The organism is Arcticibacterium sp. GJ41-1 (assembly GCF_055808875.1).
The window spans coordinates 1,160,931-1,218,601 of record NZ_CM147888.1 but is presented as its reverse complement, the minus strand read 5'-3'; the positions used below and the strand labels follow the sequence as shown (position 1 = coordinate 1,218,601).

45 protein-coding genes and 1 riboswitch (2 of these 46 cut by a window edge) are annotated in these 57,671 nt (G+C 37.6%); of the genes, 20 read left to right on the top strand and 25 right to left on the bottom strand.

Annotated features, from left to right (window positions below; genetic code table 11):
• The 4 genes from AC0L6O_RS04825 to AC0L6O_RS04810 all read left to right on the top strand — a co-directional run.
• A protein-coding gene (locus AC0L6O_RS04825) for a glutamine--tRNA ligase/YqeY domain fusion protein (RefSeq protein WP_473306732.1) crosses the window boundary here: on the top strand, nucleotides 1-1,535 show its 3' portion. Its footprint begins 124 nt before the window's first position; only the last 1,535 of its 1,659 coding nucleotides appear in the window; its start codon lies beyond the left edge, outside the window; it ends in the stop codon at nucleotides 1,533-1,535.
• A 117-nt stretch (nucleotides 1,536-1,652) separates the two neighbouring features.
• Entirely contained in the window at nucleotides 1,653-3,701 is a 2,049-nt protein-coding gene (locus AC0L6O_RS04820; RefSeq protein ID WP_473306731.1) for a TonB-dependent receptor, read from the top strand.
• Nucleotides 3,702-3,761: 60 nt separating this feature from the next.
• The gene (locus AC0L6O_RS04815) at nucleotides 3,762-4,478 is read left to right on the top strand and encodes a pirin family protein (RefSeq protein WP_473306729.1); all 717 of its coding nucleotides are present in this window, start codon (nucleotides 3,762-3,764) and stop codon (nucleotides 4,476-4,478) included.
• Between the two features lie 12 nt (nucleotides 4,479-4,490).
• Nucleotides 4,491-5,342 (top strand): pirin family protein, encoded by an 852-nt coding sequence (locus AC0L6O_RS04810; RefSeq protein ID WP_473306727.1) that lies wholly within the window; start codon nucleotides 4,491-4,493, stop codon nucleotides 5,340-5,342.
• Between the two features lie 15 nt (nucleotides 5,343-5,357).
• Here the strand turns inward: AC0L6O_RS04810 and AC0L6O_RS04805 are convergent, their stop codons facing one another.
• Complete coding sequence (locus tag AC0L6O_RS04805; RefSeq protein ID WP_473306726.1) at nucleotides 5,358-5,480, bottom strand: hypothetical protein; 123 nt, start codon at nucleotides 5,478-5,480, stop codon at nucleotides 5,358-5,360.
• 287 nt (nucleotides 5,481-5,767) lie between these two features.
• Between AC0L6O_RS04805 and AC0L6O_RS04800 the strand changes: the two genes are divergently transcribed.
• A complete protein-coding gene (locus AC0L6O_RS04800; protein WP_473306724.1) occupies nucleotides 5,768-6,970 on the top strand; it encodes a redoxin family protein in 1,203 nt (400 codons plus the stop codon).
• A 17-nt stretch (nucleotides 6,971-6,987) separates the two neighbouring features.
• On the opposite strand, the gene AC0L6O_RS04795 is transcribed toward AC0L6O_RS04800, so the two are convergent.
• From AC0L6O_RS04795 to AC0L6O_RS04785, 3 genes are all read right to left on the bottom strand, one after another.
• Complete coding sequence (locus tag AC0L6O_RS04795) at nucleotides 6,988-7,368, bottom strand: VanZ family protein (RefSeq protein ID WP_473306723.1); 381 nt, start codon at nucleotides 7,366-7,368, stop codon at nucleotides 6,988-6,990.
• The gene (locus AC0L6O_RS04790) at nucleotides 7,365-8,489 is read right to left on the bottom strand and encodes a hypothetical protein (protein WP_473306722.1); all 1,125 of its coding nucleotides are present in this window, start codon (nucleotides 8,487-8,489) and stop codon (nucleotides 7,365-7,367) included. Before AC0L6O_RS04790 ends, AC0L6O_RS04795 begins: the two co-directional genes overlap by 4 nt.
• Nucleotides 8,490-8,569: 80 nt before the next feature.
• On the bottom strand, nucleotides 8,570-9,550 hold the full coding sequence (locus AC0L6O_RS04785) for an acyl-ACP desaturase (protein ID WP_473306720.1): 981 nt from the start codon (nucleotides 9,548-9,550) through the stop codon (nucleotides 8,570-8,572).
• 191 nt (nucleotides 9,551-9,741) lie between these two features.
• Here AC0L6O_RS04785 and AC0L6O_RS04780 point away from each other — a divergent pair, with 191 nt between their 5' ends.
• Nucleotides 9,742-10,479: a lysophospholipid acyltransferase family protein gene (locus AC0L6O_RS04780; RefSeq protein WP_473306719.1), complete on the top strand. Its 738-nt coding sequence runs from the start codon at nucleotides 9,742-9,744 to the stop codon at nucleotides 10,477-10,479.
• Nucleotides 10,480-10,561: 82 nt separating this feature from the next.
• Entirely contained in the window at nucleotides 10,562-12,310 is a 1,749-nt protein-coding gene (gene aspS / locus AC0L6O_RS04775) for an aspartate--tRNA ligase (RefSeq protein ID WP_473306717.1), read from the top strand.
• A gap of 99 nt (nucleotides 12,311-12,409) precedes the next feature.
• Here the strand turns inward: aspS and AC0L6O_RS04770 are convergent, their stop codons facing one another.
• From AC0L6O_RS04770 to AC0L6O_RS04760, 3 genes are all read right to left on the bottom strand, one after another.
• On the bottom strand, nucleotides 12,410-12,706 hold the full coding sequence (locus AC0L6O_RS04770) for a type II toxin-antitoxin system RelE/ParE family toxin (RefSeq protein ID WP_473306716.1): 297 nt from the start codon (nucleotides 12,704-12,706) through the stop codon (nucleotides 12,410-12,412).
• Complete coding sequence (locus tag AC0L6O_RS04765) at nucleotides 12,699-12,950, bottom strand: type II toxin-antitoxin system ParD family antitoxin (protein WP_473306714.1); 252 nt, start codon at nucleotides 12,948-12,950, stop codon at nucleotides 12,699-12,701. Before AC0L6O_RS04765 ends, AC0L6O_RS04770 begins: the two co-directional genes overlap by 8 nt.
• A 133-nt stretch (nucleotides 12,951-13,083) precedes the next feature.
• Nucleotides 13,084-15,867: a DUF7133 domain-containing protein gene (locus AC0L6O_RS04760; RefSeq protein WP_473306713.1), complete on the bottom strand. Its 2,784-nt coding sequence runs from the start codon at nucleotides 15,865-15,867 to the stop codon at nucleotides 13,084-13,086.
• Nucleotides 15,868-16,052: 185 nt separating this feature from the next.
• Here AC0L6O_RS04760 and AC0L6O_RS04755 point away from each other — a divergent pair, with 185 nt between their 5' ends.
• Together AC0L6O_RS04755 and AC0L6O_RS04750 are read left to right on the top strand one after the other, a co-directional pair.
• Complete coding sequence (locus AC0L6O_RS04755) at nucleotides 16,053-16,811, top strand: alpha/beta fold hydrolase (RefSeq protein WP_473306711.1); 759 nt, start codon at nucleotides 16,053-16,055, stop codon at nucleotides 16,809-16,811.
• Nucleotides 16,808-17,230 carry a secondary thiamine-phosphate synthase enzyme YjbQ gene (locus AC0L6O_RS04750; protein ID WP_473306710.1) on the top strand — a complete coding sequence of 141 codons (423 nt, stop codon included), beginning with the start codon at nucleotides 16,808-16,810 and terminating at the stop codon, nucleotides 17,228-17,230. The genes AC0L6O_RS04755 and AC0L6O_RS04750 overlap by 4 nt, the downstream gene beginning before the upstream one ends.
• Nucleotides 17,231-17,338: 108 nt before the next feature.
• On the opposite strand, the gene mdh is transcribed toward AC0L6O_RS04750, so the two are convergent.
• Nucleotides 17,339-18,277, bottom strand: a complete 939-nt coding sequence (gene mdh / locus AC0L6O_RS04745) for a malate dehydrogenase (protein ID WP_473306708.1) — start codon at nucleotides 18,275-18,277, stop codon at nucleotides 17,339-17,341.
• A gap of 208 nt (nucleotides 18,278-18,485) precedes the next feature.
• On the opposite strand from mdh, the gene AC0L6O_RS04740 reads away from it, so the two are divergent.
• The 3 genes from AC0L6O_RS04740 to AC0L6O_RS04730 all read left to right on the top strand — a co-directional run bounded on the left by AC0L6O_RS04740 (nucleotide 18,486) and on the right by AC0L6O_RS04730 (nucleotide 21,267).
• On the top strand, nucleotides 18,486-18,920 hold the full coding sequence (locus AC0L6O_RS04740; protein ID WP_473306706.1) for a YkvA family protein: 435 nt from the start codon (nucleotides 18,486-18,488) through the stop codon (nucleotides 18,918-18,920).
• A gap of 67 nt (nucleotides 18,921-18,987) precedes the next feature.
• Entirely contained in the window at nucleotides 18,988-19,188 is a 201-nt protein-coding gene (locus tag AC0L6O_RS04735; RefSeq protein ID WP_341228499.1) for a Sec-independent protein translocase subunit TatA/TatB, read from the top strand.
• A 246-nt stretch (nucleotides 19,189-19,434) separates the two neighbouring features.
• Nucleotides 19,435-21,267, top strand: coding sequence for a LysM peptidoglycan-binding domain-containing protein (locus tag AC0L6O_RS04730; protein ID WP_473306704.1), 1,833 nt, complete (start codon nucleotides 19,435-19,437; stop codon nucleotides 21,265-21,267).
• A 15-nt stretch (nucleotides 21,268-21,282) separates the two neighbouring features.
• On the opposite strand, the gene AC0L6O_RS04725 is transcribed toward AC0L6O_RS04730, so the two are convergent.
• A complete protein-coding gene (locus tag AC0L6O_RS04725) occupies nucleotides 21,283-21,579 on the bottom strand; it encodes an O-methyltransferase (RefSeq protein WP_473306702.1) in 297 nt (98 codons plus the stop codon).
• Nucleotides 21,580-22,060: 481 nt separating this feature from the next.
• Here AC0L6O_RS04725 and AC0L6O_RS04720 point away from each other — a divergent pair, with 481 nt between their 5' ends.
• Nucleotides 22,061-22,942 (top strand): DNA-3-methyladenine glycosylase family protein, encoded by an 882-nt coding sequence (locus AC0L6O_RS04720; protein WP_473306700.1) that lies wholly within the window; start codon nucleotides 22,061-22,063, stop codon nucleotides 22,940-22,942.
• Between the two features lie 295 nt (nucleotides 22,943-23,237).
• Nucleotides 23,238-23,816: a Crp/Fnr family transcriptional regulator gene (locus AC0L6O_RS04715; protein WP_473306699.1), complete on the top strand. Its 579-nt coding sequence runs from the start codon at nucleotides 23,238-23,240 to the stop codon at nucleotides 23,814-23,816.
• 37 nt (nucleotides 23,817-23,853) lie between these two features.
• Here AC0L6O_RS04715 and AC0L6O_RS04710 read toward each other — a convergent pair whose 3' ends face one another.
• Together AC0L6O_RS04710 and AC0L6O_RS04705 are read right to left on the bottom strand one after the other, a co-directional pair.
• Nucleotides 23,854-24,558 carry a hypothetical protein gene (locus AC0L6O_RS04710; protein ID WP_473306697.1) on the bottom strand — a complete coding sequence of 235 codons (705 nt, stop codon included), beginning with the start codon at nucleotides 24,556-24,558 and terminating at the stop codon, nucleotides 23,854-23,856.
• Between the two features lie 231 nt (nucleotides 24,559-24,789).
• Nucleotides 24,790-25,482 (bottom strand): 3-keto-disaccharide hydrolase, encoded by a 693-nt coding sequence (locus AC0L6O_RS04705; RefSeq protein WP_473306695.1) that lies wholly within the window; start codon nucleotides 25,480-25,482, stop codon nucleotides 24,790-24,792.
• A 227-nt stretch (nucleotides 25,483-25,709) separates the two neighbouring features.
• Between AC0L6O_RS04705 and AC0L6O_RS04700 the strand changes: the two genes are divergently transcribed.
• The 3 genes from AC0L6O_RS04700 to AC0L6O_RS04690 all read left to right on the top strand — a co-directional run bounded on the left by AC0L6O_RS04700 (nucleotide 25,710) and on the right by AC0L6O_RS04690 (nucleotide 29,157).
• Nucleotides 25,710-26,042, top strand: coding sequence for a PadR family transcriptional regulator (locus AC0L6O_RS04700; RefSeq protein ID WP_473306694.1), 333 nt, complete (start codon nucleotides 25,710-25,712; stop codon nucleotides 26,040-26,042).
• Between the two features lie 31 nt (nucleotides 26,043-26,073).
• The gene (locus AC0L6O_RS04695) at nucleotides 26,074-28,497 is read left to right on the top strand and encodes a PspC domain-containing protein (RefSeq protein WP_473306692.1); all 2,424 of its coding nucleotides are present in this window, start codon (nucleotides 26,074-26,076) and stop codon (nucleotides 28,495-28,497) included.
• A 144-nt stretch (nucleotides 28,498-28,641) separates the two neighbouring features.
• The gene (locus AC0L6O_RS04690) at nucleotides 28,642-29,157 is read left to right on the top strand and encodes a methyltransferase family protein (RefSeq protein WP_473306691.1); all 516 of its coding nucleotides are present in this window, start codon (nucleotides 28,642-28,644) and stop codon (nucleotides 29,155-29,157) included.
• Here the strand turns inward: AC0L6O_RS04690 and AC0L6O_RS04685 are convergent.
• Together AC0L6O_RS04685 and AC0L6O_RS04680 are read right to left on the bottom strand one after the other, a co-directional pair.
• The gene (locus AC0L6O_RS04685; protein WP_473306689.1) at nucleotides 29,154-31,232 is read right to left on the bottom strand and encodes a BatA domain-containing protein; all 2,079 of its coding nucleotides are present in this window, start codon (nucleotides 31,230-31,232) and stop codon (nucleotides 29,154-29,156) included. The genes AC0L6O_RS04690 and AC0L6O_RS04685 overlap by 4 nt on opposite strands.
• Before the next feature lie 14 nt (nucleotides 31,233-31,246).
• Nucleotides 31,247-31,984, bottom strand: coding sequence for a glycosyltransferase family 2 protein (locus tag AC0L6O_RS04680; RefSeq protein WP_473306688.1), 738 nt, complete (start codon nucleotides 31,982-31,984; stop codon nucleotides 31,247-31,249).
• A 264-nt stretch (nucleotides 31,985-32,248) separates the two neighbouring features.
• Here AC0L6O_RS04680 and AC0L6O_RS04675 point away from each other — a divergent pair, with 264 nt between their 5' ends.
• Nucleotides 32,249-32,599: a YciI family protein gene (locus AC0L6O_RS04675; RefSeq protein ID WP_473306686.1), complete on the top strand. Its 351-nt coding sequence runs from the start codon at nucleotides 32,249-32,251 to the stop codon at nucleotides 32,597-32,599.
• A complete protein-coding gene (locus AC0L6O_RS04670; RefSeq protein ID WP_473308499.1) occupies nucleotides 32,599-33,882 on the top strand; it encodes an RNA polymerase sigma factor in 1,284 nt (427 codons plus the stop codon). Before AC0L6O_RS04675 ends, AC0L6O_RS04670 begins: the two co-directional genes overlap by 1 nt.
• A gap of 53 nt (nucleotides 33,883-33,935) precedes the next feature.
• On the opposite strand, the gene AC0L6O_RS04665 is transcribed toward AC0L6O_RS04670, so the two are convergent.
• The 12 genes from AC0L6O_RS04665 to AC0L6O_RS04610 form a co-directional block, all read right to left on the bottom strand.
• The gene (locus AC0L6O_RS04665; RefSeq protein WP_473306685.1) at nucleotides 33,936-37,256 is read right to left on the bottom strand and encodes a VCBS repeat-containing protein; all 3,321 of its coding nucleotides are present in this window, start codon (nucleotides 37,254-37,256) and stop codon (nucleotides 33,936-33,938) included.
• 153 nt (nucleotides 37,257-37,409) lie between these two features.
• Nucleotides 37,410-38,987 carry a SusD/RagB family nutrient-binding outer membrane lipoprotein gene (locus AC0L6O_RS04660; RefSeq protein WP_473306683.1) on the bottom strand — a complete coding sequence of 526 codons (1,578 nt, stop codon included), beginning with the start codon at nucleotides 38,985-38,987 and terminating at the stop codon, nucleotides 37,410-37,412.
• Nucleotides 38,988-38,997: 10 nt separating this feature from the next.
• Entirely contained in the window at nucleotides 38,998-42,006 is a 3,009-nt protein-coding gene (locus AC0L6O_RS04655; protein WP_473306682.1) for a SusC/RagA family TonB-linked outer membrane protein, read from the bottom strand.
• A gap of 605 nt (nucleotides 42,007-42,611) precedes the next feature.
• A complete protein-coding gene (locus AC0L6O_RS04650; protein WP_473306680.1) occupies nucleotides 42,612-46,169 on the bottom strand; it encodes an Ig-like domain-containing protein in 3,558 nt (1,185 codons plus the stop codon).
• Nucleotides 46,170-46,389: 220 nt separating this feature from the next.
• Nucleotides 46,390-46,605 (bottom strand): hypothetical protein, encoded by a 216-nt coding sequence (locus AC0L6O_RS04645; RefSeq protein ID WP_473306679.1) that lies wholly within the window; start codon nucleotides 46,603-46,605, stop codon nucleotides 46,390-46,392.
• 16 nt (nucleotides 46,606-46,621) lie between these two features.
• On the bottom strand, nucleotides 46,622-47,761 hold the full coding sequence (locus tag AC0L6O_RS04640; protein ID WP_473306678.1) for a PepSY-associated TM helix domain-containing protein: 1,140 nt from the start codon (nucleotides 47,759-47,761) through the stop codon (nucleotides 46,622-46,624).
• 14 nt (nucleotides 47,762-47,775) lie between these two features.
• Nucleotides 47,776-50,118, bottom strand: a complete 2,343-nt coding sequence (locus tag AC0L6O_RS04635; RefSeq protein WP_473306677.1) for a TonB-dependent siderophore receptor — start codon at nucleotides 50,116-50,118, stop codon at nucleotides 47,776-47,778.
• A gap of 182 nt (nucleotides 50,119-50,300) precedes the next feature.
• A complete protein-coding gene (locus AC0L6O_RS04630) occupies nucleotides 50,301-51,209 on the bottom strand; it encodes a DUF6607 family protein (RefSeq protein ID WP_473306676.1) in 909 nt (302 codons plus the stop codon).
• Nucleotide 51,210: 1 nt separating this feature from the next.
• A complete protein-coding gene (locus tag AC0L6O_RS04625; protein ID WP_473306674.1) occupies nucleotides 51,211-51,546 on the bottom strand; it encodes a DUF6686 family protein in 336 nt (111 codons plus the stop codon).
• Between the two features lie 3 nt (nucleotides 51,547-51,549).
• The gene (locus AC0L6O_RS04620; RefSeq protein WP_473306672.1) at nucleotides 51,550-52,146 is read right to left on the bottom strand and encodes an HmuY family protein; all 597 of its coding nucleotides are present in this window, start codon (nucleotides 52,144-52,146) and stop codon (nucleotides 51,550-51,552) included.
• A gap of 40 nt (nucleotides 52,147-52,186) precedes the next feature.
• Nucleotides 52,187-52,894: a hypothetical protein gene (locus AC0L6O_RS04615; protein ID WP_473306670.1), complete on the bottom strand. Its 708-nt coding sequence runs from the start codon at nucleotides 52,892-52,894 to the stop codon at nucleotides 52,187-52,189.
• A 30-nt stretch (nucleotides 52,895-52,924) separates the two neighbouring features.
• Nucleotides 52,925-54,949, bottom strand: a complete 2,025-nt coding sequence (locus AC0L6O_RS04610) for a TonB-dependent receptor plug domain-containing protein (RefSeq protein ID WP_473306669.1) — start codon at nucleotides 54,947-54,949, stop codon at nucleotides 52,925-52,927.
• Nucleotides 54,950-55,246: 297 nt separating this feature from the next.
• Nucleotides 55,247-55,382: riboswitch (cobalamin riboswitch) on the top strand.
• Nucleotides 55,383-55,490: 108 nt separating this feature from the next.
• On the opposite strand from AC0L6O_RS04610, the gene metE reads away from it, so the two are divergent.
• Nucleotides 55,491-57,671 carry the 5' portion of a 5-methyltetrahydropteroyltriglutamate--homocysteine S-methyltransferase gene (gene metE / locus AC0L6O_RS04605; RefSeq protein ID WP_473306667.1) on the top strand. The gene runs 93 nt beyond the window's last position, so the window shows 2,181 of its 2,274 coding nt (coding positions 1-2,181); the start codon lies at nucleotides 55,491-55,493; its stop codon lies off the right edge, out of view.

The following is a 57,671-nucleotide window of genomic DNA, read 5'->3' as shown; positions in this document are numbered from 1 at the left end:
ATATTGGACATGCAAAGTCTATTTGTTTAAATTTTGGTTTAGCAGAGTCTTATGGAGGAAAAACTAATTTGCGTTTTGATGATACCAACCCAGTAACGGAAGACACCGAATACGTTGATTCTATTAAGGAAGACGTAAAATGGTTAGGCTTCAACTGGGCTAGCGAGCATTACGCTTCAGATTATTTTGATACTCTTCATGAGTATGCCGAAAAACTGATAAACCTAGGATTAGCTTATGTAGACGACAGCAACTCAGAAGAGCTTGCTGCTCAAAAAGGAACACCTACTACTCCTGGCACCAATAGCCCGTTTAGAGATAGAAGTATAGAAGAAAACCTTACGCTTTTCAGAGAAATGCGTGATGGAAAACATGCGGAAGGTAGCAAAGCATTGAGAGCCAAAATTGACATGGCCTCTACCAACATGCTTATGCGTGACCCTATCATCTACAGAATAAAATTTGCGAAGCATCACCGTACTGGCGACAAATGGTGCATCTACCCTATGTATGATTTGGCTCATGGCCAGTCAGACTCTATTGAACAAATAACCCACTCTGTATGTACACTTGAGTTTGTCCCTCACAGAGAGTTATACGACTGGTTTATTGAAAAACTAGAAATATTCCCTTCAAAACAGTACGAATTTGCCCGTTTAAACCTTGGCTATACCTTAATGAGTAAGCGTAAGCTTAGACTTTTGGTAGAAGAAAACCATGTAAATGGCTGGGACGACCCAAGAATGCCTACTATTTCTGGACTAAGAAGAAGAGGATATACACCAAAATCAATTAGAGATTTTTGTGATAGGATAGGCATAGCAAAACGCGACAACATGATTGACGCGAGTTTGTTAGAATTCTTTATCAAAGACCATCTAAACAAAATCTCTTCACGAGTAATGGCAGTAACTGACCCATTAAAAGTTACCATTACAAATTTCCCTGAAGGTCAAACAGAAGATTGCGAAATTGACAATAATCCTGAAGATGAAAACAGCGGGAGCCGAATGGTGCCTTTTGACAGAGAAATTTTCATTGAAAAATCAGACTTCTTAGAAGAAGCTCCTAAAAAATATTTCCGTCTAAAACCAGGTGGTGTAGTAAGACTTAAAGGAGCCTATATCATTCAGTGCGACGACATTATCAAAGATGAAAATGGTGAAGTGATAGAGCTAAAATGTAGCTTTATAGAAAACAGCAAAAGTGGACAAGACACATCTGGTGTAAAATGCAAAGGTGTAATTCACTGGGTAAGTCAGAAAAACAACGTTCCATTAGAACTTCGCGTTTACGATAGACTTTTCAAAGAAGAAGATGTAGCTGGTTACGATGGCGACTTTAGAGATATTCTTAACGAAAACTCTTTAGAAGTTTTAAAAGCTTACGGCGAACCGAGTTTGAAAGACGCTACACTGGAAGATAAATTTCAATTTATACGTAAAGGATATTATGTACTGGACAAAGACAGTACGGCGGATAAAATAATATTCAACCAGACTGTGGGCATGAGGGACAGCTGGAAAAAGAAATAGAGACAATTTCTCTAACAAAAAGGCGAACTTCGGTTCGCCTTTTTTTATACCCTACTCTTTTGCCTTTAGCTATTTCCTTAGCTTTGTAGCATCAACCATTCATTTACTCATTCAGAAATGAAATTTAAAGCTATAATTCTATTATTATTCTGTCAGTACATTGCCACAGCTCAAACGCCATCTGATAGTACGCAAAACTTAAATCAAGTAACTGTAACGGCTTTTGAGGCTCAACGAAACATTAGCGAAGTGGCTGCCCCAGTGCATGTGATAGATGCCAAAAGCATTGAGCGTTTTGACAATAACGGCATACTGCCAATTCTAAATCAATACCCAGGGGTAAGAATGGAAGAACGCTCGCCGGGTAGCTATAGGATTTCTATTCGTGGCAGCTCTGTTCGTTCTCCCTTTGGCGTAAGAAATGTAAAAGTATATTGGAATGAAATTCCGTTTACAGATGCAAACGGTGTCTCGTATTTCAACCTTCTTGACATAAACAGCCTTGGCAGCATGGAACTTCTAAAAGGGCCGTCAGCTAGTATTTATGGAGCTGGTATGGGTGGAGTTATCTTACTAGATGGTAAAGCAGCTCAGGTAGCCGACCAAAAAAGAAACAAACTAGAGCTAAAAACACATTTTGGTTCCTTTAACACTCAAAACCGAAGCCTAAGCTTCAGTACTGCTTCAGAAAAAGCAAACACGTATTTGAGCTACTCACATGCTAGAACCGACGGCTACCGAGACCATTCTAAAATGCGAAGAGATGTTTTAAACTACAGAACCAGCCTATACCTCACTGATAAATATACGTTGCACCTAAACAGTTTTTATTCCGATTTATATTATCAAACTCCGGGCGGACTAAACCTCGACCAAAAAAACGAAAACCCAAGATGGGCAAGGCAGGCAACCAATTTCACACCAAGTTCTGAAGAACAAAATGCCGCTATTTATCAGAAACTGTTCTCATTGGGAGTATCGCAAGAGGTAAAATTTAACGATAGATTTACTTCGACAATTTCCTTGTTTGGGAATGCCACAAAACTTCAAAATCCTTTCATTACCAATTTTGAAAAAAGAGACCAAAAATCAATTGGAGCGAGAAATAAAAACGTATTCGTTCTTTCAGAAAACCGAGTAAAAACGAAAGCTGTATTGGGCTTAGAATATCAAAAAACATCTTCAAAGTTTGAAGTTTATGACAATAATGGAGGACAAACTGGAGATGTTCAATTCATAGAATCTGTAGATGCTTTTCAGGGTTCTATTTTTGGGCAATTAGAAGCGGAGTTACCGTCTAAAGTATTTTTGACGGCTGGCCTTAGTTTAAATAAACAATCTTATGATTATGACCGCGAAGGTGGCTTGAAAATAAAGAGCGAAACAAGTGGCGTACCAGTAATGCCAAGGTTCTCTATTTTAAAATCATTTAATCCTGCTCTTTCTATTTTCGGGAGCATTGGAAGAGGCTTCTCTCCTCCTACTGTGCAGGAGGTTGTTACCATTTTTCATCCATTAGCTAATATTGCGAGACTTAATGCAGAAACAGGCACTAATTATGAATTAGGCATCAAAGGCTCCAAAAGTGGTTTGACTTATCAAATCAATGCTTATTCACTTCAATTAAATGACGCTATAGTAAGAGGAAGTATTGATGATGAAGACATTTTCACCAATGCCGGTAAAGCAAGCCAAAAGGGTTTAGAGCTTTTACTTGATTATGAAAAGAGCATTTCCACTAAGGCCACTTTACACCTCCTATTTTCTGCCGATTTAAAGGATTATGAATATCTAGAATTCACAGATAATGAGAACATTTTTGACGGAAACCTTATTCCATCTGTCCCTAAAAAGACCTTTAATTTCTCTGTAGACTATGCTCACGCTTCTGGTATATTTTGGAACAACAATTTGAACTTCACCGATGAAATCCCACTGAACAATGCCAATACAGTATACTCGGAGAAATATTTCTTACTCAACTCAAGAATAGGCTGGCAAAAGAAGATTGACACATGGCTATTAAAGGTTTACGCTGGCGGAGAAAACCTTTTAGACCAAGATTACAGCCTAGGAAATGACATCAACGCTTTTGGGAGTAGGTATTATAATCCTTCGCCTAAAAGAAATTGGAATGGTGGTGTCTCTCTTGCCTTTAGTTTTTAGGTCAAATTGAACTAATTTCAATTATATATGTTGTAACATTAAATACAAATAAGTATAACAATGAACAGCATATATCACGCATCCGATAGCAGAGGCCATGCAAATCATGGTTGGCTAAATTCTCATCATTCATTCAGTTTTTCAGGATACCATAATCCTGAAAGAATGCACTTTGGAGCATTGCGAGTATTGAATGACGACCAGGTTTCTGGTGGCATGGGTTTCTCAAAACACCCACACAGTAACATGGAGATAGTCTCTATCCCTTTAGAAGGTGAATTAGAGCATCAAGACAGCATAGGAAATAAAGCGGTTATAAAAACAGGTGAAGTTCAGATTATGTCTGCCGGAACAGGTGTAGAGCATTCTGAGAAAAACAAGAGCAGTAAATTACCTGTCAAGTTTCTTCAGATTTGGGTGTTTCCAAAAGAGCAAAATATAAAACCAAATTACGACCAGCAGGAATTCCCTTTAGAAGAGCGTTTAAACCAATTTCAAAAAGTGGTTTCTCCTGATAACAGCTCAGACAAAGGAGTAAAAATTAATCAAGATGCTTGGTTTTCAATGGCAGATATCGAGCTTGGGAAGAGCATTCCGTACACATTGAATAAAAAAGGGAATGGCACTTACTTTTTTATTTTAGAAGGTGAGGTTGAGATTAATAATCAAAAACTATCCAAAAGAGATGGATTCGGTGTTTGGGAGTTTGACGCACTTGATGTTAAAGCTTCCGTAGACAGTAAAGTATTAGCAATTGAAGTTCCTATGACATTTTAAAATGGTACAGCAATGAAAAAAGAAATCAAAAGAATATTAAGTACTGGAAGGCAACAAGTAGGTGAGCATTACATGCATCAACCTATACCCAACCATGATTTTTCTAGCATTGACCCATTCTTACTAGTTCATCATCATGGCCCACATGAGTTTCTGCCTTATAATCAAGGACTGCCATTTGGTCCGCATCCACATCGTGGTTTTGAAACACTCACCTTCATTTATGAAGGCTCCATAGAGCATGCTGATAGCCAAGGTTTCAAATCTGTGATAAATCCCGGTGGTGTACAATGGATGACCGCAGGTAGAGGAATAGTGCACTCGGAGAATATTCCAGAAGCCATGAGAGAAAATGGTGGTAAAATGGAAATCATCCAGCTATGGATGAATCTTCCTGGAAAACTAAAAATGACCGCACCAAGCTACCAAGGGTTTCAAAAAGAGGAGATTCCTGTATTAAAGTCAGACGATGGTCTAATAAGTACGCAGGTAATTTCTGGTCAATTGGAAGATATCAATGGCCCTTCCAAATCTATCACGGAATTGACAATCCTGAATATAGAAGGAAAGAAAACAGGAAAGCAATCTTTCATGATACCAGAGAATGAGAACCTACTTTTCTATGTATTAAACGGAGAAATATTGGTTAACGGAAAGCTTGCTATCAATAATCAGTTGGTCGATTTTGAAAACAAAGGAGAGGAAGTTGAAATAGAAGCTCAAGAAAACAGCAGGTTAATTATGGCCTATGGTAAACCGTTGAATGAGCCAGTAGAAAGCCATGGTCCTTTTGTGATGAATACCACCACAGAAATAATGCAGGCTATGCGAGATTATAAAATGGGAAAGATGGGTATCATGTGATACCCGTTTTTTTACCTAAGGTTGGAACTGGTTAGCACCAAAATCTGAAACAGAACCTGTCTTAAGCGTTAACTTATTAACCGCACCAAGTTTTGTAACAACTGGCTTCTTATATTTTTTCTTTACACGTATTGTCATTTGTCTTGAAGTAAGCTTTTAAAATAAAAAAGTACGCCCTTTAGACCTACTTAATATCTATACGTCACAAAAGTGATTTTAGATTTCTCCCTCATTTATACACAAATGTAAATAAATTATTATTCCAAAGATACTAAGTAAGCACATTTCCCACTTTCATAGACTAAACACCACAAATCAGCATTATGTAAACTTTTCCAACTGAATTAATTTAAAGAGAGCTTAATAAATTGGAACATATCATCGAAATTTACGTTACTAAGTTTGAAATGATTTATATACAAGCAATGACGATAAAAAAGAATCTTTTAAAAGTTTTTTCTGGAACATTCCTATTTCTAGCACTTTTTAGTTTTTCCTGCAACTCGCAAAACAACACCGACTCTACTACCGAGGTAACTACAAGCAAAAGCCTTCCGATAGTTATAAACGGAACGTTAAAAAACAATTTGGTAGATAAAGTTTACTTAGAGCGAATGAGTGAACGAAATATTCCCACTAGAGTGGATTCCTCAGATATTAGCTCAGACTTAAAATTCCACTTTGACACCACAATTCCTGAACCAGGCATCTACCAAATCAATATGGAAGGTCAGCAAGTAATCGGCTTAATTTTAGATGGGGGTGAAATTCTTGATATAGTTGCGGACGGTATGGCTGCTCCTGATAAAATGCCAGAATATAATATTACTGGTTCTCCAAAAATTGAAACCTTTAATAAAATCATGACGGAGGTTCAAAACTTCGGTCAACTTCGCCAGTCATTAGAAGCTGATTTTCAAAATGCTAAAAACCCAAAAGCACAACAGGAATTAAGAAGTCAATATCAAATGGCGTTGAATAATAACAGAGAAACTATTAAACCATTGATTTCTGAGTTAGGCACTTCGCTTTCTGGCATAATTGCAGCGAATAATTTTTTAACGCCAGAACTTGATGGTGTTTACTTGGCTGAGTTAAAAGACAAATTAGTAGCTGAAGGTCAAGACCATTATTTCGCCAAGATTTTCATCGAGACTATTGACAGACAATCAGCAGGAATGGAAGGTTCGCCCGCTCCAGATTTTGATTTAGTTAACCTAAAAGGTGAGCAGGTAAAACTTTCTGATATGAGAGGTAAGACTGTTATCATTGACTTTTGGGCTACTTGGTGTGGGCCATGTATTCGTTCATTCCCTGGAATGAAACAAGCTCAAGACAAATATGCTGACAATCCTGATGTAGTCTTCCTTTTCATCAACACTTTTGAAAGAGTAGCTCCAGAACAATGGAAAAGTCACGTACAAAGCTTTGTGGATAAAAGAGGTTACCAATATCTTAACCCTCCATTAGATTTAAATAACAACACAGCACTAGCTTATGGTGTAGAAGGCATACCTGCCAAGTTCTGTATTGATAAAGATGGAAACATCAAACATAAAAGCACAGGCTTTTTAGGCTCTTCAGATGCCGTTTATAACGAAATGGTAGAATGGGTTGAAGGCAAATAGGTTAAAGATATAATTATTTAAAAGGGAGCTTTGCTCCCTTTTTTTATGCCTAACACTTTGACCACAGCAAAGTATAAAACAGCTCCTATCAATACGCCAATTCCATCAGCCAGAGCATCCATCAAATCATAAGAACGGTGAAAATACTCTGGCAATGCTCCTTGAATAAACTCTACTACTAAACCAAAAAGAGCAGAAAGTATAATAACTTTCAAATAGCTTTTTGACACCCATAACCATAAGAACGAAATGCCAGCGAAAGCCACAAAATGGGCTAATTTATCATTGACATCACCGGGTAACTCTTCACTTGGCATACTACACAAACCAAGAATTAAAAGACTAAATAAAACTGCTAAATAAGGCTTTTCAAAAAAGCCAATAATACGTTTAATCATTTAATTGCAATGTAATTAGTGCCATCAGAAAAAAGCTCAATGCTGTATGCTCCTGCTTTGTTAGTCAAAGTATCTCGGGTTTCGTTTCCTTCATAATACGGCTGCGAAAAGGTAATTAACCCAGAACCGATATTGACAATTTTCCAAGTCTTGCCCGTTCTAGTATTTGCCGCTGGCAACGTATAAACTACATCTCCGCCTTTATGCACATAAAGAAAAGTATTATCATCTAATGTTATAGCCGTCATTACTTCCATAAAATTCTCATTCAATGACTGTAAAGACTTTGAATGAACCACGCCAGCAGCATCTACACTCATAAGCGAAAGGTCTGTACCTGCTGTGTCAACTTTTAAACCAGAAAGACTTAATGGATTTAATGTATCTGAAACTATACTTAAAGCTGCAGTGGGACTATCAACACCAATACCAACCTTACCACCAAAGTAATTACTTAGCACATTGGGTTTCATATAAATACCCCAGCCATTTTCTATCATACCAACATTTAGACCTCTAAAATCCTCCATTCTTACAGCGTAAAAATTAGTAATAGTTGCCAGATTCCCTGGAGTATTAGCTGTAAAAAAACGAAGGTTTAAAAGGTCATACTGATTATTAGAATACGCTCTTCCATTATTTCCAAATGCACCTGAAAGCCTCAGGGTGGCTGCTCTTTCCATAGCCCCACCGTCTCTAAAGCCATACCCTTCATAAAAACCTCTGAAATAATTAAACTCGGAGGTACTATTATGCACATCTGTATTTGTCACAGATTCATGAAAATTAGCATAGTTATTTGCCACCAAAGCTGCATGACTCTCACCATCATCTAGCACCAAACCTACACGTGTACTATCGCCATCTTCATTAGAATAATCATCTGGCTCATTAAGAGAAATAAAAACTCCCCTATTATTGGTAGAGTCATATTTAGCCACAACTCCAAACTTGTTATTTGCCGGATTTTTTAAATAATCTGAAATTAAAACTGGCCCACTACGCCAAACGGTATCTGTTACATTTGAGTTTGGGGTAGCACTATCTACCTTATTCCAGTTCTGAGCTACTGACTCCAATCCTACTAAGAGAAATGTGGTTATGAAGAATAGTTTATTCATAGCATATAATTTGTATGTAAATATAAGGCATAAAAAAAGTAGCGTCGTTAAACGCTACTTTCAATATCTCTTAAAAAGTATTATCTACTAATCCAACTAAACTCATATTCTAGCTCAGGAACTTTACTTCTTTCTGCTAGTCTTCTTAATCTTGATGGTAACTTAACCACGTAGTCTCTTGCCTTTTCTGCTTGCTCTGTAATATTGGTAATATTCTCAATTTTCCAGTCTGCTATCAAACCTTCCATGATTTCTATGTAATCTATGGTAGTATAAACACCTAAACGCTGAGCAGCATCAGAAAAGTGAGCGAAGGTATCACCCATTTTCACACCAGACTCTCTTAAAAAGTGAGCAGGCATTACTATTTTCTTACGCATCATATCCTCAAAAGCAATCATCATTTCTGATGGGTCAATTTCAAATATTCTGTTAACAAAAGACTTATACGCTCTATAATGACGCATCTCATCTGCAGCTATTACTCCACACATTTTAGAGAGTGTTTTGTTACCATGTGTTTTGGCAAGTGAAGCTGTTCTTCTGTGCGAAATATTAGTGGCCAACTCTTGAAAAGAGGTATAAATGAAGTTTTTATAAGGGTCGGCACCTGTGCCAATATCATAGCCATCAGCTATTAAATATTGAGTTGAAGTTTCCATTTGCTTCATATTCACTCTACCAGAAAGGTACAAGTACTTATTAAGCAAATCTCCGTGACGGTTTTCTTCTGCGGTCCACCATCTTACCCATTTGGCCCAACCTTGTGGGTCGTTTACAGAATCAACGCCATCTAAACCCATAAGCCAAGCTTCGTAGGTAGGCAGAGCCTCTTCTGTAATGGTATCTCCTATTAAAACTGCCATGTAATCATATGGCAATTCTTTACACTCTTCTTGCAAAAGTTTAATATCTGGTAAAAAGTCTGGTGAGTCTGACTCTGGAAGAAAATCAGACGGCTGCCAGTTAGAATCAATAGGCTTTAAAAATTGACCGATTATCTCGTCCATTTTTTGTCCTATAAAATTCATTACTTCAATACGTGAAGCTGGTAAATTCATATAAATTTTCTTTATGGTTCATCACTATTTCCTATTAAGATAGCGATTTTTCTTGATATGATTGGTTTCTTTACAATATAACCTACGTAAATAAACGCAAATTGTACTACAAAGATAAGTAATATTAGATGAGTGAAAGAATGATATAAGTCATGCCAAAAAATTATCTTTGTGTTCACTCTTATTAAAGTATGAAAAAAGCGATCGATTACATTCTAAGCGTTGTTTACTTAGCCTACTTTTCCATAGTTCTAATATTCTTTCATGGCTTACAATGGTTGTGTTTTAATATTGGTGGCCAGAAAGCACACCAATGGTCAGTAAACGGACTCAACTTCTTTATAGTCAAAGGTTGGTTATTGACTGGTTCTACTACCAAAGCTATAAAAAGTCACCCATTGCCTACTGATAAACCTATCATTTTCGTTGCCAATCATAGCAGTATGTTTGACATCCCAGGCATCATCTGGTATTGGCGACAGCACACTCCATTGTTTGTTTCTAAAAAAGAATTGGCCAAAGGCATCCCAAGCATTTCATATAATTTAAGAAAGAGTAAAGCCGCTTTAATTGACCGCAAGGATGGTAAAAAGGCCGTAGTAGAGATTGCGAAGCTTGGAAAATACGTGCATGAAAATAATTTTTCTGCTGCCATTTTCCCAGAAGGCACTCGCTCTAAGACAGGAAAGCTTAAAGAATTTCAAATTGGTGGCGTAGCCGTACTCTTAAAAAGATGCCCAAATGCCTTAGTAGTACCATTGGCCATTAAAGGCACTGGCGTATTTAACCCAACCGGTGTTTTCCCATTGACATCATTCACACCGATGATTTATACCTCATTAAAACCAATAGAACCGAATGGCTTAACGCCAGAAGCTATATTGGAAGATGCCAAAAGTCAAATAGAAAATTGCTTAGCTAATTTGTAGCAAAGCGACTAATAGCGGAAAATTGTAGTCCGTCAAACGGCAATTCCTTAATTTTGCAGTCCAAAATTTTATTTCAAAAAGAATGTTAAGAACACATACCTGTGGAGAACTAAGACTTTCTCATGTTAATCAAACTGTTACACTATGCGGCTGGGTGCAAAAAACCAGAGATAAAGGTGGCATGCTATGGGTGGACTTGAGAGACAGATACGGAATTACACAGTTAATAGTAGAGGAAGGTGTTTCTTCAGATGCTATAATTGAAAGCCTTCGTGGTGTAGGAAGAGAGTTTGTGTTACAAATCTCAGGAACTGTAAAAGAAAGAGAGGCTAAAAATGACAAAATAGCTACGGGCGAAATAGAACTGCTGGTAGAAGATTTTAAAATTTTAAACCCTGCCAAACTTCCTCCATTCTTAATAGAAGATAAAACTGATGGCGGTGATGAGCTTCGAATGAAGTATCGTTACCTTGATTTAAGAAGAAATCCGGTTAGAGAAAAACTTAAACTTCGTCATAAAATAGGAAGTGCAACTAGAAGTTTTCTTGACAAACAAGACTTTATAGAGGTGGAAACGCCTGTTTTGATAAAATCAACACCGGAAGGTGCTCGTGATTTTGTGGTGCCAAGCAGAATGAACCAAGGTGAGTTTTACGCTTTGCCACAATCACCTCAAACATTCAAACAGCTTTTGATGGTTTCGGGTTTTGACCGTTACTACCAAATAGTAAAGTGCTTTAGAGATGAAGATTTAAGAGCCGACCGTCAGCCTGAGTTTACACAAATAGACTGTGAAATGTCTTTTGTGGAGCAAGAGGATATCCTGAATATGTTTGAAGGCTTGATTCGTCACCTTTTCAAAGTTGTTAAAGATATTGACCTAGCAGAAGTTCCAAGAATGGATTATGCTGATGCCATGAAATATTATGGTTCGGATAAGCCTGATACGCGTTTTGAAATGAAATTTGTGGAGCTAAACGATTTAGTTCAAAACAAAGGTTTCGGAATTTTCGATGCAGCAGAATTGGTTGTTGGAATTAACGCTACTGGCTGTGCTAGCTACACCAGAAAAGAAATAGATAAACTTACTGAGTGGGTAAAAAGACCGCAAGTAGGTGCCAAAGGCATGGTTTATCTTAAATACAATGAAGATGGTAGCACCAAGTCTTCGGCAGATAAATTCTACTCAGAAGAAGATAAAAAAGCCATCCTAGAAAGATTTGATGCCAAACCTGGCGACATGATTTTAATGCTTTCTGGTGAAACCAATACCGTAAGAAAGCAACTAAACGAACTTCGTTTAGAAATGGGTGAAAGGCTTGGACTACGTGACCCAAATAAATTCTCTGTACTGTGGGTTTTAGATTTTCCATTATTAGAATTTGACGAAGAATCTAACAGATGGCACGCGATGCACCATCCGTTTACTAGTCCAAAACCTGAAGATATGGACTTAATTAACTCTGACCCAGGAGCTGTACGTGCAAATGCCTATGACATGGTAATTAACGGTACTGAAGTAGGTGGTGGTTCTGTCAGAATATTTGAAAAACCTCTTCAGCAGAGAATGTTTGACCTATTAGGTTTTACGCCAGAGGAAGCAGAAGCTCAGTTTGGTTTCTTAATGAGTGCTTTTGAATATGGAGCACCTCCGCATGCAGGTATTGCTTTTGGTTTTGACAGACTTTGTTCGCTTTTCGGTGGCGTAGAATCCATAAGAGACTTCATAGCATTCCCTAAAAACAATAGTGGTAGAGATGTCATGATTGATTCTCCTTCTCCTATTTCTAATGAGCAATTGGGAGAACTTGGAATTGATGTGAAGGCTTAATTCGAGCTTTAATTTATAAAAAAAGCCCCTTGACTCATTTTGAACCAAGGGGCTTTTTCATGACATAAGCTGAACTTTCTTTCTTTAATATCTAACTCCCTATAAATGCTCAGGTAAATCCATTTTTTGATGCAAAATCCGGATAACATGGATTGTGTTTGCAGAAATCATCCTATAAAATATTGCATGTGACTGCACATTGTATCTAAAATAGTCTAATCCATTGAATTCACATTTTCTTCCAAGAAGTAGTGGCTCCCTTTGGATTCGATTAAAAGCAGAATGTATTTCTGTAATATAATAATTGGCTTGTTCTTCAGACCAACTTACGTAGCTATCAAGCCAAATCTCTTCTAAATCTAGTTCGGCAAGTGGTCTAAGCTTTAACTCAAGCATGTTTTACATACTTTTCGCTCATTCTATGTTTAAAGGTCTCTAAATCAAATGGCTTTGCCTCACCGCTATCCTCTCCTTCTTGGAGAAGCTTTTCCAGCTTTTTTCTTTTATTGCTTTCATCTTCCAGTAGTCTCAAAGAGTCTCTAACCACCTCGCTTGCTGAGGTATATCTTCCAGAAGCTACCTCCTCAGAAATGAAATCCTGAAAATGCTGACCAATAAGTACTGATGTATTTTTTGCCATATCATTTTAGTTTACACCAAATATACCAACTCTTGGTATTTCTTCCAAAAATGATGGTTTGTACTGATTAACAAACGAAAGCCCCTTGACTCATTTTGAGTCAAGGGGCTTTCGTTTTTGGCAAAATACTATTCTAACTTTTCATTTTTCCAAATATTTTCATCTCACTCATAGCCCAGGTTCCTTTTTCATGGCTGCCCGTTTGTCGCATTCTTAAAAACTTCCCTTCCGATTCTTTTAGACGAATCATGTTTGGGCTGTCAGAGCCTTCGCCGCTAAATACTTGCGTCCACTTTTTACCGTCTTTTGATGTCTCTATGATTAATTGACGCGGATGCGTTTTTATAGAAGGCAGGCGTTCTCTCCAGTGTCCTTGACGAATCCCTCGTGAAGTAAACTGCAGCTCAGAAACGAAAATCACCTCAGGGAATTCTATCTGAAACCACATACCCGGTTCCTGCGGAACACCTGTAGACCAACCTTCAAAACTCAAGGCTCCTACTGGCTTTCCCGTTCCACCTTTTAGTACTGGCACCGCGTGGCTCGCTGTAACTTTCCAATCAGAACTTAACTTTAATTCCACCGGAACTGATGCCTTTAAAGCTTCATACTGATAAGCAGATTTTTGATTTTCTGTAGCTTTTCTAACCCTTGCCACATCATCTGTACTCACTAACGAAGCGTTATTATCAAACGAAAAACGAATAAAAGACGCTACCGAAGCCACCCAATCGTCCGAGTTTTCTGCCATTGGCACCATGATTACACCTTCATATGTTTTGTTATCTATCTCTCCCGTCAATCCTCTTAAAATAGTTTTAACCACATAGTCAGAGTGCCCTTTCAGGTTATTATTACTTACAAATGATGGAGCCATTAAGCCATCGCCAACTGGTGTCCCTCGTCCTTCTGTTCCATGACATTGCGAGCATAGTTCTTGATATATCTTTTGTCCTTTAGCAATCCTTACTTTTTCTTCCTCCGAATGGTTTGGGTCTTTCTTGCCAAAATAAGAATACTGCGTTTTAGGGGGATTGATAATATTATCCGCTACTAATTCAATTCCAGCTGAAGAGTCCGCTGCTAAAGTCGCTTTAGCGGCTTCTAAAATACCCGGTATTTTAAACATATTACCAATCATTAAAGCCCTCACTTTAACTTCTACATTAGCGTCATTGGTCATTTTGATGTAATCGGCCGCAAAACTCTTATCTCCCTTTTTATACAGCGACTCTGAAACATACAGAGCCATATTTCTCATTCTGTAATGTGGGTCTGTCATCATTTCACGCACTAGTTCTGGTTTTAACTCGTCCAAACCTTCTAAAACCCAAAGTGCATGAAAACGTGATTCTAAATTAAAACCACTCTTTGCTATTTTTTCAAGTTCAGGCACTACAGATTTATCTTGTCTTAAAACTAAAAGCTGCTGAGCCTTATCTCTCCACCATCCGTTTGGATGAGACAAATGCTTTACTAATTCGGCCGAAGTCTCGTCAAACATTCTTGGCTGCGTCTTATCTCGCTCAATTCCTTCATAAGAAAGTCGCCAAATCCTTCCTAAACCTATTACTTTATCTAGCTGATATTGTTCTATTTTAGCTCTTAAGTATGACCCTTTTGGCGTCCACTGCCCCTCCTGAATTATACCATGATACATATCTGTGATATACATGCTGCCATCTGGAGCAGTAGTCATATCTACTGGTCTAAAAAGTGGGTCGGTAGAGCGAATAAATTCTGCTTCTTCTTTTTGATAAACGTTTTGAAGTTCACTTAATCCGCCACTTCTATGCTCATTTATTTGCCTCACTATTCTAGCCACAGGCTCTCCATAAAAGTATTGACCGTAAAGGTTTTTCGGCAATCTATCTCCTCTGTAAATGTCATTTCCTGCCGCTCCCGTAACTCTATTTAGTGAGCCTTCATTTTCTCGAACAGCAGCCATACCACCTTGCATATCGGCTATATACATAGGCTCTCCATAAGGAATATCAAAACCTTCCTGCAATTCCACCTCTCGTTTAACACTATAATCACCTAAGTGAATTGGATACTGAAAATGCGAAGGAATTCCACTTGCTCCGCCTTGAAACCACATCTTGCCATCATCATCGTGCGTGACGCCCCATTGTCCATTATTATTTCCAGTGGTTTCTCTCAATACACCGTTTGGCGTCCATCTAATTCTAAAGGCATTTACGGTACTATATAGCCAGTTATCCATGCCCCAATACAAGAAAGCCTGCTGATGCTCTACATTTCCAGACCTACCAAAATTATCAGTAAAGGCTTCTTTTTTATCCGCTTTACCATCACCATCTGTATCTGTAAATTTATAAATCACATCTTGATTCGATTCCATCGTCAATATTGCATCAGGACCAAAAGGCAACACGAAACGTGGAAAAACAAGCTTATCAACAAACATCCCACCTGTTTCATAAACACCATCGTTGTCTTTATCTTCCCATCTTGATATTCCACTAGTTGGCTCTAGTGTACCTTCTGAATCTGCGGTTAGCATGTAGCTTCGCAATTCTAAAACATACATTCTCCCGTTACCGTCAAAAGAAATAGCTCCAGGTTGCTCTATTTGTGGCTCCGCCAATACCGGCTCCATTTTATAGCCATCCATCAATACAAAACGCTTTTGTTCTTCTTTAACAGACAGCGGTAAAACAGGGGCTTGCGGACTTAAGTCAATTCCTTTCCAATAAGCTTTGGTAGTATCCGCTTCTTCTGGAAGTGGAATGATAGGGTAACCCTCTTTTGTAAAACTTAGTGTTTCTCCTTCAGCAAGGTCATCGGTAAGTTCCATAACCGAAGTTGTTTGAGGCTTTTTACAGTCGGTTAATAAGGTGGCGGACAGCACTAAAGCCGCCAATCCTAATTTAGGTAGTCTTTTAAATTCCATTTTAAGGTTTCAATAGGTTTGAGAGCTAGCAAATTAGGGGCTATTATTCGGTTTTCAAATACAGACAGTTTAGAATAGACGAATCAAGTCTTTTTCATGTCAAAGTATAATTTTACAGCAAAAGCAGCTTCTATTTTAATATTGAAAAAGTAAATTGCGACCAAAGTATATAAGAGCATATAAGCATGAAATTATTTTTTAGAAAAGTAGGCGAAGGGAAACCCCTTATTATCCTTCACGGATTTCTGGGTTCGTCAGACAATTTATTTACGATAAGCAAACAACTCGCAAGCACAGGTTTTGCGGTATACATACTAGACGCAAGAAACCATGGTCAATCGCCATCTTCCACAGAGCATAATTATAAACTCATGGCAGATGATTTAGCGGAGTTTATTGAATCAGAAAAAATAGATAATCCTATAATTTTAGGACACTCCATGGGCGGAAAAACAGTACTTCAGTATGCTCAAAAATATGATAACTATGAGAAGTTAGTCATAGTTGACATTGCACCTAAGTATTACCCTACGCACCACGACAAAATTATAGCGGGGCTAAATGCTATTCCAATAGACACTTTAAAAAGTAGAAAAGAAGCCGAGACCATTTTCTCCGAATATGTTTCTGACCCGGGTGAAAGGATGTTTATCTTAAAAAATATTTATAGAACAGATGATGGCTTCGCCTGGAGAATAAACATCCCTACGCTTAGCAAAGAGCTAGAAAACGTTGGTGAAGAAATAATTGGCAACAAACAAATTGACAAACCTGTATTATTCATCAAAGGCTCAGCATCTAATTACATAAAAGATGGCGACTTTGATGTTATTAAAAAAACATATGTCAATGCAGAATTGATAGAAATAGAAGGTGCAAATCACTGGGTACACGCCACTAAACCTAAAGAATTTGTGGAAGTTGTTTCAACCTTTGCTCTATGAAAGTTTTCCAAAAAGAAATCACTTTGAAAGCCTACCCTAGAGGTTTCCATTTAGTAACGGATACTATTTTGAGGAGTATTCCTGAGCTAAAGGCAATTAACGTAGGCGTGCTTCAAGTTTTCATCAAACACACTTCTGCATCGCTCACTTTAAATGAGAACTGGGATGCTTCTGTTCGAGGTGATTTTGAACGACACATAAACGTGATGGTTCCTGAAAATGCTCCCTATTATGAGCATAATTATGAAGGCTCTGATGATATGCCTGCTCATATTAAAGCTTCCTTATTTGGAAGCTCTGTTCAAATTCCGATAACTCATGGAAAATTAAACACCGGAACTTGGCAAGGCATTTATCTGTGCGAACATCGCAATGCAGATACGGGTAGAAGTCTGGTTTTGACAGCCTGGGGTATTTAAACTCCTAAATAACCCTCTTCTGAAACTTTAAAGACATAAAACATCTTGGCACAAAAAAGCCACGACTCCTTTCAGAATCGTGGCTTTACCTTTTATATGATTTATGAATTAAAGACCTTTTAAGGCTTCGTTCATATTTCTTACTGCTGCCGCAGAAGCTTCAAAAGCAGCTTTTTCTTCATTGCTCAATCTTACATTGACAATTTTTTGCCATCCACCTTTTCCTAGAACTACAGGTACACCAATACAGATATCCTTTTGTCCGTACTCTCCGTTTAGGTAAACACAAGATGGAATAATTCTTTGCTCATCTCTCAAGATAGCTTCTACTACTTGGCAAATTGCAGCTCCAGGAGCGTACCATGCAGAAGTTCCTAAAAGACCTGTCAATGTAGCACCACCTACTTTAGTTTTAGCAGCTACATCAGCTAAATCATCAGACTTCAAGAATCTGCTTACAGGAAGACCATTCCATGTAGCTAGTCTAGTTAAAGGAATCATAGTAGCGTCACCATGACCACCAATCACCATTCCGCTCACGTCATTTGTAGACATGTTCATAGCTTCTCCTAATCTGTAACGGAAACGAGCAGAATCCAAAGCACCACCCATACCAAGAACTCTTTTCTTAGAAATTCCCATTTCTTGAGCTATTTGATACGTTAGGTAAGTCATTGTATCCATTGGGTTAGAAACAATAAGAATAACCGCCTTAGGAGAAACTTCCAAAGCTGCCGTAACTACCGTTCTTACGATACCCGCATTTATTCCAATTAAATCTTCACGGCTCATACCTGGCTTTCTAGGAATACCAGAAGTAACCACAATCACATCAGACTTTGCAGTCTTAGCATAATCATTTGTAGACCCAACTATAGTTGTGTCAAAACCTTCAATTGAAGAAGTCTGCATTAGGTCCATTGCTTTCCCTTCTGCTATCCCCTCTTTAATGTCTAATAAAACTACCTCGTCAGCTACTTCTCTGCGAGCAATCACGTCAGCGGCAGTAGAACCTACTGCACCAGCACCTATTACAGTTACTTTCATTTAATTTGTATTTTCTTAGTAATTCTCCTTCCTTTTGAGAATCACACGATTATAATATTATTTCCAAACGGGTAAATCCCTGATTGTTCAACAAAAATATTGTTCCAAAGGGCTTAAACCAAAAGTATGTACGCTATTTTTGAGAAAAGTAGCGTAAAATGTAATTTTTTACCAGTTACCATTGTTTTAGCATCAAAAAGCAATCTTAATGAGTTCAAATAACCAAACCGACAACTTAATTTCAAGAGTTCTCAATTCTATTTTTTACAAAAGTTCTTTAGGCAAAGCCAGCCGAATTTCAAAGAATTCAAAGAGTCTTTTAGCTCTTTTAAGAAATGCATTGAACAAGTCTAAAGATTTAGGTGTGGGTGGAGTATTTGATTCCATCAGAACTAAAGTGGTAACCATAGGAAGCTTGGTAAAAGCCTATGCTTCGGGAGAGTATCGTGATATTGAATTGAAAAGTTTGATCATCATGATTGCAAGTCTTGTCTATTTTATCTCTCCAATTGATCTATTGCCTGATTTCTTACCCTTTCTTGGTTATGCAGATGACATTGCCTTACTTACATTTGTTTTGCAGAACATGCGGGAAGAGGTGGAGAAGTTTGAACTGTGGGAAATGAATAAAGATATCAATTGACCATAGTTTCTTCAAAATTTACGTATCTTTTATTTATCTTTGTTTTATACTATATATCGAAAATATCATGGAATTAGCTACATTATTATTCTTAGGGAACCTTGGAGGAACAGAGATATTCGTAATCGTCTTTGTTATATTATTGTTTTTTGGTGCTAAAAAATTACCTGAATTGGCCAAAGGCTTAGGGAAAGGGATTAAAGAGTTCAAAGACGCCACTAAAGACGTTAAAGAGAACATCGAAAAAGCAGCAAACGGAGACGATTAATTTTATTACAATCTCAGCGTTTAGTTAATGCAGCAGGCAAATTATGTACTGTTGCATTTTCTTTATAAGAGCTTATTTCTAAGCGTTTTCGATAAAAAACCATAAAAGATCATTAGAAGATTCACTAAACATCTATTCATTGACGTTAAATCATTGAATATTATTGATTTTTTGAATTTACAAACATACATTTGACAAAGCTTCCTAATAATAACGTGTTCCTGAAAGGAGATAACAACATTTTCTATGCCCAAAATTAATACAATTGCACTAGCTGCAGTAGTAACGCTACTTACAACAAACCTCGGTTTTGCTCAATCGGATTCTATTAAAAATGCGATTGTTCCTGTCAAACAAATTGTCATTGGCAACAAACCTGACAAAGAATTAAAGGTCTCCAATCCTGACACCGTTCAAAAACAGGCCAAAGCTGTTTTCCCCGGCTCAGTAACTGTAGTAGATAAAAGAGACAGTGCTGTTTTCCAAATCATTCCTGCTGATGATGATATTATTGCAGCTAGGGTAGAAGGCCTGGAAAACATTATGCCAATGCCGTATAATGAGCATGTAAAAAAATACATTGATTATTTCCTTTATAAGCGTCCTAGCTTTGTTAAAGAAATGCTTGAGAAAAAGGAATTCTATTTTCCTGTTTTTGAAAGATACTTAGCTCAGCATGGTATTCCTGACGAGATGAAATATTTAGCTCTTTTAGAGTCGGGGCTTGAACCAACTATAATGTCTCACGCAAAAGCAGTGGGTTTATGGCAATTTATGTCTCCTACGGCTAGAGAGTATGGTCTAAAAATTAACGACTATATGGATGAAAGAATGCACATCGAAAAATCGACAGATGCTTCTTTCAGATACCTTACTTGGCTGCATAACTACTTCCATGATTGGGAACTTGCTCTTGCATCTTATAATACGGGTCCAGGAAATTTAAGAAGGGCTATTAGAAGATCAGGAAAGACCGATTATTGGGATTTACATAATTATATTCATAGAGACACCAGAGCTTATGTGCCTCAGTGGGCTGCTCTAAATTACTTAATGAACTACTCTGCGGAGCACGGTATTTTCCCAGACCCTGAGAAAACTATGTATCCTTTAGCAACTGAAAACTTGTTATTAGATGGTCCTTTGAATTTGGAGAAATTTGCTGAGTTAAACTACCTTGACTTAAACACTATCAAGAGACTTAACCCACATTTCACTAGTAACGATATCCCTTCTTATGCTAGAAACCTTGAGATAAAAATCCCTCAAAACACTTATGCATATTTTGAGGACAATAAGGATTGTATTCTAGATTTAGCTTCTGTATTGTCTGACCCAACTGACGATATCGCATCTATTACAGATTCAAAAGGTACTTACCATATTGAAAAGAAAACTGTAAAGAAATATTACAGAGTACGTTCTGGAGATTATTTAGGAAAAATAGCCTCTAGAAATGGCGTAAGAGTTTCTGATCTTAAAAGATGGAACAAACTTCGTTCTAATACTATTCAGAAAGGACAGCGTTTAGTTTTTTACAAAACAGAATCTACGAGAGTTTATGACGCTATAGAGCCTATAAAAACTACAGCTAAGCAAGACAACAAACCTGTGCTTGCTAAAAACACTGCCGCACCAGCTGAAGAGAGAACTAATGTTAAGGTGGTAAGTCAGTCAAATAAAGTAGCCACTACGTCTGAAAAGAAAACAGAACCTTCTTATACCAATGTTAGTAAAACAGTTAAGAGATATCATTTTGTAAAAAGAGGTGATAACTTAACGCACATTGCAAGAGCTTATGGTACCAATATTTCTCAGTTGAAAGAATGGAATAACTTAAGGTCAAACAACATCCAAAAAGGTCAAAGACTAGCATACTACACTACCATTACAGAAAGAGTTTATGACAATGTAAAAGTAGCTGACGACGGTACCATTTTAGTACACACCGTTCAAGCAGGCGATACACTGTGGGCTATTTCTAAAAAATATGGTTACTCTATAGAACAAATAAAGAAACTAAATGGCATGTCTGACAATACTGTTAAGGTAGGTCAAAAGATAAAAGTGAAAGCTTAATACTTTCCAATCATATTAAATCCCGAGTTCTTTAAGAGCTCGGGGTTTCTTTTTTACGGCTATCACTACTCCGCTAGCCCAATTTAATTTGGTCAGCACCAAATCCTCCCTATCCTGTAGTGTTTTTAATAGGCAAGAGGCCTTTTCGTGATGCCCTTCAATCCAATTATCTTGAGGTAACATATCATCTATAATATAGAAGCCACCTTCTTTAAGCATACCTAAGGTTTCTTCTAACATCAGATACTTTCCATGCCAAGTATCGGCAAAAATGTAGTCGTATTTTTTATAGGTAAAGTATTCATCAGGCAAGAGCAAGACCTCCGGTCAAATACCAATAATATACGAACAACAATTACCTAGGCTGGAATATTAAACCAGTGTATCCATATTTCAATAGCAAAAGAAAACATCATTTAAGAAAGGCTTTGGTTATAGATTCTACCTTTCGAAAGATAAAAACGAATATGCTTATAAAACTGAGTAATTTCAGGAGCCCATAAAACCATGTAACGCCTAGATACGCAATCGCGAGCAAAAAAGAGTTGATTGATTCGCATTAAAGAATTAAGCTTTACATCAATAAAACACCTCTTGTGAAAAATGAGGAAATAAATAAACTTGGGTTTAAAAATAAATTTCAAATGCAAAAAACGAACAGAATATAAGAGCGTTTAAAGCTCGTGGTGGACTGAACTTTATATTATTTTTAATCAAATAGGGATTGACAAGGGTTTGGTACCCCGTCTTCCAGAAGTTTTGATGAAGCCTTAATTCCAAAATATCTTGAATTATGATATCGATTCCACTACCAAAACCTTTTTCACAGGAACACCTTTTTCAATACCTAAGACGTTCAAAAAACGAAATCACTTTTGAGGTATTGGATGACAACACTATTCTTAAATTATTTATAATTAGTCAAATAAAGTTATTAACTCAAATCACCTTTTCCACCGAATCTTTGGGTATAAGGTTTATTAACAAACAGCCTACTGAAGCTCAAAAATCAGAAATAAAGGCTTACGTGACTTCATGGTTTGACCTAAATACTGACCTAAACTCTTTCTACGAACAGGTAAAAAACGATGCCATTTTAGCACCTCTTATTAAAGACTTCCATGGCTTGAGAATTGTCAAATGCCCTGATCTTTTTGAAGCTCTTTCTTGGAGTATTATTGGCCAGCAAATAAACCTACCCTTTGCTTACAGCTGTAAAAAGGTTTTGGTTGAAAAAGTGGGAGAACGCATAACCTTTGAAGAGAAAAACTACTATGCCTTCCCTAGCTCATCTAAAGTTTTAGAAATTTCTGATGATGACTTTAAAAACATGAAATTTTCAAGTCAGAAAGTGAAATATATCAGAATAGTGGCCGAAGCTATAGAAGCTGGTAACTTGTCAAAAGAGAAACTAAATCTTCTAAATTTTGACAAGGCTAGAACTGAATTAATAAAGCTTAAAGGAATAGGAGATTGGTCTGCCAACTACACATTAATGAGATGTCTTGGCCATAAAGAAGCCTTTCCTGTGGCAGATATTGGTTTGCAAAATGCTTTAAAAATAATTCTAAAGAAAACAGAAAAGCCAACTATTGAGGAAATTCAAAAAATTGCCATACCATGGGAAGGATGGGAAGCTTATGCCACTTTTTATCTTTGGCAAAGCTTACTATAAATACCTTAAATTTTGTTCTAACTATACCATGTAATTCTCGAAAAAAAACAATACGTTTAGACATCAACGACCCCGTTTAATCACTTCCTAAATACTCATATCGAACATACCATAATTTCATCCATAGAAAGCACTCAAACGTCCATAAAATCAAATATTAGCATAGTAATTGTTGACATTTGTATATATTTATTATTGATAATTATTGATAAATCAATTAAAAATCCTGCTTTTAAGTTACAAGAGAGCTAGCTCTCCCCTTTTATAAAAATTTCATCAATTTAAAGAAAATGCCATGAACTCTTTACATACAATGTTGGCAGAAAGTTTTCATTTTCAGAATGAAGAAATAATTGAAATCATTAGGCTTTTCAAACCTGTCAATTATCCTAAGCACTCCTTCTTAGTGCAACAAGGAGAAATGTCCGAAAATATATTTTATATAAAGAAAGGCTTAGCCAGAGAATTCTTCACGTACGACGCAGACAAAAATGAAGACAATACTATCCAGTTTGTAAAAGAAGGAGATTTCTACTTTGCCAATAACAGCCTTTTAGAAATTCAAAAATCTAAGTGCTTCACACAAGCATTAGAACCTGTCAAGGCATTAGTACTAAACAAAGAAGATATAAAAGAGTGTAGCTTAAAGCTACCTTTTATAAACCGATTAGCATTCTTAATTTTAAGAGAAACAGTAATACGTCAAGAAAAAAGGACTGATATATACATGAGGCATAGAAAAGGAATAGACCGTTATGGCTTATTTTTAGAGTCTTTCCCGAATTTAAGTCACAGAATAAGTGACAAGTTTATTGCATCTTATTTACAGATGAATTGCTCCACATTAAGTAGAATTAGAAGACAAAGGGTTTAATAAACTCCTTACCTTTTTTATAAGTATACCCTAAATACTATTTATTTAAAGTTCCCTCCTCTAGAATCTTGAGTTCGCTCTTTTGCATAAACTCCTTCATGGTTCTTTCTTTTTCCCATGCATTTGCCAACCTGTTTTGCTTTGTAGAAGGATCCCAATAAATAACATCGATACCGTCTAGTTCTGAAGATGTCAAATCACGAATTATATCATCCTCTTCTTCTACCATCTTCTTAGCCCAGTTTCTATCTGATACTCCCAACACCATTTTTTTCATGTTATCGAAATGAATGAAAAGTAAAACGGGTTGCCTTTTATCTGTATCAAATTCCCAAGGCCTCCACTCTCCACTTTGACTCTGGTTCTTATCATAGTTTAGAGGAAACGAAGCTAGCACGTCACCTTTATGTTTATCACCCTCGTTTCTTACTTTCATTACATATACCACTAAATCGTCTTTAGTACCGTTATTGGCAGCATTACATAAGCCGCCCATATAAAGCTCACTTTTGATATTTGTAATATTTGTAATCCTGAAATCTCCATTAATACATGTAACCTGAGCATTACCCACACTAAAACTTTCCAATGACTCCCCAGCTTTTTCAGGTAAGTTCATGTCAGAAACTTCTCCTGCAAATTGATAATTTGGAACTACCATAGATACATCTTGGGCCAAAGAAGTACTTGTAGCCGTATAAAACATGGCAATTATTAATAAATAGTTGTTCACTATCTTCATCGGATTATAGAAATTAGATTCAAACAGAACCAAAGTGGCTCCTATTCTTGAAGTAATTTTACAATAACCATACCGATAATACTATAAACCAACGACTCATGAATGTTTCATCAAAAAAAACGAACATTGGGTACATTCATATCAAAACCCCGAAGCCATAGAATAAGGACGTTATAAACACAACATTATCTCTAAACTTATTTAGCGGTACATATTGAAAGTTTCAAATAATTAGTCTTTTGATAGTTTTTCTATTGAATGGTACATTACTTTTCTAAACTCTACTTCAGAGCCTTCTGACTGCAAAGCAAAAGCCCCTCTGCTGGCAGTGGCATTAAAACCATGATTAATCATTTTTCCGTTTAACCATACTTTAACTTGGTCATTTAAGCACTCTATTCGCATATAATTCCACTCACCTAACTCATTTTCCATATTACCTGTAAGGTTTGGAATCCTTCTGTTTTTCTTACCATCTACACCCCAATTTTCTTTAGGACCTCTTCTGGCTTCCATGTTAGGCACTTCTATATTTTCACCAATGCACCAGAAATCACCTGCATTTTTATGTTTAAGTTGCACTTCAATAGACTGTGGAAACATGGCATAAAGCCTTCTTGGTTTTGAAACATGTACTAGAGCTCCGCAATTTCCAGGTTCACCTACAAACCTATATTCTAACTCCATGCTGTAATTAGAAAAAGAATAGTTTGTAATTAGATGACCACCAGGAGTACCCAAAGACACAAGGTTTCCATTCCTAACAATAAATGGATTTCGGGCGTCTTTGTCTTTATCCATCGCCGGTACATCAATGTGCCATCCAGAGAGGGACGTACCGTTAAAAAGTGAAACCGCCCTTTTAGAGGTGGTACAAGACGACAAGAATAGTAAAGAAAGAAAGGCTAGATTGATATATTTCATAAGATAGGGTTATTGGCATAAATATACGCCTGTAAAAGTTTTTACTATAATTTTTGAACCTCTCAAACCATGGATTAGCCGATTATCATCAAAAAACAAAAATAATGCACCTAGTATCTTGCATTACAAAGTACCTTCCATTATGTTTGTGTCACAATTATGAAAAAGCTAAAAACAATTCTAAAGAGTGAGGCTACCACGCTTCACTCTTTTAAAACCAAAAAAGAATGAAAATAGAAAATGCCAAAGTGCAGATGCGAAAAGGTATTTTAGAATACTGTATCCTGCATATTATTTCACGAGGGGAAGTTTACGCTTCTGAAATACTAGACGAGCTTATTGAAGCCAAAATGATGGTGGTCGAAGGCACGCTATATCCCCTACTTACTAGACTTAAGAATGCAGGCTTACTAGAGTATAAATGGGTAGAGTCCATTTCTGGACCACCAAGAAAATACTACATCCTTACCGATGCTGGGACAGAATCCTTAGTAGCATTGGAAGCAACGTGGCAAGGCCTTTCGGCATCTGTAAAAACTATCACATCAAAGAAGAAATAAGCACCATTTACTGGTTATCAATTAATTGGTTATGAAAAAAACAATACAAATAAATATAGCAGGGGTGGTCTTCAACATTGAAGAAGAAGCCTACGAAACCCTGAGCAATTACTTAAGCTCAATTCAAAGCTACTTTTCTAACTATGAAAGCAGCGAAGAAATAGTTGCCGATATAGAAGCTAGAATAGCAGAGAAATTCATTGGCAAAAATAAAGCAGACGACCTTCCAGTTATAGGAACTGAAGATGTAGCTCGTGTAATGGCAAGTATGGGTACCGTGGCCGATTTCCAGGCTATTGAGGAAGAAGAAGCTGAGTCTTTTGCCCAAGAAGCTCCAAAAAGTTCTGAAACAAAAGAAGAAAGAAAAGCTCCTAAGAGACTTTACCGAGACAATAAAAGAAAAGCTCTTGCAGGCGTTTTATCTGGATTAGCAAATCATTTTAATGTAGACGTAGTATGGTTTAGAGTAATTTTCTTAGTAGCGGCTTTAGGTTTAATAGAGTCTGGTGCCGGAGCTGTTTTTATACTTGCCTACGTTATATGCTGGATAGCTATTCCTGCAAGTGATGAATTAAAAGAGCAAGAAAATATTAAGAAGTTTTACAGAAATGGAGAAAACAAAGTGGTTGCTGGTGTAGCTAGCGGACTTGCCTCCTACTTCGGACTTGATGTCGCTATTATCAGAATAATCTTTGTAGTAGGTATTGCATTCTTTGGTGTTGGCTTAATTGCCTACTTAGTTCTCTGGGTAGCGTCGCCTATTGCCGAAAGCCTTACTCAAAAAATGGAAATGAAAGGCCAAGCTGTCACCATTGAAAATATTGACAGTAACATTAAGAAAAAACTTAGCGATAAGTCTTCTGGAATAACACCTAGAAACGAAAGCCCTTTTGCTACCATTTTACTATTACCTTTTAGAATACTAGGAAAACTGTTCCAAGGTATTGGTCAATTGCTTTCAAAACTTGGTCCTGTGTTTAGAGTATTGATGGGTATTTTCCTTTCTATTCTTGGTTTAAGTTTGACCGTAGGTGCCATAGTGGGTACTGCTGCATTTTTTGGACTAATGAGCGACCACAGCTGGTTTAACAGTAGCGACGATTTAGGTCTTTTCACAAGAGACTTAGACCCATCTGCAGGAATATTCCTTTTCTTGGCCACAGCCTTGCCGGCCATTGGTGTACTTATCTCTGGAATATTCTTAATATCAAATAACAGAATAGGAAACCGTAACTTCTGGTTAACAGGACTAGGACTATGGGTTTTAGGAATTGTAGGTTTAGCTATTTATGGCGGCAAATACTCAATGAATTATGCCAAAAACGCTTCTGTAACACAGAAAGAAAACTACACTTTTACTAGCGACATCATTTACTTAGACACTAATGATAATTACAGCGAAAACGACTTCGACTTTAACAGTCAGGTTAGAATCTTAGAGTCTTACGACAATAAAGTAACTTTAGAAAAAAGGTACTCAGCATCAGGAAGTACACGTAACGTAGCAAAAGCAAACGCCGAGAAACTAATTTACAATGTCACTCAAAAAGACTCACTGCTTATTTTTGATGAAAGAGCTAGACTAAACCCTGAAACAGGCTTTAGAAACCAAAAGGTACATATTGACTTAAAGATACCTATCGGTCAAAAGGTACATTTAAGCAATGAGTTTGCCCGTAACTTACTATCAAACAGCTGGTCACTAAAATCTAAATATGGACTTAGTTCTGACGATTTTGACGCTCTTACCTTTACGTTAAACAAGAATGGAAAATTAGAGTGTGAAGGGTGCGAAATTCTTGATGACGATGCTAAAGAAGCTATCAATAGACGTGACCATCATAATTTCAACAATGACGACGAGGAATTTGACAGATTAAGAAGCGACTATACCAGAACATTCGATTTCACAGACTTTGACGGTATTGAAGTGGGCGGCCAGTTCAGAGTACTTATTCGCCAAGGAGACGAATACGGCATTGAGTTTATGGCAGAAAGAGAAAGAGATATTGAAGACCTAAACGTAAGGCTTGATGGTGGAGAGCTTGACATCGACTTTGAAGACAGGTTCTTTGAAAACAGAGGAAAGGTTATTGCATACATCACCATGCCGAACTTAGAATCTTTAGATATCTCTGGAGCATCTAAAATAAAAGTATTGTCTTTTGAAAATATTGACGAACTTGATATTGACCTCTCTGGAGCATCAAATGCCAAACTAGACATAGAAGCTAGAAAAATGAGAATAGATGGCTCAGGTGCCTCTCATATGGAAATCAGAGGTAGTGTAGAGGAAATTGACATGGACATATCGGGAGCCAGCAGGTTTGAGGCAAAAAGAGCTGAAGTAGGCCGAGCTTATGTGGATGCCTCAGGAGCCAGTCATGCAGATTTTGGTAAGGTTAAGCAGCTTCGTTCTAACACAAGCGGAGCCAGCCGAGTAAGTAGAGATTAAATCTTCTTATTTCCTTTAACAGAAAAGTGCTAATTTCAGGTCTTAAAGATTCTGAGATTGGCACTTTTTACATTTCCGGTACTTGTAGTTTTCTTTGGATGGTTAGGCTATGGGCTTTTGCACAGCCTGCTAGCTAGCTCTGTTATGAAAAAGGTAGTAGAAAAACACCTCCCCTTTCTCTTTAAAAGATACCGGCTTCTTTATGTGATTTTTGCCTTAATCATTCCAATTCCATTACTTCTTTACCAGCTCACAACTAAAAGCCCTGAAATATGGACCAACTACAGAGAAATAAGACTAGCAGGTGGTGTTTTGGCGGGAATGGGACTCGCAACGCTACGAAAAGCCCTTTCACACTATGACCTAAAACTATTCCTTGGTTTTAAATCAAATTCTGAAGAAGAAGACGAACCTTTCAAAACAGATGGCCTCCTTGCCAAAATGAGGCATCCGATGTACACGGCTACATTGATGATTTTCTGGGGTTGGTTTCTTTTCAATAATACCTATCAAAACCTGGCTTTCTGTACCGCCAACACCCTTTACATATTAATTGGCATATTCTGGGAAGAGAAAAAACTCGTAAACCTTTACGGTCAAAAATACGAGGACTACAAAAAGAAAACGCCGATGCTGATTCCTAAATTTAGAAAGGGTTAACCCTTCATAAAACGAACTAGCAGCACCTCAATCAATAGAAAAGCCAGAGCAGCATATAGGAAGTATTTCCATAGCTGAACGCCAAAGTTTTGTTCAGCAAATGTGCTGATAAAGTCTCCGTCTTTAATATTATCAAAAACAGTAACGTTTGACTGCTTTTCAAAAATAGTTCTTAGCTCCTCTGGTGTATAATTCCCCATCCTTGATTCTTTAGAATCATGGTTTAAGCCTAAAATGGAGTGTTTCACACCATCTACTTGCAACTCATAAAAACCAGATTCTAGTTCTTGGCTTTCTGATAAATCTACAGAAGATGGCAATTCTAATAACAGCTTATTGCCACGTACTTGCTGAATTGGCAATATCTCAAAATCGTCTTTCTTTAGACTGTAAACAGCATTTTTTGGAGCATCTGCAAAAGGAATCACCAACGTACCTGCATTGAAATTATAGGCTAATTGCTGTGGTTTAATACTTAATGCCGCCACTTTGAACAGTGTAGGAACAAACAATGCATGCTCAGCAAAATTGCCGTAGGTCATACTTAATGGCGAAGCCAAAAGATATAGCGAACCATTTCCGAAGTCTGTTTTGCCAAGAAAAGCCTTACCACTTTTTAAACTCAATAATTTATCTCCTAAACCCGTCCAAGAAATGGTAGCTTGTGCCTTTGGCAAATTCACCACGGCAGCAGAAATAGATTGCTCAAAAACATCCGCAAAAAATGGCATATTCTTATCTGGCACCTCCAATTCCACCTGCCTACTTACAGATATAGAATCTCTTACCGCAGTCAAGGTATTTAAACCCAAAGAAGAAACCAGTTCTTGATAAGTCAATAAATCAGGATTTTCTCCTGGTATTAAAAACAAACTTCCGCCACCTTTTACAAAATCTATAAGCGAGCTTTTAAGGTTCTCCCCTATTTGATTTAAGCCTTCTACCACCACTAAATCCGCTCCACTTACTTTGGCTAAATTGACATTACGAATGCTATACTGCTCAAAATTAAATAGACTATCGTCATCATATAATTTGGCAATATAATCTGACGCTGATTTTTGTTCAAAAAGGTGCAAAATATTGATAGCGGGAGAAACATCCACCACAAAATACTGCTCATTGTCAAACGTGATAGGCTGGTCGTCAAAACTTACCGAACCCATGTGCTGCCCCTTACTTCTGACCGTGAAGTTAAAACTAGCAGTAGCATAACTCTCAGGACTTACAGAAACCGAAGAAGTAGAAGTTTGCACGCCATCAATCATTAGTTTGATAGGCATTTTTTCGATAGCCTCGTTTCCAGAATTAAACACTTTTACATTTAATAAGGAATTCTGCATTTCTCTAATAAATGGTGACGATAGCCATACAGAATCTACAAAAACGTTCTTTGAAACGTCTCCCTGCACAGGCACTAAATAAACTTGATTGCTACTATCAGTCTCTAGATTTAATAAATCGCCTACTGTACTCTTTTGAAAATCAGAAAACCAGAAAAAATTATCACCATCTTTGGAAGCTTCTTTCTCCGCCATTCTCACCTGCCTTTTATAAACAGATGAAAGACTTCTAGCCTCCGGCGAAAACCGCACTCCCGTAAGACGGTCTCTTACTTTGGTAGCACTATTTGCAAATTGGTCTTCCCCAGAAAAATCATTGGTAGTGAGCTGAATATTTTGCTGATTTTTAAACAAAGCCAACAACTCATCTATCTTAACCACCGCCAAATCAATAAAACGTTTATTGTCAGTGGTGTTTTGCATACTCAGCGAATTATCTAAGTAAAGGCCATTGATGCCTTTGGCAGTACTGTTAGCACTTAAACCGTTTTGAGCAGGAAAAAATGGTTGGGCAAAAGCCAAAACCAAAGCCGCTAAAAAGAGCATTCTGGATGCCATAATGAGCCATTGCTTTAGCTTTCTAAAAGAAGAAGTTTCTGTTTCTACTTTCTTTAGAAAAGCCACATTAGTAAAATACACTTTCTTGGTTCTACGGAAATTAAATAGGTGAATAATCACCGGTACCGCTAGCACCAACAAACCCCATAAAAGCCCTGGATTTAAAAACTGCATATACTATTGTAGGTTTAGTTTTTTTTCATGTAGTCGCCTCTAGAAAAATATTTTTCAATAAAACAGTACATCAAAATGAAGAAATAACGGCTACCCATTTCTTTTATTTTCAATTTTGACTCTCCGTACTTTCTATTTGTCCAGCTGTTTGGAACCACGGCATAAGAATAACCTCTTACCATAGCTTTCAGTGGCAACTCAATAGTTAAATTAAAATGAGGCGACATAAATGGCTTCAGACCATCCATAGTTTCTCTTTTATATAGCTTAAAGGCATTTGTGGTGTCGTTATAGTCAATTCGCATCAACATTTTGACAATAAAATTAGCCACTCTATTAATTACCTTTTTATGCTTTGGGTAGTCTATCACCTTACCGCCTTTAATCCATCTGCTACCAAAAACACAGTCTACATCTTTTAGCTGCATGGTTCTGTAATACCTCACCAAATCTTCTGGGTCGTCTGACATATCTGCCATAAAAACAGCTACGCAATCTCCAGAAAAACGCTCTAAACCATATCTCACAGCATACCCAAAGCCATTCGGTCCTTCATTGGTTTCAAAAACCAGTGTTGGTATTTCTTTTTGAAGTTCGGTTAAAACTTCAATGGTATTATCTTTAGAATTATCATTAGTCACCCATATTTCATGGTCAATTTCATGCTTTGACAAAGAGCTATACAAAGACCTCAGAGTTTCTGGAATAGATTCCGCCTCATTATAGGCTGGAATTACAACGCTTAATTTCATGTAGCAAAAATGCTTAGAAAAGCTGATTATGACAATTTAGTTTCAGAGTTTTGGACGCTAGCTTTTAAAACTCTTTACTTTTAATGGATGGTCAAATCTAAATTTTATAGGATTTGAAATTGAAAAACGAAAACAACACCCATAAATTACTAGTTACTAGCACGATAAAACAACATTAAGAAATAATTCAAAAAACCTGTCCAAAAAAAGCATCTGAGCTCGTCTTAAAACCGAAAGATGTTTAAAACTAAAAAAATAACAATCATGAACACTTACTTATTATTATTCAGAGGCGGCGATTCTACTTTAGAAACATATTCTGCAGAAGAACAACAGGCTCATATGCAAAAATGGTTTACTTGGATGGGCGGCTTATCGGAGAAAGGTTTAATGCTCGGAGCTGAGCCTTTACATCAAACAGGAAAAACAATAGCGGGGAAAGACAAAGTAGTATCTGACGGCCCGTATATGGAAGGTAAAGAAATGGTGGGCGGCTACCTGATATGCAAAGCTGCCGATTATGATGCAGCTGTGGAAATAGCGAATGATTGTCCTGTTTTAGAATTTAAAGACGGCAATGTAGAAGTAAGAGAAATTCAGGTAATGAATATGTAATACTCGATAGTATCTCTGCCTCAAACACAAATATTGAACAGCTAACCGACCATCTTTTCAGGCAAGAATCTGGGAAGATGGTTGCTGTTTTGACTAATATATTTGGCGTTGCCAATCTAGCACTAGCCGAAGATGTGGTTCAAGACACCTTAATTCAAGCTTTAAACACTTGGAAAATTAAAGGAGTACCCGACAAACCTGAAGCTTGGCTTTTCAGGGTGGCAAAGAATAAGGCGATTGACCAGATTAGAAAGAATAAACACAGCGAAAGCTTTGACTTCACAGAAAACGAAAGGCAACTTCTAAACTCCGAATACACCATAAATAGCAGCCTAGAAAATTACTGGAAAGAGGAACTCATAGAAGACCAGCAGCTAAAAATGATGTATATCTGCTGCTCCCCAGAAATTAGCCCAGAAAGTCAGATAGCTTTGATTTTGAAAACACTTTGTGGCTTTAGCACTCCAGAAATAGCCAAAGCTTTTCTAACTTCAGAAGACACCATTTCTAAACGACTTTACAGAGCAAAAAACTTTTTCCGTGAGCATAAAACAAAGTTTGAGCTACCCGAAAAAGAGAAACTACAAGAGCGAACGTCCAAGGTGTTAAATGCCATCTACTTACTTTTTAACGAGGGTTACAACTCAAGTAGCAATAAAAATCTGATAAGAAAAGACCTCATTCATAATGCTTTCATGCTGGGCAAATTAATTACGGACAGCCCAATCACCACCAACCAAGAAGGGTTAGCACTAGTGGCTTTGATGTGTTTTCACGCTGCCCGAGAAGAAAGCAGATTAAACCCGGAGGGCAATATCATCTTACTAGAACATCAAAACAGAACACTTTGGAATAAGGAACTGATAAACCTTGGCGTGCAATATTTAAATAAAGCAAGTGCTGGTGAAAACATTAGTGCTTATCATATAGAGGCCGCTATTGCTTTTGAACATTGTAAGGCTTCCAGTATTGTAGAGACTAATTGGAAGCATATTTTGACTCTTTACGATTTGCTTTTTCAAACAAACAAATCTCCGATAGTAGCATTAAACCGTGTGGTGGCCTTTTCTCAAATTTATGGAGCTAAAAAAGCTATCAAAGAACTGGAGAAAATTAAAGAACTAGATAATTATTACCTCTACCATAGCTTTAAAGGACAACTATATAAAGAAACAGAAGAGCCAGAAAAAGCCCTAAACGCTTATAAGAAAGCCCTAAAACTCACCAGCTCAAAGGCTGAACAGAATATGATAAAAGGGAAAATGGCAGAGCTTAATAGCTAAAGCCAACCGCAATAACTTAGAGTGTTTAGACTACCCCACAGACCGCCGAATATTTAATCTGATGTGATATAAGTTTTGATTGGTAAACTATTTCTCGCGAAAAGTAACATCAGCGTATTATTGGTAGATTTTACCGCAAGAACATCTCTTACTTCGCCCAAAATATTCAAACCACTTTCTTCAAGTTGAAGCGGAGTAAATTGACCATCGCCCTTCCCTATTAGAACGAGTCCTTTATTCGCATCATATCTTCCATATTTAACTCTTGTTCCATAAAAGTTTCCTGCCAAAATAATGTCTAACTTATTGTCCTTATTAACATCAAGTACCTCAATGGCGTGAATAGGAGCTAACTGTGCCAAATCTGGTAGACTTGATAATTTAAATTTATTAGCCCCCAAGTTTTCAAGATAGGACGTAGCAAAAGTTTTCGCCTTTAGTGTAATGGCACTGTTTAGTTCTTTCGTGCTGAAAATATCAGTGATTCCTTTATTAGCATAAGACGAGTAGTCTACGTATTTGGATTTTATGAAGTTAAGCTGCTTACTGATGTCATCTTTGGAAAATACTGGATAGTTTTTTCCTGAATAATAAGTTGATAAAATTGGGTCAATAGAGCCATTTCCATCAAAGTCTTTGGCATACAAAGTTACAGGCTCTTTTACGCTAGCTTTGAGTTGAGAATTCAGTCCAAAATTCCCTAAAATATAATCCATATCGCCATCACCATCAAAGTCACCTTCTCTAATAGTATTCCACCAGCCTTCTGAATCTCCCAAACCAGAATCTAAAGAAATCTCTTTCATTTTTCCACCAAGGTTTTCAAAAGCTCTTATGGCCATAAACTCTCCAACAACAATTAAGTCTGTCTTTCCGTCACCATTAAAATCACTCCAGATGGCGTCAGTCACCATACCTAGTGTGCCGAAGTCAGCACCTACTGCAGATGTTTTATCTTTAAAGTTACCTTTTCCATCATTTTGTAGAATATAACTACTTGGAGCATTAGGGTATTTACCAGGCTCTAAACGACCGCCTACAAACAGATCTAAATCACCATCTGAATCATAATCTCCAGCTTTTACGCACGAACCGCTAAACAGCATTTTAGGTAAAGCTTCTGTACTTTTCTTAAAGCCTCCTTTGCCATCATTGATGTACAGTCGGTCTTGCATTTCCTGAGAAGTACTCTCCGCTTCATTACCACCACTTACCACATATAGATCTTGATCATTATCTCCATCTGCATCAAAAAACAGTACACCAATATCCTCGGAGTTACTATCTTCCATAAATACCGAATTAGAGCCTTTTACAAAACCTCCACTTTTAGTTTGATAGAAAAGCATTCCAACCTGTCCTTTGGCTCCGCCAATAAATACATCCTCTAGTTTATCATTATTAACATCGGCTACGGCCATTTTAGGGCCTTGTGTTGAGAGTTTATGAGGCAACAGCACTTCTCTATTAAAGTCAATGTATTCGTTCTCTTGATGACTATAAGTGTCAAAAATAGATTTTGATGTTTCTTTGAATAATGGCTTTAATGAAAGCGATGAATTATCCTCTTCTTCTTTAGCATTAGATTGATTGAGGGTTATTGTTTGATTAGCTTTTTGATTGCTTAATTTCTGCCTACGCCCATCAGGCCAAGTCACTGTCAGTTCTTTTATAGTTTTATTAGCTCCAAGACCAAATACCAAATCGTAAGAAACTGAAGACTGAAATCCTCTGCTAGGCATGAGTTCCTGAGAAAGCGTTTTTTCTTCTAAATTTAACTCCACTTTAGAGCCAATACCGAAGGTATTTTTCCCTTCACCAATGAGCTTAATTCTTAAAAAGTTATTAGTGGTTAGTTTCTCACTATTATTCCGATAAATAAATGCTTCAGAATCAGTATTGTTTACTATCAAGTCAAGATCTCCGTCATTGTCAAGGTCAGCATAAGCTGCCCCGTTAGACAAGGACAATTTGTTTAAGCCCCAATCATTATTCACCTTAGAAAAGGTAAGATCCCCATTATTATGATAAGTATAATTCTCTTGAATGGAAGAGGGAATATTTTCAAGTAATTTATCAATGGACATTGGAACACCAGTCTTATTCTCGTTTAGTTTTTCCTGAACTGCGAAGTTCATAAAGTCCATATTGGTATAGTCTTTCTTAACACCATTGGTAATGTAGATATCCTTGAAGCCATCATTATCCAAGTCGCAAAACAATGTCGACCAACTCCAATCGGTTCCATCTACTCCTGCAAATTGACCCATCTCGGAAAAAGACAATCCATCGTTATTTAAATGGAGCATATTCCTCATACTTTGTTCGTAAAAACCATTTTTTACAAGCATTTGATATTTATCATAATTGTCTGGACCAGAAACCATCTTTTGACGCGTATTGCCCTCAGGCCACATATCTAAGGTCATAATATCAGTATACCCGTCATTGTTTATATCAGCAATATCTGAGCCCATTGAAAAATGAGAAGTATGTCCAATATAACTTTCTAGACTCTCTGTAAATGTTCCATTCTTATTATTCAGGTATAAATAATCCTGCTCGTTAAAATCATTTGAAATGTAGATATCCAACCATCCATCATTATTAATATCAGAAACTGATATGCCTAAACCAAAACCCAAAACATTAGCTGTAAGTCCCGCTTCTTGCCCTACTTCTATAAACCTTCCATTTTCATTTTTATATAATTTATCTTCGAAATAAGGGTCTCTTCTAGTCTTTAGTCCATTTGTTACCGAACGAAAACTTGCAAACTCTTGAATAGAATGATTAAGCACGTAAAGGTCCAAGTCTCCATCTTTGTCATAATCGAAAAAAGCTCCCTGCGTAGAATAACCTTCATCTGCAATTCCATATTCAGCTGCCTTCTCTGAAAACGTAAGGTCTCCATTATTGATAAATAGCAGGTTCTTTCTTTTATAACTGTCTTTGGCCGCTGAGCGGCACACATAAATATCTAAAAAACCATCACCATTAACATCTGCCATGGTTGTACCTGTATTCCAAAATCCTTCAGCAAAGACTCCTGCCTTCTGAGCTATTTCTTCAAATTCAAAATTCCCCTTATTCACATATAACCTACTACCCACCATACTCCCTGTGAAATAGATATCTTGTAAACCATCATTGTTAATATCACCAACAGACACGCCACCTCCATTATACAGGTAGCCATATGTGAGGATATTAAACTCGGGAGTTTCCTTTATTAGGTTTTTAAACTTGATGCCTGTATAGCTACTCGGAAGTAGGGAAAACATTTTTGAATCATCTACACTATTGCATGATGTCAATACAGAATTGGCCAGTGTAAATAGAATTATCGCAATGCAGATTTGATTGTTTTTCAATTATCTCTAAAATTTATTCAATTTGAATTAGATAGTGTTTTTCATTAGAAATTTCTTCTAATATACAGCCCTTTATGGGTTTGTCATTATAAAAAAAGCACGTGTATTTTTAATACACATGCTTTTTAAAACCATGCTTGTCAAATCTCCTTCTTAAAAGTTGGGTCCGCCGGTGTCCCACCATAGGCGAGTACCTATTTCATCTGGCCCATTTAATTTGGCTGTTGCATCTGCTACACCATCTGGGTTTCCATTTCTTTCGTTAATCACAAATGGCATTCTTCTTAAGATTTCTCCATCAGGAATTGTCCCCCAGTCCGCATTACTACTATTTTGATATACTGGTGGTAATTTAGGATAACCTGTTCTTCTGTGGTCCATCCATGATTCCATTTCATTTGTATAGCAAGCAATCCATTTCTGAGTAATTATCTTTTCTAGTTTCTCCTCATTGGTATCTGATTCATCCCATGCAACCGTACTGGTTATATCACTTGTGAAAGCATTTACTCCAGCAGGAGCTTTAGGGTCTACATAGTCTATCGGAAGGCTAGTATCATCTGCAAGGTAAGCATCTACGCCACCAGCACCCCAAAGTTCAAAAGATGCTCTAACTCCAGACTCATAATTAGATTTAGCATCACCAGCACCAGCCCAACCTCTCAGTGCTGCTTCAGCCTTTAAGAAGTAAACCTCATCAGCACTCATTACTTTTCTTTGAGTTACACCAGCAGGGTCATTAAAGCTAATATCAATAGTAGAAAAACTTAATCTATCATCTTTTGCTACTAATTCCGCACCATTTCTAATTCCTTTATAAGGCCAGTCTGGATGATCTGTAACTAAAGACAAATCAGATACCGGGTCAAAATACTTTTCTATCCTGTTGTCTTTATAACCTATCAAAATAGACTCCATAGCGGCACTCATACGTGTATCTCCCCACTCAAAACAGATTTGTGCAGGGTGAAATTTTGAACCATAACCAGAGATATTAAAATTATCTGCATTGCTAGTCATCAAGCCAACAGGGGCCGCTAGAGCTTTTTCACCTTCTAACTTGGCTAAAGCAGGGTCTACCTTTGAAATTCTCATTGCCAATTGTAAGCGTAAAGAATTAGCGTAACGAGCCCACTTGCTCACGTCTCCACCATAACTAGCGTCAAAACTATTAAGACCTACATAGTCCATGTTATTACTAAACTCAGCAATAATTCTATCCAAATCACTAAAAAAGGCTTTGTAAAGAACCTCTTCACTATCATACTCTACAGTACCTGTTTCACCAAATTTGGTGTAAATAATAGGCCCTTGATAAAGTGTCACACGAGACATAGAAATGATTTTGATTAAATTAGCCCACTCCACAAATACCGAGTAACCGTCATTTTCCGCTATTTCAATTACCTGCTTAGCAGGTGCCATCACATTATTATACTCTCTATCCCAGTACCCGTTCCAGCGGATATAATAAGTAGTGTTATTAACGCCACCAACAAAAGGAGTTGGAGTAGCCAGGTGTTGAGAATAGGTTACATTAGTCAAGTTATGATCAATCTGATTTCCAAAAATCTGACCAAGCATAGAAGGATAAAAAGATCCTACATGATTAAAGTCTTGCTTCAATGATTCTGTAGAGATTTGATACGGATTCGTATTTATCTCTTCAAAATTGTCTGTGCAGCTTGTAAATGCAAAAGCCGCAATAATTAGATATATAAACTTCTTCATTTTTTATTATTTAGAAAGTTAATTTAAGATTTAAACCATAGGTCCTTGTGGATGGTAAATTAAAGTTATCAAGACCTTGAGCATTTTGATTTGTACTCATTGCTAACTCTGGGTCGAAAGGAGCTTTCTTATACAGAAAGAATAAATTATTACCAATGAAAGAAAGGCTTGCTGCTTTAACAGGAAGTTTAACCTTAGTCATATCAAAGCTATAGCCCAGATTCAGCTGACCTACTCTAATATTTGTACGGTCATAAACATAAGCCTCACCTATTCCATTTCTATCCCCTATAGCTCTATACCATGTCTCAGGGTCAACAGATGTTATCTCAGCATCTGTAGCTATATCAACTCCATTTACTTCAACACCACCTGCATCACGTGCTTCTGCAGTCCTTAAAGAAACACCAGCACCGTCAAGCATTGACTCAGTTTGGCTAAACACTTTTCCTCCAAACTTACCATTAACTAAAATACCCATAGTTAGCCTCTTGTAGCTGAAATTATTATTCCATCCAAGTGACCATTTTGGGTCCAAATTACCTATCAATTCAGTTGTAGCTGTTCTCAAAGGTTTTCCTCCGTCAAAAAGAATTCTGCCTTGGTCGTCTCTTTGGAATTTCAATACATATATATCATTAAATCTTCCACCTTCTACAAGCTTAGACTCAAACCCTTCAGAGCTACCTAATTGTATGATTTTTTCGTCATCAGGTCCTATGTCTACGATTAGGTTACGGTTCCTGGTAAAGTTAAACGCCGTTACCCATTCAAAATCATTTGTTCTATATGGAGTGGCACTCAAAGTAAACTCAATCCCCTTGTTAGAAATTTCACCATCATTAATAAACTCAGTAGTGTATCCACCTTCTCCAGAAACAGTAGGAACCGGAATAAACTGGTCTTTACTCGTTATATCATAATAAGTTAAATCTAAACCTAAACGGTTATGAAAGAATCTCCAATCCGCACCAAACTCTAAACTTGTAATAATTTCAGGCTTAGCATTGAAAAATGGCTTTACTGTATTTCTTACAACCCCACCACCAGCGTTTATCGTGTTTTGAGGGAAAATTCTGTTAAACGGCACTTCATTACCCACTTGCGTATATGATGCTCTCAACTTACCAAATGTAACAAATGATGGCATTTGGAACATTTCACTCACAATACCAGTAAGACCAACAGATGGGTAGAAGTACGAGTCATTTCCTGTTAATGCCAAGGTAGATGCCCAGTCATTTCTTCCAGAAAGGTCAAGGAACAAGTACTCTTTCAGTCCGAACTGAAGGTTGGCAAATAAGCCTTGCTTAACTATTGTTCCATTTGTGGTAGAACTAACCTGAACATTAGTTGGTAAGTTTTGAAAATAGAATTCATTTGGGTACAAAAGACCTACCGTTCCTGTAGCCACATTAACCCCTTCGCCATAAATCGTTTTTTGATAACTACTACCTACAACTGCATTTAAGCTAAGGTCCTGAGTTAAGTCGGTATTATAGGTCAAAATCGCATCGGCGTATGCTAACTGGTCATCATACTTGTTATAATCCCAAGCTCCGTTAGGATGCACATTTGTTGAGTTTGAGGTAGCAGCATGCTGCTGCTCAAATAACTTATTAGCATAGTCATAATTACCTCTAACCTGAAAAGTCAAATTATCAAGAATATTGTAAGCAACACTCATGCTCGCAATTACCCTTTTAGAATCATTCGTTTTTGGCTGGTTATTGAGAATCCAATAAGGATTTGACTGATGGTGGTCAGACACAAACCAGTTCTGCTGATACAGGTTACGGTCTGCATTAAACGTTTGATAGTTTTCTTTATAATCCGCAAAGTCTCTATCTCTCGGAAACATATATAATCCAGTAAGCGGGTTCAAATAATACCCTGCTGGTAATCTGTTTTCCGTTTTCTCTAGAGCAAGAATGACATTTGAACTGACTGTAATTTTATCATTCAGCAATTTTGTTGATTGTTTGAATGAAAAGTTATTCTTCACATAGTCATTGTTTGGAGTAATACCACTTGCTTTAGTATTGGCATAAGAAAAGTAGGCTTTGGTTTTATCTGTACCTCCACTTATTGTAAGTGCATTATACATACTATGCCCAGTTTCAAAAAAGTCTTCCACAAAAGAATCGTCGTAGCTTCCTTCGGTAGTAGACCAACTCTCCTTCGCATTACCAATGGCACCATACTTATATTGAAGTTCAGGTAGCTCAATAATTTCTTCATTTGTAAAACCAGAGTTCAAAGTAACTGTTGCTTTTCCTGAAGCACCAGATTTAGTTGTTATTAAAACTACACCATTTGCCCCTTGGCTACCATATAAAACCGCAGCGTTAGAACCTCTTAAAACACTAATACTCTCAATATCTTCTGGGTTAATGGCAGAAAGCCCATCTCCACCATCTGTTCCTCCCCACATTCCAGGCTGACTACCTCTATTATTAGCCATTGGAATACCGTCTATTACAAATAAAGGAGAACTATCTCCACTTAAAGACTTATTTCCTCTTAAAACTACCTTAGTAGAACCTCCAGCTCCTGAGCTACTTTTTTTAATCTCAACACCCGCAGCTTTACCTGAAAGGCTATTCATAAAGTTAGGGTCTCTGGTACGCACTAGCTCTTCTGAGCTAACAGTTTGCTGTGCATAGGTAAGTGTTTTTTCTTCCCTCTTGATTCCTAAAGCTGTTACCACAATAGCGTCCAATTGGCTTGCGTCACTGAGCATTGATATATTCAGTGTGCTACTATTGCCAACCTCCACATTTTGACTTTTCATACCTATAAAAGAAAAAGTCAATACATCATCGCTGCCTGCCATGATTTTGTACATACCTTCTGAGTCCGTCAGTGCCCCAACAGTTGTACCTTGCACCACCACACTTACACCTGACAGGGTGGTGCCATCTTCGGAATCTGTAACGGTGCCCGAAACCATTTTCTTCTGAGCCATGGCCGGGAAAACCCCCATTACCAGCAAAATAATTAGTATTTTTTTAATCATTTCCAGTTTGTTAAAGTTTAAATAATAAGAGCATTAAATATTCAATTTCCTTTCCCGAAAAGTCGAAACAACCAAATAATCACCTTTAAAATAAACAATAAGCGACACATTAATTCACTTCAGACTTCATACTCAATAGAATATTCCAAGCCAAGGGCTTAAAATTAAATATTAAATAAACTTAAGAAGACAAAATTAAATACTGAATAAATTTAAGAAACAAATACTAAACCTCCTGCTTTAATTCTCAAAAAATATTAGTATCTGAACATTTAAGTAGCGACTCATCCACTATCTGACCATATTTCACTAGATAAAAGACGAAATAAGGGTGAATACAAAATCAATTAACAGAAAGTGTAGAGGAAAGAACAAAAAAACGAGGATTTGATAAATATCGAAATTCAGTCTTTAAAAGCGGCTTGTAGCTGAGTTAAGATAAGTTCTTATATAATCGCCTATCAACAGTTTAGAGCTGCAGGCTTTTAAGGACAGCCATCATAACTATTCTCTCCCAATTATATTGGGTAAAAGAGCTTGAAAAGGCATCACCACAAGTCCCGAGGCAAGCGTTTAAAGGAAGCTAGACAAGCCGAAAAAAAACTTCACTCCAAAAGAATTATTTTCTTTGTCCAAACACCAACGTCAGTATTTAATTTCAGCAAATAGGTTCCAGCTTGTAATTCACTAATTTTCATTTCATAGCTCCCACTTGAAAGTTGAACAAAATCAGACGGAACTTTCTGTCCCGAGATTCCGTACAAGTCAATACCCATAACTTCGGCTTTCTTATTGGTATTTATTTTAATTGACTCTTGGCTCAAACTCGATGGGTTAGGATAAATACTCCAACTAAAGCTTTCTCTCGAAATGTATTTTACCGCTATTATAGTTGAGTACTCATCTTCTGCGTTATGTTCATTAATTTTTAGCCTGTAGTAATTTAACCCTTCAGCTGGAGCATTGTCGTGGTACTTATAGTTGTAGTTCTTAACCCTATTTTCTGCAGATACTTCTCCTATTTTTTTAAAGCTTTTAGCGTCTAAACTACGTTCAACCTCAAACTTATCTACGTTGCTTTCATTCGCTGTTTCCCAATTGAGAATTACAGCGTTATCATCAATAGAGCCTCTAAACCAAACTAAATCTACCGGAAAGCTAGAAGCACTAGCTGCCGAACAATTAGGACTCGTAAAGCTATTTGTTGTGGAACATCCATTTTCTACAACTGTAACATTAAAACTTGTATTAGGGCTTATATTTTCAATGTACCATACGGTTCTTGCATCTTCAAATCTACCGTCAGTATCGTAAGTTGCATTTAAGCCACTTACGTTTGTGTTTACCGTACTAGAAGCCCCTCCTGAGGTTTGGAAGGCAAGCATGGCATTGCTAGCATCTGTGCAACTAGGCGGTACAATAACACTAACAGTAGGTGCAGCCGTTGAGCTGACTGTTACTACAATGTTATCACTTGAAGAACTCAGACAAGAATTAGCATTACTAATACAGTCTGCTAAATAAATCGAAGTCTCTGTTGGTGTAACAGTATAAGGGCTTCCTGTGCCCAAAACTGAGTTTTGGGCAATCACACCTGCGAACCATTGAATGGTTGAACCAGCAGGACAAGTACCTGTTAAGTCAAAAGAATTCCCAGTACAAATTGTAGTGGAAGTAGAACTAACAACAGGAGCTGTTGGAGAAGGGTTTACCGTCACGGTAAGGTTAGCATTATTGCTTTTGCAACCCGCTTTTTCACAAGCAGCGTAATAGGTAGTGGTAGTCGTAGGACTAACAGTAGTGGAGACCAACCTACTATTCAAAGCAGCGTCATAAAAGAAAGCGATATTTGAACCATTAGTACAGCTACCACTTAAAGAAGTACTTTCTCCAGAGCAAATCGTGCTAGGATTTGCTACCAAAGAGGTTGGTGTGGCTGGCTTTGGGTTTACCGTTACGCTACCACTTATATAGGAACTTTTACAATTTGTACTGGAACAGATTGCATAATAAGTGGTATTTGTCGTTGGACTAACTGGCATAGATACAGCAACTGTTAGGGCAGTATTTGAATACCAATTAAGAGTTCCAGTAGCACAATTACCACCTAAGTTAGTACTTTCACCCTCACAAATAGTTGCTGAACTAATACCCGTTGGTGAAGGAGGAATAGCTTCAACAGTCACCGTAACAGGAGATGAAGTTGGACTTTCGCATCCATCAAGCAAGCATGTTGTTGTATATTGAGTAGTGCTACTAGGGCTTACCGTAATACTAGAACCTGTTTGAGAATTTGACCAATAAATCACTCCACCAGAACATCCTGTAGCGGTAAGGGTAGCAGATGAGCCAGCACATATTGTGGTGGCACCATTTAGAACCGGAGCAGCAGGCGTGGTTCGCACTGTAACAGGAACACCACTTGTGTTATTTGTAGCACAAGCCGTTACAGCTGCACCATCACAAGTGGCTGTATAAGTAGTATTACTGGCTGGTGAATGTGAAAAGCTATTACTACCTGTACTTATGCTAACATTATCTGCAAAGAACTCAACGGTTTCAGAGCAACCATCCATGGTAAGTGTCACATTTTCGCCAGAACAAAGGTTAGATTTATCAGTCGTGAAATTAATGCTGGCAATGGTGATTTCAATGGTACTATTACTAGGGTCACTAACACAGCCCTCTGTGCTGGTACAAGTAACCGAATAAGATGTGGCAGTGTTAGGGCTAACAACAATACTCGTAGTCGTTTCGCCATTACTCCAATTCAAAGTTCCGGTGCAACCAAACGCTGTTAAAGTTGCACTGTTCCCTGGGCATATTCTAGTATTTGATGCCGAAACGCTAGGTGAGTTTGGCAGTGGATTTACATTTACAGTTACTGCAGATGAAGAAGAACTTTCGCACGCTGAGCTTGTGGTTTTACAAGTAGCTACATAAGAGGTGGTGGTAGTAGGTGAGACACTTTTGGGACTACCAGAACCCAAAGAGGTACCCGAAGCACTACCAATATACCATTCAATAGTACCTACAGCACACGAACCCGTAAGGTTTACACTTTCACCAAAACAAATACTATTGTCATCAACAGTGGCGTCTGTAGGTGTAACAGGAATTGGATTTATTGTAACAGTAAAAGGAGTATTTGACGCACTGTAACACATATTTTCTGCGTCATAAAAAGTAGCGTAATAGGTGCCTGAAGCACTTAGCACTAAATTAGATAATTTATTAGCATCTGTAGTAGGAGAGCCAGAATGCCAAGTAAGTACTGTACCGTCAGGGGTATTATCTGCAGATACTGAACCAAGGTTTACAGTGTTACTATTACATGAATTACTCAAAGAACTTACAGATAAATTAGGGGCGGTATTACCAACTTTACAAAGTGGAGCAGTAGCACAGCGAGCCCCATCATTTTTCGATGACGTTGGGCCTAAAGAAAATAATATGGCATCCTCGGTTGATAAAGGATTAGTTAAAGCTGCATTTGAAATACTATAAATTTTCCCATCTGCATTTCCTCCTACATACAAAGTTCCGTTTTTGTCAAAATAGGTAGCCCCGTATGCCTGTGCCGTTAATCCTCCTATTTGCCTTATTTCTGTAACATTTCCAGTCGCTGGATTTATTTTAAAGAGTTTTCTATCTCCATCTATGGTATACAAAAAATTGTCAACCGGGTTAAATGAAATGTCAGAAGCTGCTACAGCACTACTAAGCGTAATTGTACTTAAAGCTGTAGGCGGGGTTGTATTAAGATCATATCGATACATTTCAGGTATGCTAGAATTATCTAGGCCATGAAAAATACCATTTTTATCAATGTCAACACTATTAATATTTGGTAAGGAAGTGGTATAAGTAGTTGTATTATAATTGGCATCAACTTTTATTAAATGTCCCCTATTTCTATTTAACATCCAGATATAGTTGTCTACCATATTATATCCAGCAGAGGCAGGTCTATCTGTTATGTCTTCTGCTACCTTAGTAGATACTCCTGTCTGTAAATCAACTCTATAGATATCAGCTGGGCTATCCTGAAAAAGGTAGGCAAACCCTTCACAGTTAAAAGGCACAGTTGCTTGCCCAAAACTTAGGAAAGGTAAAACTAACAATACCGTAAAAATGATTTTTGGAGGCAAAAATTTCAGCATAGAATGAACCTTTAAGTGCACTTCCTCACAAAGAGGAATCATATATTCATACAAATGAAAACCTTTGAACTATAATTTCAAATAAAAACCACTTGTATTGAAATTATATCTATCCATACAGCACAATTCGATATATATAAAGCTTAATTTCTGTAAATCTAAAGACCTTTTTATACGGTAACGGAGATTCCAATCGGGCTGAAAAATTAAACAACAGATATTAAGCTTTAATGCGTAAGCACAAATCTTTAAATCCAGCTTTCTCCAAAGCACACCTTAAATCACACTCTTTAAGATTACAGTGTTTTATAAGGGTAATGTCGTTTGTCAAACAGTCAACCCCAAAAGAATTCACGCCAATATTGGCCAATTCTTGTTTTAGTGCTTCCAATCTTTCGGGGCCTACATTCTGATTTTGAACCTGGATTTTAATCATATTAGCTTAAATTTTCCTATACCTTGACTTTTTTGCGTCCTGAGTTCTTCCTTTTACCAAGCCAAACCATAAAACCAGTGACTGGCAAACTGGCACATAGCAATGATACTAAAAAAGCAAAAATCTTTCCTGGAAGTCCAAAAATTGCCCCTATATGGATGTCATAATTCATTCGCATAAGTTTCTCGGCAGTATTGGCATCTTTTAGGCGACCGTAAACGTGATTGACAGAAATTTCCTCCAAGGTATACTGGTCAAAATACCTGTAGTCTGTACTCCAATACATATCTTCCTTAAGATTTGCATTAGCGGCTATTGCCGAAGTATCAGACTCTGGGGTATGAACCTCCACAGAAACGGCATTAGGATATTCATCTAACATTTTCTCCCAGACCAAGTCCATCACAGGCTTATCTAACTGACCCTCCTCTACAAAGCTTTTAGAAGGTGGTGTGATATAGACCAACTCCTTTTCGCCACCAATACTTTTATAATAAACATAAGCAAACCATTGAATGCCGAAAACAATACCCGTAGTGGCTAAAATCACAGCAAAAACACAAGTATAAAAACCAATGATGTTATGAAGGTCATAGTTTTTTCTACGCCATTTGGTAGAGTCTTTCCATCTAAACCAGAAGCGTTGTTTAGCCGCCGCTTTGTTTTTAGGCCACCAAAGCACAATACCAGAAATAACCATCAATAAAAAAAACAAAGTGCTGTAAGATGTAACTGGCTGCCCTATTTCTGGCGGCAGCCACAAATAATAATGCCCATCAAGAATCCAATGAAAAAAAGATGCTTCGTGGTCTTTTGTTTCAATTATTGCCCCTGTGTAAGGATTATGATATACTGAAAAATAATACTCCACAGGCTCAAAAGCATAATAAATGGTTTCTACACTCCTACCCTCACCCGGGTAATTAATGGCATGTAAATGGTGGTCAGGATATTTTGCCTTTGATATTTTCTCAAATACTGATGGTGGCAAAACTGCTTTATCTTCTATCTGGCTGTATCTAAAATCTTCGGTGGCGTCTAAAATCTCCTTTTGGAATGCATAAAAACATCCCGTAATACTGATGATAAACACCACTAGCCCGGTGCTTAAACCGAGCCAGAGGTGTACTTTTCCTATTTGCTTTTTAAATTTCATCAATTAGTATTTGACTAGAACTTATAACGGATACTTAAACGTGCATTTCTGTTAGCTTCTGCTTGCCAGTAATAAAAATCGCTCCATGTATAGTAAGCTCCTGAAATCACGGAGGCATTAAACAAGTTATTGACATTTAAGGCTATTCCGAACTTGTCAAATTGGTATGAAAGAGCCCCGTCAAATTTGGTATACGATGGCATAGAAGGGTCTATAGAGCTATCATAAGCGGCATACCAAGTAGAACGTCCTGATGCATGCGATGCACCTAAAGAAATACCCAAGCCCTTTAAATCTCCACTAGTTACAGCATAAGAAAGCCAAGCATTTGCTATGGATTTATCGGTACCCGGAAGCTGTCTGTCTACCATAGAGCTCTCTGTATCTTCGGTTATTTTGGCGTCGGTATAGGCATAGTTCATGGTAACATCTAAGCCCGTGAATAACTGACCTCTTACGTCAAACTCAATACCAGAAGTTTTTGTTTGACCCAACTGAATAGAAAAATACTGATGCTCTGGGTCAGATGTCAATACATTGTTTTTGGTGATTTGATACGCCGATACACTTGCCGTCCATCTTCCGTTAAGCATTTCTTTTTTCACCCCAATTTCTTTATTGCTTCCCGTAATGGGGTCAAACTTAACATTGTCAAAAGACGCTCCCGTTTGTGGAATAAAGGCCTCATCATAAACTGCATACAAACTAGTATTTTCATTTAGAGAATATGACAATCCTACTCTTGGTGTAAACTTGCTTGCCTCTACCCCTTCAGAATATGGGTCGTTATCTCTGGTGGTGGTGTACCTCCCCGCCAAGGTAACTCTTAACTTGTTTTGCAAAAATCTAAGTTCGTCTTGCAGATAATAAGCCGTGTATAAATTGCTATAATGTACCCCACGCTGACGTATACTTAATTCACGGTCAAACTGTGTATAGCTAGTAGCGGGAACTGTTCCGTAAGTAGGATTATAAACATTAAAACCTGTGCTACCTGTAATGGCACCGGCTTGGCTCCAATCATGATAAAAATCTTTATCGCCCATATCTAAACCAGCCAAAATACGGTGCTGAAGTTTTCCGGTAAAGGCATCACCATTTACAAAAAACTGTCCTACTCTTGTTTGACCTAGAATATCCCAGTTAGACTCAGCTCTCATTAAAGTATCACCATTAAAGCCTGTAGGCCAAAGGCTGCTACCTACTTGATTAAAGTTAAGGTAAGAAAGCTGCCCTGTAAATTTCCAGTTTTCGTTAATACTATGTGAGAAGGTAATTAAGGCAGATTGGTCGTTAATATTAGTGGGCGACATGTTGTTTTCAAGCGTACTAAACTCGTTTGAAATATCACCTAGTTTGTTTGGCGAATAAATGTAGTTTGAGCCAATTGGCGACATTTTAACATATTGATAATTATACTCCGCTGTTAAAGATGTGCTTGGGTTAATTTGAAATTTGATCACTGGAGCTACCGAAACACGATTATTATATTCAAATTTTCGTTGTGTACCTTTCATTTGTCCCATCAAATTAAGACGGTACTGCACTTTACCATCTTTGCTTAACAAGCCATCAAAATCTAAGGTATTTCTGTAAGTACCAAAGCTACCAACAGTCATAGCCACCTCTGATTTTTTATAGCCTGTTGGCTTTTTAGTAACTACATTATAAAAACCACTTGGCTCTCCTGCAGCCATCATAAAACCAGCAGGCCCTTTTACAAACTCAATACGCTCTACCATACTCATGTCTTCCGTTAAAGGTCCCCAAGTATCGGTCACGTTCATACCATTTCTAAAAGAAGCCGCTCTAGAGCCACGCATGACTATTCTGGCATAAGTTTCCCAATGCTCAGACATAGTAGCACCACTTACATTTCTAATTACACCCTCTCTCATATCAAAAATCTGTTGGTCTTGAATGGTCTGATTGGTAATTACTTGAATGTTTTGAGCTACCTCTAAAAGCGGCGTACGCAAACGCAATGACACCGAAGGATAATCAGTAACATACTTCCCAGGATTAGCCGTAACTAAAACCTCCTGAAGCTGATTAGCATCTTCTTCCAAAGTAAAAACTATGGTTACAGACTCTCCGTCATTTACGGTAACATCTTTCATTTGATGCTCTAAACCCACAAAACTGGCAACCACCGTGTAGCTTCCCGCTTTCACATCATTTATTTGATAGATTCCCTCATCGTTTGCGGTAGCACCTTTAGTGCTTCCTTTTAATGTTACGTTTACAAAAGAGGCTGGTTCGCCATCTGAAGTTCTTACTTTTCCTGCTATGGTTCCTTGAGAGAATACAGCTGCAGGAAGCAGTATAAAACTTATGATATATAAAATATGTTTCATTTATTCTTATTTAGACTTATTACAAATTGAGTCGCAAATGTATTCCGAAGTTCAACCTCAAACAAGCTTATTTATAATTATTTTAAATAGTAAATTGCAAGTAAAAACCGGAGAAAAAGAACAACAAACGCTCACTTCCCCGGCATTACGATTTCAAATCCAATTTGACCTAATATAGTTGCTTAAATTCCGTCTTCAAAAACCACAAACTCCGTTAAAACGGCATCAAGTTTTTTCCTATTTTCTGCAGAGCTTAGTTTTTCTTTATTTATGTTGTAAAGGAAGCTTCCCAGACGCTGGTCGTCTACTTTAGCTTTGATGGTAAAGCTCTTATGTTGGTTTTCTACTTTATCCCAAGCTGCTCTCACATCACTCCAGTAAGCCTTATTCTTTTCCCACCATGCTTTGGTGGAAGCACATTTTGACATATCTGTCAACACATAATCATTATAGCCTTTTTCTGATGCTAAAAGCACATCAGTTTTACCTTCTGTTCTTATAATTTTATCGTTGTCTTGCTCATGCAAATAACCTTTATCCGTCACATGAATTCTGTTGCCTCTTCGCATGACGTTATAATCTTTACGGTGAGAATACTCTCTTCTGGGCAATGCGGCATCTGCCGTGCTTTCCCAAACAGACTTACCATTTACATGTGCCCACTCTCCTGTTCCGGCATACCTGAGTTCATCTTGTGTTCCGTAAACTTTTTGCGTCCAGCCATTTTTGAAATTAGTTTTCGCGATGTTTGAATATCTAAAATCATTAGCGGTATTAAAAGAGATTAAATGCGGGTCTCTGTAAGTCCAGTCTTCACGCCAGTGCTTCACCACCATGGTATCATTTATTGCCAAAAGGTGCTGAATAACCACTTTGTTCGCTGATTCTTCCAAGACAAACACATACTCAGTAGCGTGCTCTAAATACCTGTCATGAAATTCATAAGCCGTATCTGGGGCAAAAGTCTCTGCATACTGAAAAGTAATATCCATACAGCCGCACTGCCCTTTGATGGCCTTCAGGTCTTCCGCCTTTTGAGCAGATACACCCATCGAAATCATAAGACCCAAGATTAGAAGTAAATTTTTCATTTTATTGTTTTTGATTTATTATCTCGTTTACCTGTAGCATCAGCACAGACTCATTAATCATCCTTTTGAATTCTTCGTATTCACAAGCAGTAAAAGCGAAATAGGTGTTTGACAGTGGCGTTTGAAAACTAATGGTTTTACCTCTTCCTACTGGGGTTTCCATAAGGTATGTTCCGTACTCCACGTCTACTATAGTTCCTAAGCCTTTAATCTCTTCTTCTTTTAGAAGAATGAAAATATTCTCAAAACACAGGTTATACCTATCACAACCTTTGCAATATCCTATATAACCATAGCTAGATTTACTGATGATGTTTAATGAGCTTTTCTGACACATAATTTATTCGAATTTGGTGGAGCCGTCTGGCTGATAAACATATCTGAAAGTATAGTAACGCCCTACTGCAGTGGCATCAAAAGCGGCAGGAGCTCCTTTGTAATAACTTAGGATTTCTACTTTGGCATAGTTTCCCGAAGAGGTTTTAACAAAAATCACCTTACCTGCTATTGGAGATATTTCATGCGTGGTAGGGCTATAGTTATACCAGCCATTCCCGGAACCAGAAGGAATAGCCAAACCTTCTGCATCGTCAGATTTCATTGTTAAAGATGCTGGTACTTCTGTAAAATCAGCATAAATACCATCTGCCACAGCTGCCTGAGCAGAACCTGGACCAGATACTCCACCGTTTACTATTACACTGGTACTTTTAAAGGCTAAATCCCATTTAGTGCTTGCCGAATCTGCGGTAGTTAGTACACCGTCTTCAAAACTGAAAAAAGTATAATGATTATTAGGAGCATCTGAAGGGTTTGCTGCTAAATCGCTCACAGTTTGAGAGATTACTGGGTCTTTTGCTACTACAGCCTCGTCTTCTTCACAAGAAATAAGCCCTACAAATAGCGTACAAATGGTTAAAAATTTAATCGCGTTCATTATTTATTTAGAAATTATATAGTTTGAATTTTATCCTTAATTAATTGATGACGAATGTCATATCACATTTATGGCGAATGGTTTCATAGGCTTTGCCTTTGAAAGTGCCTGGCAATTCTTCTATCCATTCTACTTCTGCTAGGTATAAGCCTTTCTTGTTTGGCACCACACTTACAAAACCAATTTGATTTGAAAACTTATCTTGCAGCCAGCCCTCAGGGTTCACCACTCTTATTTTAGTTTTATTCATTGGTTTGCCATCTTTCATGGCATATAGCTCCACATTATTGGAATTGATTTTACAGAAAGTATCTAAGTAAAGTAGCTGGTCAGAAGCTGTCTGTTTTTCGCCTAAGCTAAAGCCCGTTCTTAAGTATTGAATAGGCCTAGTGATGCCCAATTTATGCTTATGCCAGTCTTGCACTTCTCTGGTATCATTTAAACCCAGCACTTGAAAATAGCCCTCACTCTTTGGCGTATACGTTCCTGTCCATTTTGTATTGGTCTGGGTCATTACTATTTCCTCCACTTCACCGTTAGGCGTAACCACAGTCACTTTTATATCCTTCATTTTATCTAACCTATCTCCCACTTCTCTAATCTGAGAAGCATATTCTCCATAATAAAGGTCTATCTGGACTGGTTCGCCTATGGCAGCTTTCGGCTGCTCTATTTCAAACCAGTATCCGTGTGCTTGAGTTAATAATGGACATACCAATAGCATGACTAATTGCCCGATTTTTTTCATTTTTATTTATTTACAATTGTTAAAACTCTTTTAAATAGAATACCTCAGTCGGAGCCATAGCTGCCTTCCTGCCTGCCCTGGTTGGTATTGGGCATCTTTAAAATTCAATACATTATCAATACCAGTTTGAAGTGTCCATTTGTCAATACTTTTTGATACGGAAGTATTCACCAGTAAAAATCCTTTGGCATATTCATCATCCATATCAATGATGGCATTGCCGTTTTGGTCGTTAAAACCGTATCTGCCTCTATACATTGCCCTTACGTTAAAGCCTAGTTTGTCATCCGTTTCATAGAAAAGTTTCAGGTTAGCTGAATGCTTTGACCTATTTAGTAAGCCACCATAATCGCGGCGACTTACTCTTTCGGTCTCGAGGGTTTCTGGGTTACGTCTATACAAACTCCCCTCAGAAATTTTAGCTAGTATAGATTTGTCTTTTGCTTCTAGGTATTGATACCCGCCACTTATTTTAAGGCTTCCGCCAAATGACATATTTAGTCTTTGGCTAACATTAAGTTCAACTCCCTGCGTGAAAACCTCCGCCAAGTTTCTATAGCTATATACATTCTGCCCATTTGTCTTTTGAGCTACTGGAAAAGACTCTATAAGGTTACTGACATCGTTTCGGAAGAAATTTACCGTGGCCGTTCTCCCTTTATTGTTTGTAAATAATAGCCCAATATTACTCGCCAAAGAGCTTTCTGGATTTAGTAGCCCAAACGAAGATGGGTCAATAAAGATATTTGCAATTTGCCCTTGGCTTTCCAGTTTTGCAATGTTAGTTTCTAACTCTTGCGAGCCAAAAACGCTATAACCTGCCACTGCATTAGTGAAGTTTAAATAAAGCTGCCTGAAGTCTGGGGCTTTATATCCCACCCCTACCGAACCACGGAGTTTTAGCTGAGAATTCACCTTATACATGGCAGCCAGTTTAGGCGAAAACTGATTTCTATAAGCCGAGTGAGCATCATACCTACCTCCCACATTCACTTGAAACTTATCTGACCCATAAAACTCATATTGACCGAAAACATATTTGGTATTAAATTTCTTGAGTTCATCATACCTGGTGGCTTCCACACTTTCGTTTACCATTCCTGCTCCTACCAAAAAGAAGTGCTTTTCTGCAAAAGAGAAGTCTAAAATAGCTTCTGGTCTAAAGAATGTTTGGTTAAAATAAGATTCGTCATACACGCTTTTATCTTGCTCATAAGTGAGCAAAGACTCGGTTTCATAGCCTGAAGCATACAGCCTAGCGGTCAATCCTAAGGTGGTAGAAAACTTGTGATTTAAACTTAGGTTTAAGTTTTTATCATGTACAGCACCCGTTTGAGCTATTAATGCTGGGCCATCAGTTTCTTCTACTTCGTAGTTTCCAGATTGAGATTCTTCAAACAACCTTCCTGAAATTTTAAGCTTGGTGTTTTCACTAAAATCATAATTAATTCTAGGCTGCAAAGTGTAATTACTAAAAGGCGATACTGTATTTCCTACAGTCTCCGGAGTAAGGTCATATCCAGCTGATGAATAATGATTTGCGAATAGAGAAATGCCTAACTTTTCTTTCTTAAAATTCCCTAAAGCAGATAAATCTAGCGTATTATTACTGCCATACCTGGCGTAAACATCGCCACCCATTTTATCTGGCTGCTCGGTAATAATATTAATTACACCTGCCAAAGCCTCCGAACCATATAAGCTAGACGAAGGCCCTTTTACTATTTCTATTTGCTTAATGTTTCCTACTGCCAGTCTGCTTAATTCTAGAGTACCCGCCGTTCTCCCTATTAAAGGCTCCCCGTCTACCAAGATAAGCGTGTAATCAGGATTAAAACCTTGTAATTGCACCCCGTTTCCATGGTCATTCACTATAAAAAGACCCGTTTGCTCTGCCAAAACTTCGCTTAGCCTTAAAGAGCCCATTTCTTGAATTTGTTTCTTAGCTATTACAGTAACTGGCATAGGTAAAGAGCTTAATTGTCGTTCACTTTTAGTAGCCGTTACCACCACTTGCTCTAAGTCTTTTGACAGCAGGCTGTCTACCTGTGCCATCCCCCTAAAAGGTATAATTAGTACTAGAAAAATGTAAACTCTTACCACTTGTTTTTATTTAGACTTGTTATAAATAATGGCACAAATGTATTCGCTCAACTTAAACCATACAAGCTTATTTAGAATTATTTTAAATAATAAATTTAGATATAGTACCCTACCCTCAATAGATAAGTCCTCTAGTAATAATATATTCTATGGTTATATAACCTACAATATAACATAATAATAGATATATTATCTACAAATATTCAACAACACAGTTGTTTTATCTATTCAAATAATTACTTTTGAGCCGAAATAGATATAGCATTTGGTTTCTACTGCGAGGTAGACTTAAAAAGGAATCATGTGAAACTCATGAACTGTCGTGCAACCGTGACCAGCCTAAAAAACTGGAAGTCGAGATACTTGCCACCTGCTATTGACAACATGCTTTCACGACTAAGGCATAGAGTCAGGTGGGCAGAAATTAGGATTTCTGTGTACTTACTTCTTTAGCGGAAAGTGTACTCAATGAACATTTTAAAAATTCAAAAGTATGCTTAAAAACAATTTGGGATTTCCACGCATAGGAAATCAAAGACAGCTCAAAAGAGCTTGTGAAAAGTACTGGTCTGGTAAAATTTCTGAAAGCGAGCTTTTAGAAACCGGCAAAACCATTAGGCTGGCCAACTGGCAGCTTCAAAAGGAACAAGGCATTAACCTTATTCCGTCAAACGACTTCTCTTTCTATGACCAAGTTTTAGACCATAGCCTGATGTTTGGAACTATTCCTGAGCGGTTTAATGACCTAAACAAAACCGACCTATATTTTGCCATGGCAAGAGGTTTTCAGTCTGAAGACCAAAATATAAAAGCCTGTGAAATGACTAAATGGTTTGACACCAACTACCATTACATAGTACCCGAGTTTCAAGCTTTTCAAACCTTCCATTTAAATGACACCAAGGTTATTGATGAATTTATAGAGGCTAAAAATGCAGGTATATTAACCAAGCCAGTTTTGATAGGACCTATCACTTATTTGCTTTTAGGTAAAGTAAAAAATGCCGATTTTAATGCTCTCAGCCTTATCGATAGACTTTTGCCCGTTTATTTAGAACTACTAAACAAACTTCAAAAAGCAGGAGCAGAATATGTTCAAATAGATGAGCCGTTTTTAGGACTAGACTTAAATTTCTTCCAAAAGGAAACGTACAGAAAGGTTTATCATAAAATCAAAAATGAGCTTCCTGATTTAAAAATCATACTGAGCACTTATTTCGAGGGAATTGAAGATAATGCATTGGCGGCTTTAAATCTTCCTGTAGACACCCTACATATTGACCTGAAACGTGCTCCAGACCAATTAGACAATATTCTTGGCAAAATTGGCCCTGACCTAAAATTATCACTCGGGATAATTGATGGAAGAAACATTTGGAAAGCAGATTATGAAAAAGCTATTCAATTTGTACAGAAAGCAGTAAATCAGCTTGGAGAAGAACGAGTGATGATAGCTCCCTCCTGCTCGCTTATTCATGTGCCGGTTGATTTAGAAAACGAAACGACGATTGACCCAGAAATTAAAGATTGGTTGGCTTTTGCTACGCAAAAGCTAATAGAACTAAACGAAATAGCGACTATTCTCGCAGCCCCTAACTCTCCTCTTTTAGCCAGAAATACGGCTTCCATCACAAAAAGAAGCACCTCTACTCGCATTCATAAACCAGAGGTAAAAAAGCGAAGTCTTGAAATATCAGACAGAGAACTTAAGCGGAATGCGATTTTTGCAGAGCGTAAAAACTTACAAAAGACGCACCTCAAGCTACCCGATTTTCCAACTACCACTATTGGCTCTTTTCCGCAAACAAAAGAAATAAGAACGCTAAGGGCGAACTTAAAGAAAGGGATTATTACTGCAGAAAACTATGAAGCCGAAATAAAGCGACATACTGCCGAGGTTATCAAATGGCAGGAGGCACTGGGCTTGGATGTGCTGGTGCATGGCGAATTTGAAAGAAACGACATGGTAGAATATTTTGGTGAACTGCTGGAAGGTTTTGTGTTTTCTGCCAATGGTTGGGTGCAGAGTTACGGTAGCCGCTGTGTGAAACCACCTATTATTTTTGGTGATATAGAACGACTAAAAGCCATGACGGTGGCGTGGAGCAGCTATGCTCAGTCGCTAAGTGCGAAACCTATGAAAGGTATGTTGACAGGGCCGCAAACTATTTTGCAATGGTCTTTTGTCCGTGACGACCAGCCTAGGCATGAAACACTTATTCAGCTAGCTTTTGCGGTAAGAGATGAAGTGGCCGATTTAGAAAAAGCAGGTTTGAAGATTATTCAGATAGACGAAGCTGCTCTTAGAGAGGGTTTGCCACTAAAAAAAGCAGACCAAGATGCGTATTGGAATCATGCCATAAAGGCTTTCAAAATAGCATCTGCCGTGGCACAGCCCGAAACGCAAATTCATACCCACATGTGTTATTCGCAGTTTAAGGGCATTATGGATAAACTGGCAGACATGGATGCCGACGTGATTACGATAGAAACCTGTAGGTCTCAAATGGAGCTTTTAGAAAGTTTCCAAGATTTTCAATATCCTAACGAAATTGGGCCTGGTGTATATGACATTCATAGTCCTACCATTCCTTCGGTTTTAGAAATAGAGCAATCGCTGGAGAAAGCGTTGGCGGTAATTCCCGAAGGAAACCTTTGGGTAAACCCTGACTGT

What these genes read in the sequence shown, in the direction of transcription:
- AC0L6O_RS04820 (WP_473306731.1), top strand. Translation starts at nt 1,653, where the DNA reads ATGAAATTTAAAGCTATAATTCTATTATTATTCTGTCAGTACATTGCC.
- AC0L6O_RS04815 (WP_473306729.1), top strand. Translation starts at nt 3,762, where the DNA reads ATGAACAGCATATATCACGCATCCGATAGCAGAGGCCATGCAAATCAT.
- AC0L6O_RS04810 (WP_473306727.1), top strand. Translation starts at nt 4,491, where the DNA reads ATGAAAAAAGAAATCAAAAGAATATTAAGTACTGGAAGGCAACAAGTA.
- AC0L6O_RS04805 (WP_473306726.1), bottom strand. Translation starts at nt 5,480, where the DNA reads ATGACAATACGTGTAAAGAAAAAATATAAGAAGCCAGTTGTTACAAAA.
- AC0L6O_RS04800 (WP_473306724.1), top strand. Translation starts at nt 5,768, where the DNA reads ATGACGATAAAAAAGAATCTTTTAAAAGTTTTTTCTGGAACATTCCTA.
- AC0L6O_RS04795 (WP_473306723.1), bottom strand. Translation starts at nt 7,368, where the DNA reads ATGATTAAACGTATTATTGGCTTTTTTGAAAAGCCTTATTTAGCAGTT.
- AC0L6O_RS04790 (WP_473306722.1), bottom strand. Translation starts at nt 8,489, where the DNA reads ATGAATAAACTATTCTTCATAACCACATTTCTCTTAGTAGGATTGGAG.
- AC0L6O_RS04785 (WP_473306720.1), bottom strand. Translation starts at nt 9,550, where the DNA reads ATGAATTTACCAGCTTCACGTATTGAAGTAATGAATTTTATAGGACAA.
- AC0L6O_RS04780 (WP_473306719.1), top strand. Translation starts at nt 9,742, where the DNA reads ATGAAAAAAGCGATCGATTACATTCTAAGCGTTGTTTACTTAGCCTAC.
- aspS (WP_473306717.1), top strand. Translation starts at nt 10,562, where the DNA reads ATGTTAAGAACACATACCTGTGGAGAACTAAGACTTTCTCATGTTAAT.
- AC0L6O_RS04770 (WP_473306716.1), bottom strand. Translation starts at nt 12,706, where the DNA reads ATGCTTGAGTTAAAGCTTAGACCACTTGCCGAACTAGATTTAGAAGAG.
- AC0L6O_RS04765 (WP_473306714.1), bottom strand. Translation starts at nt 12,950, where the DNA reads ATGGCAAAAAATACATCAGTACTTATTGGTCAGCATTTTCAGGATTTC.
- AC0L6O_RS04760 (WP_473306713.1), bottom strand. Translation starts at nt 15,867, where the DNA reads ATGGAATTTAAAAGACTACCTAAATTAGGATTGGCGGCTTTAGTGCTG.
- AC0L6O_RS04755 (WP_473306711.1), top strand. Translation starts at nt 16,053, where the DNA reads ATGAAATTATTTTTTAGAAAAGTAGGCGAAGGGAAACCCCTTATTATC.
- AC0L6O_RS04750 (WP_473306710.1), top strand. Translation starts at nt 16,808, where the DNA reads ATGAAAGTTTTCCAAAAAGAAATCACTTTGAAAGCCTACCCTAGAGGT.
- mdh (WP_473306708.1), bottom strand. Translation starts at nt 18,277, where the DNA reads ATGAAAGTAACTGTAATAGGTGCTGGTGCAGTAGGTTCTACTGCCGCT.
- AC0L6O_RS04740 (WP_473306706.1), top strand. Translation starts at nt 18,486, where the DNA reads ATGAGTTCAAATAACCAAACCGACAACTTAATTTCAAGAGTTCTCAAT.
- AC0L6O_RS04735 (WP_341228499.1), top strand. Translation starts at nt 18,988, where the DNA reads ATGGAATTAGCTACATTATTATTCTTAGGGAACCTTGGAGGAACAGAG.
- AC0L6O_RS04730 (WP_473306704.1), top strand. Translation starts at nt 19,435, where the DNA reads ATGCCCAAAATTAATACAATTGCACTAGCTGCAGTAGTAACGCTACTT.
- AC0L6O_RS04720 (WP_473306700.1), top strand. Translation starts at nt 22,061, where the DNA reads ATGATATCGATTCCACTACCAAAACCTTTTTCACAGGAACACCTTTTT.
- AC0L6O_RS04715 (WP_473306699.1), top strand. Translation starts at nt 23,238, where the DNA reads ATGAACTCTTTACATACAATGTTGGCAGAAAGTTTTCATTTTCAGAAT.
- AC0L6O_RS04710 (WP_473306697.1), bottom strand. Translation starts at nt 24,558, where the DNA reads ATGAAGATAGTGAACAACTATTTATTAATAATTGCCATGTTTTATACG.
- AC0L6O_RS04705 (WP_473306695.1), bottom strand. Translation starts at nt 25,482, where the DNA reads ATGAAATATATCAATCTAGCCTTTCTTTCTTTACTATTCTTGTCGTCT.
- AC0L6O_RS04700 (WP_473306694.1), top strand. Translation starts at nt 25,710, where the DNA reads ATGAAAATAGAAAATGCCAAAGTGCAGATGCGAAAAGGTATTTTAGAA.
- AC0L6O_RS04695 (WP_473306692.1), top strand. Translation starts at nt 26,074, where the DNA reads ATGAAAAAAACAATACAAATAAATATAGCAGGGGTGGTCTTCAACATT.
- AC0L6O_RS04690 (WP_473306691.1), top strand. Translation starts at nt 28,642, where the DNA reads ATGAAAAAGGTAGTAGAAAAACACCTCCCCTTTCTCTTTAAAAGATAC.
- AC0L6O_RS04685 (WP_473306689.1), bottom strand. Translation starts at nt 31,232, where the DNA reads ATGCAGTTTTTAAATCCAGGGCTTTTATGGGGTTTGTTGGTGCTAGCG.
- AC0L6O_RS04680 (WP_473306688.1), bottom strand. Translation starts at nt 31,984, where the DNA reads ATGAAATTAAGCGTTGTAATTCCAGCCTATAATGAGGCGGAATCTATT.
- AC0L6O_RS04675 (WP_473306686.1), top strand. Translation starts at nt 32,249, where the DNA reads ATGAACACTTACTTATTATTATTCAGAGGCGGCGATTCTACTTTAGAA.
- AC0L6O_RS04660 (WP_473306683.1), bottom strand. Translation starts at nt 38,987, where the DNA reads ATGAAGAAGTTTATATATCTAATTATTGCGGCTTTTGCATTTACAAGC.
- AC0L6O_RS04655 (WP_473306682.1), bottom strand. Translation starts at nt 42,006, where the DNA reads ATGATTAAAAAAATACTAATTATTTTGCTGGTAATGGGGGTTTTCCCG.
- AC0L6O_RS04650 (WP_473306680.1), bottom strand. Translation starts at nt 46,169, where the DNA reads ATGCTGAAATTTTTGCCTCCAAAAATCATTTTTACGGTATTGTTAGTT.
- AC0L6O_RS04645 (WP_473306679.1), bottom strand. Translation starts at nt 46,605, where the DNA reads ATGATTAAAATCCAGGTTCAAAATCAGAATGTAGGCCCCGAAAGATTG.
- AC0L6O_RS04640 (WP_473306678.1), bottom strand. Translation starts at nt 47,761, where the DNA reads ATGAAATTTAAAAAGCAAATAGGAAAAGTACACCTCTGGCTCGGTTTA.
- AC0L6O_RS04635 (WP_473306677.1), bottom strand. Translation starts at nt 50,118, where the DNA reads ATGAAACATATTTTATATATCATAAGTTTTATACTGCTTCCTGCAGCT.
- AC0L6O_RS04630 (WP_473306676.1), bottom strand. Translation starts at nt 51,209, where the DNA reads ATGAAAAATTTACTTCTAATCTTGGGTCTTATGATTTCGATGGGTGTA.
- AC0L6O_RS04625 (WP_473306674.1), bottom strand. Translation starts at nt 51,546, where the DNA reads ATGTGTCAGAAAAGCTCATTAAACATCATCAGTAAATCTAGCTATGGT.
- AC0L6O_RS04620 (WP_473306672.1), bottom strand. Translation starts at nt 52,146, where the DNA reads ATGAACGCGATTAAATTTTTAACCATTTGTACGCTATTTGTAGGGCTT.
- AC0L6O_RS04615 (WP_473306670.1), bottom strand. Translation starts at nt 52,894, where the DNA reads ATGAAAAAAATCGGGCAATTAGTCATGCTATTGGTATGTCCATTATTA.
- AC0L6O_RS04610 (WP_473306669.1), bottom strand. Translation starts at nt 54,949, where the DNA reads ATGGCACAGGTAGACAGCCTGCTGTCAAAAGACTTAGAGCAAGTGGTG.